The following is a 57,671-nucleotide window of genomic DNA, read 5'->3' as shown; positions in this document are numbered from 1 at the left end:
GCCCGACGGCGGTGCAGACCGCGTCCACCGCGCCCTCGGAGGCGGGGCGGAGCGGGATGACGGGGCGGTCCAGCGGCTCCTCGCCGCCCACCGCGTCCAGCCGCACCCAGGCCAGCACCCCGTCGTCGTAGGCCGGGAAGGGCTCCCAGCCGGCGAACGGGGATCCGTCCAGGGCCAGTCCATGCCAGTGGCAGACCAGCGTGCCGCACACCACCCGGCTGTCCTTGAGAGGGGCGCCCAGGTGGGGGCAGACGCCGGGACCGGCGCGGAGCGCACCGCCTCCGTCGCGCCACACCACCACCTCCACCCCGGCGACGGTGCGGCCCGCCGGGGGCCCGTCGGCGGTGATGTCCCGGGCAGCGCCGACCGCGAACCAGTTGCCGGAGGGGCGGGCCGAGGCCCGTTTCAGGGCGTCCGCGATCAGGGCCGGTCTGGCGGACTTCCAGGTCGGTTGCTGGGCCGCCCAGCCGGGGCCCCGGCGCAGCCGCAGCGGCGAGGTCCAGCGCCCCCGCCCCGTACCGCCACTCACCGGGCGCCTTCCTCGCCCACGGCCACCGGGCGCGGGGGAGGGGGCGGGGCGGTGCGGGCGGCCAGGATGCGGAGCAGCCCGGCGGCCGCGGTCGCCGCCCGCCGCCGCCGGGGCACCACCGAGCGCCGGTGCAGCACCGCGTAGCCGTCCTCGGCGATGGCGTCCAGGATCCCCCCGTACAGCACGAAGGCGGTACGGATGCAGGGGCGCGTCCGGGGTTCCAGCATGGCGATGCCGGGCTCCGCCTCCCGGTAGACGCCCCGGGTCAGCTCGGCGGCGGCGACCAGCGCGGCGCGGATCCGCGGGTCGCGGCGGCCGGTGCGGCGGCTCCACTCCAGCAGCGGCCGGTCCACCCCGTGCGCGGCCAGCAGGTCGGCGGGCAGGTAGACGCGGCCCCGCTGGAGGTCCTCGCCCACGTCCCGCAGGAAGTTGGTCAGCTGGAACGCCACCCCGAGGGCCGCCGCGTGCGGCGCGGCCTCCGTACGGTCCGTCACGGTGCCGAGGACGGGCAGCATCTGGAGGCCGATCACCGCCGCCGAGCCGTGCATATAGCCGCGCAGGTCCCGATAGGTCGGGTAGTCGGTGACGGAGAGGTCGGCCCGCATGGAGGCCATGAAGTCGGTGAACAGCGCCGGGTCGATGGCGTACCGCTCGGCGGTGTCGGCGACCGCCCGCACCACCGGCTCGTCGCCGCCCCGCCGCCGCAGCCCCTGGGCCAGGTCCTCCTCCAGCACCTTGAGCAGCCGGTCGCGTTCGTCGGGGGTCTCGCGCCGGTCCAGCCCGTCCACGATGTCGTCGGCCCAGCGGGCGAAGCCGTACAGGGCGTGCACCGCGCACCGGCGCTCCACCGGCAGCAGCCGGGTGGCCAGGAAGTAGGTGCGGCCGTGCCGGGCGTTGAGCTTCCGGCAGGTGGTGTACGCGGTACGCAGGGCGGGGTCGGTGATGCCGGCGGCGTCCAGTTCGCGGCGGGTCATCGGCGCCCCCGGTCGGGGAGGGCCGCCGGGTCGGGGGTGGGAGGGGGCATCGCACCTGCCTTCGGGGACCGGGGACGGTGGCCGGCGGGCGGTGCCGAGGGGGTGCTCCGTGCCTCGGTGCTCCGGGTGCGGGCCGGTCGGCGGCGGTCGGCGCCGGTGATCCGGGCCGCGGCCAGCTTTCCGCTGATCAGTACGGTGGGGACACCGACGCCTGGGGTGGTGCCGCAGCCCGCCAGCACCACGTTCTCCAGTCCGCGCACCAGGTTCCGCGGCCGGAACGGACCGGTCTGGGCGAAGGTGTGCGAGACGGAGAAGGGGGTGCCGGCACCATGCCCCTGGGCCGCCCAGTCGGCCGGGGTGACCAGCACCTCCCGCTCGATCGCCGCGCCGAAGCCGGTCAGCCCCCGGCGCTCCAGCTCCGCCACCAGGCTGTCCCGGTAGCCGGGCGCCAGCTCGGCCCAGTCCCGTACCGAGGGACCGGTCACCGTGTTGGGGCAGGGCGCAAGCACGTAGTGCAGATGGCGGCCGGGCGGGGCGAGCCCCGGATCGTGCGCGGTCGGCCGGGTGATCAGCAGCGAGGGGTCGCTCATCAGCCGCCCGGTGCGGGTCAGCTCCTCGAAGGTCCGCTCCCAGGCCGCGCCGAACGACAGGGTGTGGTGCGCCAGTTCGGGCCAGGTGCGGTCGGTCCCGGCGTGCAGCACCACCGCCGAGGGGGAGTGCCGCAGCGCGACGGGGCGGCGCGGCGCCCGGCCCAGCAGCCGGTGGACCACCGGCAGATCGGGGGTGAGCACCACGGCGTCGCAGCCGATCCGCTCCCCGGTGGACAGCCGCACCGCCCGCACCCGCCCGGCGGACCGCTCCAGCTCCGCCACCCCGGCCGACCAGCGCAGCTCGGCCCCGGCCCGCTCGGCCGCCTCGGCCATCGCCCTCGGCAGCGCGTGCATCCCGCCGCGCGGGAACCACACCCCGGCCACCGTGTCCATATAGGCGATCACCGCGTACGCGGCCAGCGCCCGGGCCGGGGCCACCCCCGCGTACAGCGACTGGAAGGAGAAGACCCGCCGCAGCCGCTCGTCGGAGAGGTGGCGGCCGATCCGCCGGTCCAGCCGGCCGAAGCCGCCGAGCGCGGCCAGCCGGGCCAGGTCCGGGTGGAGCAGCTGGGCGGGGGAGTCGAAGTTGGTGTCGATGAACCGGCGCATCTGCGCCCGGTACAGCCGCTTCAGCCAGGACCGCAGCTCCCGGTAGCCGGCCGCCTCGGCGGGGCCCGCGAACCGCCGGACCTCCTCCTCCATGGCGTCCCCGTCGGTGTGCACGTCGATCCGGGAGCCGTCGGCGAAGCAGGCCCGGTACGCCGGGGCGAGCGGCACCAGCTCCACCCGCCGGTGCAGGCTGTCGCCGACCGCGGCGAACGCCTCGTCGGCCAGATGCGGCATGGTCAGCACGGTCGGCCCGGCGTCCGCCAGATAGCCGCCGAACTCCGCCCGTCCGGCCCGCCCGCCGGGACCGGCCGCCCGCTCGACCACGGTCACCCGCCGCCCCGCGCCCAGCAGGTGCAGCGCCGCCGCCAGTCCGCTCAACCCGGCGCCCACCACCACGACATGGCCCGTGGGCCCCGGAACCGTCCTCATCCGTCCTCCGTCCGGGGTCGGTCTGCGCTGGGGACCCGTACACCGGCGGCCCGCTCGACCAGTGCGGCGAACTCCCGGCGTACCGGCTCCTCGGCCCCCGACCCGGCGAAGTGCCGCAGGCTCGCCTCGGCCAGCTCGGCGATCCGGGCCTCCACCGCCGCCCGCGCCCCGGTCCGCTCGATCGCCGCGCGCATCCGCGCCACATCCCGCGCCCCGGCGGACGCCCCGCCCGCCGCCAGCGCCTCGGCGGCGGCCGCGTCCCCGGAGCCGGCCGCCGACCGGGCGGCCACCGCCAGCAGATAGGTGAGCTTCCGTGCGCGCAGGTCCTCGTCGGCGGGCTTGCCGGTGGCGGCCGGGTCCCCGAACGCCCCCAGCAGATCGTCCCGGAGCTGGAAGGCCAGGCCCGCGCACCGCCCGGCGGACCGCAGCGCCGCGGTGGCGGCCGGATCGGCCCCGGCGGCCGCCGCACCCAGCGCCAGCGGGCGCTCCACCGTGTACAGGGCGCTCTTCAGGCAGGCGATGCGCACCGCGTCGGCCGGGGAGGAGGAGCCCTCCGCCTGGGCCCGGATGTCCAGATACTGACCGGCCACCATCTCCCCGCGCATGGCCGCCCATTCGCGCTGGAGGGCCGCGCCGTGCGGTGAGCCGAGGGCGGTCTCGGCCAGCAGGTCGTCGGCCCAGGCCAGCACCAGGTCGCCGGCGAGGATGGCGGCGGAGGCGGCGAAGGCCTCCGGCGGTCCGAGCAGCCGGCCGGCGCGGTGCAGCCGGGCGAACTCGGTGTGCACCGCGGGCGCTCCGCGCCGCCGGGGCGAGCCGTCCATGACGTCGTCATGGATCAGCGCGCAGGCCTGGACCAGCTCCAGCGCCGCCCCGATCCGGACCACATCCGCCGCGGCCCCGCCGTCGTCGGGCCGGCCGCCCGGAAACCGGCGGCCCCCGTCCACCGCACGGCCCCCGCCCACCGCACGGCCGCCGTCCACCGGCCACCCGCCTGGCTCCGTGCGGCCACCGTCTACCGGCCGTCCGCCTGGCCCCGTACCGGCCCCGTCCACCGGCCACCCACCTGGCCCCGTACCGGCACCGTCCGCCGGACGGGCGTCTGGCCCCGTACTGGCACCGTCCGCCGGCCGCCCGCCTGGCCTCGTACCGCCGCCGTCCACCGGACGGCCGCCCGGGGCCGTAGCGCCGCCGTCCCCTGCCCACCCGCCCGGCTCTCTGCCGCCGCCGGCCGCGCGCCAGCCGCACCAGGCGAAGGCGCAGCGCAGCCGTTTGCCGCCGCGCCCGACGAAGGCGGTGACCCGGGCGACCAGCTCCTCGGCGAACACCGGGTCCACCGCCTCGGCCCCGCGCACCTTCCCGGCGAGATGGCCGGCCAGGAAGGCTTCGACGGCCCGGACCGCCTCGTGGGTGGGAGTGGCGGGTGGAGCGGGCGGGGCATGTGCGCCACCGGCGCCGGGCGGGGCGCCGGCGGGCGTGGTCCGCGGAGCAAGCATGCAGGCCCCTTTCGCGAGCGGCCCCCGGGGGCCGGGGCGCCTGACAGCCGCGGCCCCTGACCCCGGCTGTCGTCATGCCTGCCCTGTTCGCGGCCGTTCCCGGGACCGGTCACCCGGTCGGCGGAGGCCCCCTGCGGCTAGGCGCCGGTCGCGGGGCGCGGCGGGCGCACCATGGCCCAGACCGTCGGGCCGTCGTCCGCGAGCCGGACCTCTCCCCGTACGGCGAAGCCGAAGTGCTCGTAGAAGGGCAGATTGGCCGGCTTGGAGGACTCCAGGCAGACGGGCAGGCCCGCCGCGTCCGCCCTGGCCAGCCCGGAGCGCAGCAGCGCGGCGCCATGGCCCTGGCCCTGGGCGGCCGGGTCCGCGCCGAGCAGCGCCAGATACCAGTGGGGCTCACCGTAGGCGTGCGCGGCGGCCGTCTCGACCGTCGCCCGGAACACCTCGGCCCGGTCGCCCAGGATCTCCTGGAGCCGGTGGACGGTCTCCGCGTCCGGGACGGCCTTCTCCTGCCCCTCCGGAGCCACCCAGAAGGCGACCGCCGAACCGGTGCGCTCGCACACCCCGTGCCGGGCGTACTGGCCGGTGAAGAGGGTGGTGAAGTAGCGGCCCAGCCGGTCCCGGCGGGTGGCGCCGTCGGGGAAGAACCAGCGCATCATCGGGTCGTCGTCGAAGGCCAGGGCCAGGATGCGGCTGATCAGCGGGACGTCGTCGAGGGTCGCCGACGCCGGAACGTTGATGATCGACATGACGGTCATTCTGCCCACCGGCCCCCGCCGGGACGGGGGGGCACGCGCGGGCGTCAGGTCCTAAGGCCGGCGGTCGGTACGGGACAGGGCGCTGGGCCACCAGGCCTTGGGGCCGATGTCCAGCACCAGCGCGGGCACCAGCAGCGAGCGGACCACCAGGGTGTCCAGCAGCACCCCGAAGGCGACGATGAACGCGATCTGCGCCAGGAACGCCAGCGGGATCACGATCAGCGCGGCGAAGGTGGCCGCCAGCACCACACCCGCCGAGGTGATCACCCCGCCGGTGGTGGTCAGCCCGCGCAGCACGCCCTCACGGACCCCGTGGCGCAGGCTCTCCTCCCGTACCCGGGACATCAGGAAGATGTTGTAGTCCACCCCCAGCGCCACCAGGAACACGAACCCGTAGAGGGGGACGGAGGCGTCGGTGCCGCTGAAGCCCAGCAGGTGCTGGAAGACCAGCGCGGAGACGCCCAGGGTGGCCAGGAAGTTGAGCGCCACCGTGGCCACCAGCAGCACCGGGGTGAGCAGGGAGCGCAGCAGCAGGACGAGGATCAGCAGGATGATGGCGAGGACCACCGGCACGATGAGGGTGCGGTCCCGGGAGGCCGTCTCCTGGGTGTCGTACTGCTGCGCGGTGTAGCCGCCCACCAGCGCCTCAGCGCCCGGCACCGCGTGGACGGCGGTGCGCAGCCGGGCCACCGTCTGCTTCGCCGCCTCGCTGTCGGCGGGCGAGGCGAGGGTGGCGTCCACCCGCACCCGGCCGTCCACCACCAGCGGTGCGCCCTGGCCGGGCCGGCCGGAGGCGGTGCGCGGGACGGCCGAGGAGACGCCCTCGGTGGCGGCCGCGGCCTTCGCCACCCGCTCGGCCCGGTCCGCCCTGGCGGTGATCACCGCCGGGTTGCCGGAGCCGGCCGGGAAGTGCCGGGCCAGGGTCTCCTGCGCGGCCACCGAGGGGGCGTCGTTGACGAAGATCTCGTCCAGCGGCACGCCCTTGGAGGACAGCGTGGGCGAGAACGCGGCGAACACCGCCAGCACCACGGCGGTGGCCGCCCACACCCGGCGCGGCGCCCGGCCCACCAGCGCGGCGACCCGCCGCCACACCCCGTGGCCCTCCGCGGTGGCGTCCTTGGGCTTGGGCCGGGCCGGCCAGTACGCGGCCCGGCCGAGCAGCGCCAGCACCGCGGGCAGGAAGGTCAGCGCGCTGAGCACCGCGCAGACGATGCCGATCGCGCCGACCGGGCCCAGCGCCCGGTTGTTCGTCAGATCGCTGGCCAGCAGCGCCAGCAGGCCCAGCGCCACGGTGGCCGCGCTCGCGGTGATCGCCCCGGCCGAACGGCGCACCGCGGCCACCACCGCCGCCATCCGGTCCTGCCCGGCGGCCAGCTCCTCCCGGTAGCGGGCCGCCAGCAGCAGCGCGTAGTCGGTGGCCGCGCCGATCACCAGGATCGACAGGATGCCCTGCACCTGCCCGTCCACCCGCACCACGTCCCGGTCGGCCAGCGCGTAGACCACCGCGCAGGCCAGCCCCAGCGCGAACACCGCGCCCAGGATGATCACGAACGGCAGCAGCACACTCCGGTACACCAGCAGCAGGATCACCAGCACCGCGATCAGCGCCACCCCGAGCAGCAGCCCGTCGATCCCGGAGAACGCGTCCGACAGATCCGCCTGGTTGGCGGCCGGTCCGGCCAACCGCGCCCGCGCGCCCGGGACGTCGGACACCGCCTTCCGTACGCCGTCCAGCGCGGCCGGCAGCTCGTCACCGAGCCCCGACTCCAGCGGGATGACGGCCTGGAGCGCCTCGCCGTCCTCGGACGGCAGTACGGGGGAGGGGCGTCCGGCGGCGCCCGGTGCCTCGGCGGCCGTCCGCACCGCGGCGGTGGCGGCGGCCCGCTGCGACGCGTCGAGCCTGCCGCCGCCGTCGGCGGTCCACACCACGATCACCGGCAGGGTCTGCTCCCGGTCGAACGCCTTCTGCTCGTCCAGCACCCGGGTCGACTCGGCGCTGCGCGGCAGGAACGCGGCCTGGTCGTTGGTCGCCACCTCGCCGAGCTTCCCGGCGTACGGACCGAGGGTCCCGCCGATGCCCAGCCACACCAGCAGTAGCACCACCGGCACCAGCCACCTGACCCACCGCCGTGATCCGGCAGCCGTCCCCGAAGCCATCGCGTCCTCCTCCGTCCGGCCCAGCACCCGTGGACCGGAGTGTGCCACTCATTGACTATCTCAATCATCGAGATATTAGTGCGGGGATCTTATGCTGGGCGGATGCACGGCTCCGACACGCCCCCGGCCTCCTTCCCGCCGAACGGCCCCACCGATCCGGTGGGCTTGCAGGGCTTCGCCGTGCTGCTGCGCCGGATGAACGCCGAGTTCAACCGCATCGCCCAGGAGTTCGCCCAGGCCCACGGGCTGCATCTGACCGACGTCCAGGCGCTGATCGCCATCCTGGACGCGGGGGCGCAGCCGGGCGGGGACGGTGACGACGAGGGGCCGATGACACCCGGACGGTTGCGCCGGCGGCTCAACCTCACCTCCGGGGCGATGACCGCCTGCCTGGACCGGCTCGAACGCTCGGGGCATGTCCACCGGGTCCGGGCGTCCGACGACCGGCGGGTGGTCCATCTCCACTACGCCGAGGCGGCCCGGGAGCTGGCCCGCGACTACTTCCAGCCCCTGGCCCGCTCCACCGACGCGGCCCGCGCCTCCTTCACCCGGTCGGAGTTGCAGGTGGTGGTCCGCTTCCTGGGCGCGATGAACGAGGAGCTCGACCGGCTGCGCCGCTGACCCGTCCGAGGTGCGGGTGGGCGCCCCGGCCCTGACAGTGGCGGAGCCGGGAACGCGCACGGCGACCCGGTCCGGCCCGGCTCGGGCCGACGGAGCGGAAGGACACCCGCGATGGCGAAGAAGCAGGAGAAGAAGGACCAGCGGCTCTCGAAGGGGGATGACGTCAGCTGGCAGAGCCACGGCCAGGAGGTCGAGGGCACGGTGAAGAAGAAGGTCGAGAAGCGGACCAAGGCCGCCGGCCGGACCGTGGACGCCTCCAAGGAGGAGCCGCAGTACGAGGTGGAGAGCGACAAGACCGGGAAGAGCGCCGTGCACAAGCCCGAGTCGCTGCACAGGAAGAAGGGTGGTGGCGGCTCGTGAGCGGCGACGGGGCGAAGGACCGGCAGGAGACGCTCGACGGGTTCGGTGAGGCCGTCAACATGACCGCCGGCGAGCTGGAGAAGTGGCTGAAGACCGACGATTCGAAGAGCGTCGGCCAGAAGAAGGACGGCGGCGGCGAGTCCACCGGCCATGCCTCCGGGCGGCGGATCGTGGAGCTGCTGCGCGCGAAGAAGGGCGATCTGGACGAGGACGACCTCGCCCATATGCGCAAGGTCACCGGCTATGTGCACCGGCATCTGAAGCAGCGCCCCTCGGGCGACACCACGGACACCGCCTGGCGCTACTCGCTGATGAACTGGGGCCACGACCCCGAGAAGTAGGCCGCGGGCCCCGCCCGGCCGTGCGGGGCCCGATCTTGTGAAAGGGCCCCGCGCGCGGACTGCTACAACGCCGGCCCCGCCGGTACCCGGGCTCCGGCGCAGACGCCCCCGCCGCCGTCTGCGCCGGCGCCCGGACCCGTGAGGGCCGGTGCCGCCTCCGGCAGGCGGCGGGCCCGCGCCCGGGCCTCCTGGGCCAGGGCGATCCGGCGGCGGCGTACGTAGTCCCGCACCGTGGAGTACGAGGCGGCGGTGAAGTCCTCCTCCACCCGCAGCCGTTCGACGATCCCGCGGATGGTGTGGCCGCGCCGGGCGGCCGCCTCCAGCTCCTGGAGCAGCATCAGCTCGATGGCCGGCTTCACCGGGTCCAGCACCGAGCTGCGCCGCCGGGCCCGGCGCTCGGGCAGCGGCAGCGACAGCGCCTCGGCCACCACCGCGCGGGAGACCTTGTAGCGCATGGCCAGCTCCTGGAGGCCTGTCTCCGGGGCCCGTTCATGGTCCCGGCGGATCCGTTCGAGGATCCACTCTCGCGATCTGTACACCGGCCCTCCTCGGGCGAAGCGGGGTGGGCGGCACCGCCGATGCGCGGCCGACGGCCGGCGAGCAGGGATTCCGCTGCCCCACGGGGAATGCTAGATTAGGTGAGCCTAACCTAAGTAAGGGGTTTCCTGGATGGTTCTCGCCAAGCTCCGGCCCGCCGGTCCGAGCACCGCCGAGCGGATCCGGTCCGTGGTCGCCGCCGCCGGTTCGCTGAGCCTGACGACCGACGGCAACTGCTACGACCTGATCGCCATGCACACCGTGGACCGGGCCGGGGTGTTGCGGCTGCACACCCCCGCCGACAGCCTCCCGGCCGTGGAGGCCGTCTGCGCCCCGGACGGCCTGCGGGCACTGCTGGAGTTCACCGACCTGGCGCCGACCCTGACCCGGGACCGGGTGCGGGCCAAGGTCACCCTCGCCGGTGTCCTCACACCCTGTCAGACGCAGGACACCCCGGACGCGTTGGTCCTCCGGCTGGATCCGGCGCGGGCCGCCATCGAGTGCGGCGGGCTGGTGGAGCGGGTGGAGCCGGGCCCACTGGCCGCCGCCGCCCCCGATGTGCTGGCCATGGAGGAGGCGGCCATGCTGGTCCATCTGGACGAGGACCACCCGGACATCGTGGAGCGCCTCGCCCTGCTGGCCGGCCCGGAGCCGCGCCGGGAGACCCGGGTGCGCCCGCTGGCGATGGACCGGTACGGGATCGTGCTGCGCTTCGAGTACCCGGACCACCACGAGGACGCCCGGGTGGCGTTCCCGGTGCCCGTACGGTCGGCCGGCGAGGTCCGCCGCCAGGTCGAACGGCTGCTGTCCCGCGCGTACGCCCCCCGAGAGCGGCGCGGGACATGAGCGGGACGGACACGGCGGCGCGACGGCATCCGGTGCCCCGCGCCGCCGCGCCCGCCGCTCCCGTACCACCCGCCGTACCGCCCCCGTCCGTTGACGCCCCGCCACCGCCCGCCGTCCCGCGGCCGTCCCCGCTGCCGGTGACCGGCGGCCATGACCTGGTGGGTGCCATCATCCGGGCCGCGCCCCGGGCCGCGGCGCTCTACACGCCGCCCGCGCCACCCCCGTACGTACCGCCGCCCGCCGAAACCCCCGAGGAGTGACGCGACCGGCGCCCCCGCGGTTTCCCGCCGGGCGCGCCGGTCGCCGTACCGCAAGGGGCTCCTAGAACACGTGGTCGGTGCGGGTGACGTAGGCGCAGCGGCCGGCCGCCCACTCCAGCGCCATCAGATGCTCCCGCTCGGAGAAGTCCGCCACGGCGTCGGCCACCACGAAGGCCTGGATGTCCTGCATCCAGGCGTCGCAGGCGGTCATCAGCACACCGATGTGGGCGTAGATCCCGGTGACGATCAGCTGGTCGCGGCCCTGCTCGCGCAGCCGCTCCAGCAGGTCGGTGCGGACGAAGGCGCTGTACTTCCACTTGGTGAGGAGGGTGTCGCCGGGCTCGGGGGCCACGGCGTCGGCGATGGCGGCCGCCTGCTCGTCGGCGGGGATGCCGGGGCCCCAGAAGTCCTGCTGGAGGCCGCGCTGTTCGGGGGTCTGGCCGCCGGGCTGGGCGGTGTAGACCACCGGGACGCCGAGCCGGGCGGCGTCCTTGCGCAGCCGGGACACATTGCCGAGCAGCGCGGTGACCGGCTCCGCCTCCCGGTCGAAGGCGGACAGGAAGTAGTTCTGCAGGTCGTGGACGAGCAGCACGGCGCGGTCGGGGTCGACGCGCCAGTCCACCCGGTTGGCCGGCAGGTCGCGGGGGCGCGGCATCGGGTAGGGGGCGACGGCGGGCAGGGCCATGGCGAGGGTTTCCGTTCGTGGGGCGGGGGCCGCGGCCCCGGGTGGGGGCCGCGGCCGTCACAACTGGTGGAGGGGGTCAGGCCGCGGGGGCGGCGCGCAGGTCCTTCTTGGAGACCTTGCCGACACCGGTCTTGGGGAAGGCGTCGGTGAACACCACCCGGTCCGGCACCTTGTAGGCGGCCAGGCCCCGGCCGCGGACGAAGGCCTTGAGCGCCGAGGCCTTCACCGGTTCGGCGTCCGCGCGCAGGATCACATAGGCGCAGGTGCGCTCGCCGAGGTACGGGTCGGGCTCGGCGACGACGTTGGCGTCGTGTACGGCGGGGTGGGCCAGCAGGTGGTTCTCCACCTCCTCGGCGGCGATCTTCTCGCCGCCGCGGTTGATCTGGTCCTTGGCCCGGCCCTCGACCACCAGATGGCCGCTCTCGGTGAGCCGGACCAGGTCGCCGGTGCGGTAGAAGCCGTCCTCGGTGAAGGAGCGCCGGTTGTGCTCGGGCGCCCGCCAGTAGCCGCGGATGGTGTACGGGCCGCGGGTGAGCAGATGGCCGGTGGTGCCGACGGGCAGGTCCTGGTCCTCGTCGTCCACGATCCGGATCTCGTCGTCGGCGGAGATGGGCCGGCCCTGGGTGGTGACGATGGTCTCCGCCGGGTCGTCCAGCCGGGTGTAGTTGACCAGGCCCTCGGCCATGCCGAACACCTGCTGGAGGGTGCAGCCCAGCGCGGGCGCCACCCGCCGGGCCGCCTCCTCGCTGAACTTGGCGCCGCCCACCAGCAGCACGTCCAGGCTGGACAGGTCGTGCGCGGTGCGGGTGGCGGCCTCCGTCCAGACCAGCGCCAGCGGCGGCACCAGCCCGGTGATCGTCACCCGCTCCCGCTCGATCAGCGGGAAGGCGGTGTCCGGGGAGGGCGACGGGCAGAGCACCACCCGGCCGCCGGCGTACAGGGTGCCGAGGGTGCCGGGGGAGGAGAGCGGGAAGTTGTGCGCGGCGGGCAGCACGCAGAGGTAGACGCTCTCCTCGGTGACCCCGCACAGCTCGTTGGAGCCGCGCAGCGAGTAGATGTAGTCGTCGTGGGTGCGCGGGATCAGCTTGGGGGTGCCGGTGCTGCCGCCGGACAGCTGGAGGAACGCCAGCGCGTCCGGGGCCGGTTCGCTCAGCGTGACCGGCTCGGCCGGGAGGTCGGCCAGGCTCTCGAAGGCGCCCGCGTCCCTGCCGGCGACCAGGACGTGGCGGACGGTCGGGGCCTTGGCGCAGACCACGGCGGCCAGGGTGCGGTAGTCGTAGCCGCCGTGCTCGGCCGGGATGACATAGGCCACCGCCTCGGCGAACGAGCAGAAGTAGGCGATCTCCGACTCGCGGTGCGCGGGCAGCGCGAAGACGGGCAGCGCGCCGATCCGGAACAGCGCGAAGACCACCTCGAAGAACTCGGCGGTGTTGGGCAGTTGCACCACCACCCGGTCGCCGCGCCCGATGCCCCGGGCGGTCAGTCCGGCGGCCAGCCGGTCGGCGCGCCGGTCCAGCTCGCCGTAGGTCCAGGCGCGCCGGCCGCCGTCCGGGCCGCCCGCCGGGTCCACGATCGCGATCCGGTCGGGGTGGGCGGCGGCCCGCTCGCGCAGCATCGCGCCGAAGGTCTCGCCGCGCCAGTGGCCGGCCGCCCGGTAGCGCTCGGCGAACTCGGCCGGCCAGGTCGGCGCGTCGGCGTCCACCGTGGACGGGCTTGGCGTGCTCACAGCTCGGCTCCCACGGCGCTGAGGAAGGTGCGGAACTTCGCGGCGGTCTCCGCGGTCTCGGCCTCCGGCTCGGAGGCGGCGACCACCCCGGCCCCGGCGTACAGCCGCAGCGAGCTGCCTTCGGCCTCGGCGCAGCGGATGGTGACGACCCATTCGCCGTCGCCGTCCGCGTTGCCCCAGCCGACCATCCCGGTGAAGAAGCCCCGGTCGAACGGCTCGGACTCGCGGATCACCTGGCGGGCCAGGTCGGTGGGCGTGCCGCAGACCGCCGGGGTGGGGTGCAGGGCGCAGGCGATCTCCAGGGCGGAGGCCTCCGGGTCGGCCAGCTCCCCGGTCACCGTGGTGGACAGGTGCCACATGGTGGCGGTGCGGATCAGGGTGGGGCGCTCGGGCACGGTCATGGTGGAGCAGTACGGGGCCATGGCCTGGTGCACCGCGTCCACCACCACGGCGTGCTCGTGCAGGTCCTTGGCGGACTGCAGCAGCGCGGCGGCGCGCCGGACGTCCTCGGCGAGGTCGGTGCTGCGCGGGGTGGAGCCGGCCAGCGGGTTGGCGACCAGCCGGTTGCCCTTGCGGGAGACCAGCAGTTCGGGGCTGGCGCCCAGCAGGGTGCGGCCCGGGTGGGTGGGCAGCGCGAAGGTGTAGCCGCCGGGGTCGCGGCGGGCCAGCCGCTGCACCATGCCGGGGATGTCGAGGTCGCCGGGGGTGGTCAGCTCCAGCGAGCGGGCCAGCACCACCTTGCTGAACTCGCCCTGCCACATGCGGTCCACGGCCTCCTTGACGGCCTGGCCGTAGACCTCCGGCTCCGGGTCGGCGCGGACCACCCAGTCGACCGGCGGCGGGGTGGGCGAGGGCAGCGCCACCAGCGGGTCGGTGGTGAGCGCCGGGCCGGTGCGCAGCGCCTCGGGGACGACGAGCGCGGCGGGCGCGGTCTGGTCGAAGGGTATGGCGCCGATGACCACCGGTGCGGGGTGGCGCTCGGCCCGGGTCTCGCGCAGGGTGCGGGCCACCCGCTCGGACAGCGGCTCGGAGCCGTGCTCCACGGTCCGGTGGACGCCGTGCGCCAGCAGGGTGCGGGTGGGGGTCGCCAGCAGCCGGTCGGCCGGGCGGTAGGCGTCCAGCAGGGTGGTGGCCGCCCCCACGGCGGGGTGCGCCGGTGCGGCCGTCGGTCTGGGCGGGGCGACCTGGGGGACCGTCGACACGTCAGGCTCCTTCGGTTTCGGTATCGGTGGTGGGGAGTTGCGGGCAGAGCGCGCCCGGCGGCCGGCTGCGGCCACGGGCGGTGGGGCGGGGAGGGCTCGGTGGGCGCGGCGGTGCCCCGGCTGCGGGGCCGGCCGCGCGGAACGGGCCGCGGATCAGCGGAGGGTGGCGCCGCCGTCCACGTAGACGTCCTGCATGGTGATGTGGCGGGCGCGGTCGGAGGCGAGGAAGACCACGGCCTCGGCGACGTCGGCGGGGTCCGCGATCCGGCCCAGCGGGATGCCGGTGCGGTACGAGGCGAGGTCGCCCTCGACGACCCGGCGCTCCGCCTCGGGGGCCTCCCACAGCGAACGTTGCATCGGGGTGTCGGTGGAGCCCGGACAGACCACGTTGCAGCGCACCCCGTGTGAGGCGACCTCCAGGCCCAGGCACTTGGTGAACATCACCGCGGCGGCCTTGGAGGCGGCGTAGGCGGCCATCCCGGCGCGCGGGATGCCGGCGGCGTTCGACGCGACCGTCACCACCGAGCCGGAGCCGCGGGCGGTCATCCGGGTCGTGACGGCCCGGGAGACCTGGAAGACCCCGGTGGTGTTGACGGCCAGCACCTGGGCCCAGTCCTCGTCGGAGGTCTCGGCTACCGGGCCGGTGCGCAGGATCCCGGCCACGTTGACCAGCAGGTCCACCGGGCCGAGTTCGCGCTCCACGCGGTCCACGGTCTCCGCCACGGCGGCCGGGTCGGTGACGTCCAGGAGGAAGGCGGTGGCCGAGCCGGCCGCCGGGTCGTCCCGGAACTTCTCGTCGAGCGCCGCGACGGCGTCCCGTACGGCGGGGGAGCGGTCCGCCGCGGCCACCGCCGCGCCCTGGCTCGCCAGCGCCGCTACGACCGCCTCACCGATACCCTGGGCGGCACCCGTCACCAGGGCGACCCGGCCGGTGAACTCCCCCCGGAGCCCGCTGCTGTAGGACACCATCACACTCCTTCGTTTAGGTAAGCCTAACCTAAACCTGTCGTTGCGCCTACCAGGGGCCGGGTCCCCGCGACTTACGCCGCCCCCCGGCCAACCGCCGCCCGGCCCGGTCGATTTGCCGTCCGGCACGGGACATGGAGGTGCCGCGGTGCGCCGGGAGGAGCCTCCCGGCGCACCGCGGCAGCACACCGCCGGTCAGCCCTGGGTGGCCGACCGCAGCGCCGCGTCCAGCGCCGGGCCGATCCGGTCCAGCGCGGCCGGAGCCATCAACTCGTCGTGCGAGCAGTCCAGTACGTGCTCCTCCAGCGTCCCGGAGACGAACTCCGGCCACACCGTCGACGGGGCGTCCTCGGCGGCCGTGGTGCGGGCCGCGGTGAAGAACAGCACATCACCGGTGGTGTGCCGGGTGGTGGAGCGCGACAGCAGCCGTACGCAGTGGACGTTGGTGTCCACGATGGCGCCCAGCAGCTCCTCGTCGAACCCGGCCAGCAGGCCCTGGCTGTCCCGGATGGCGGCGACCGCCTCCTCCCGGGAGACCGCGTCGCGGGGGCCCTCCTCGCCGGTGGGCTCGCCGCCCAGTCCGGCGACCGAGAGCAGGAAGCCGCTCTCCTCGCGCTCCAGCCGCTCCCGCCAGTTGGGGCCGTCCAGATAGGACCAGTCGTCCCGCTCCGGCGGATAGGCGTCCAGCAGCGCCAGGAACGCCACCTCCTCGCCGCGCTCCTGGAGCAGCGCGGTCAGCGTGTGCGCCACCGTCCCGCCGAAGGAGTAGCCGGCGAAGTGGTACGGGCCCTGCGGCTGCACCGCGCGGATCTCCGCGAGGTACCGCTCGGCCAGCTCCGCCACGTCCGCCACCTCGGGCAGCTCGCCCGCGAGGCCCGGCGACTGCACCCCGTACACCGGCCGGTCCGCGTCCAGATGGCGCAGCAGACCGGTGTACTGCCAGGCGAAGCCGGAGGCCGGGTGGAAGCAGAACAGCGGGGCCTTGGCGCCCTTCTCGCGCAGCGGCAGCAGCACCCGCAGCGCGCCCTCCCGGGCGTCGGTGCCGATCCGGGCGGCCACCCCGGCGACCGTCGGCGCCGACATCACCGTACCGACCTGGACCGGCACGCCCAGCTCGTCGCGGATCCGGCCGACCAGCCGCATGGCGAGCAGCGAATGGCCGCCCAGGTCGAAGAAGTTGTCCTCCACGCCGACCCGGTCCAACCCCAGCACCTCGGCGAAGATCGAGCAGAGCAGGGTCTCCCGGGCGTCCTTGGGCGCCCGGCCGCCACCGGCCTCCTCGAAGGCGGGCGCGGGCAGCGCGGCCCGGTCCACCTTGCCGTTGACGGTCAGCGGCAGCGCGTCCAGCGCGGTGAACGAGGACGGCACCATGAACTCCGGCAGCAGCCCGGTCAGCCGCTCGCGCAGCCCCACCGGGTCCACCGCCGATCCGTCCGCTCCGGAGGCGGCGACCGTGTAGGCGGCCAGCCGCTTCACCCCGTTGGGGGAGGTGTGCACGGCCACCGCGGCGGCGGCCACGCCGGGGGCGTCGGCGAGCGCGGACTCGATCTCGCCCAGCTCGATCCGGAAGCCGCGGATCTTCACCTGGTGGTCGGCCCGGCCCAGGTAGTCGATCTGCCCGTCGGCCCGCCAGCGCACCAGGTCCCCGGTGCGGTACATCAGGGTGCCGGGCTCGCCGAACGGGTCGGCGACGAACCGCTCGGCGGTCAGCGCCGGCCGGTCGTGGTAGCCCCGGGCCAGGCCCGCGCCCGCCAGATACAGCTCACCCGGCACCCCGTGCGGCACCGGCCGCAGCCCGGAGTCCAGCACATAGGCGCGGGTCTGGTAGATGGGGCGGCCCACACAGGACGACACGCTCTCGTCCACATCGGCGCCGAGCGCGTTGATGGTGTACTCGGTCGGCCCGTAGAGGTTGTAGCCCATGGTGCCCTCGGTGGCCTTCAGCAGCGCCCACATCGAGTCGGGCACCGCCTCACCGCCCAGCAGCACCAGGGTGGGCCGGTGCCGGCCGGCGTCCAGCAGCCCGGCGTCGATGAGCTGCTGCCCGTACGAGGGGGTCACGTTGACCACGTCGATGCCGACCCGGTCGTAGTGCGCGGTGAGCGCCGCCGGGTCCAGTCGCAGCCGCTCGCCGATGACATGCACCTCGTGCCCGTCGACCAGCCAGAAGAACTCCTCCCAGGACATGTCGAACGCAAAGGACACCGTGTGCGCCACCCGCATCCGGCGCCCGCCGGCCAGCTTCACCGCCGGGTCGAAGATCCGCTCCCGGTGGTTGTAGAGCATGTTGACCAGGCCGGAGTACGGCACCACCACGCCCTTGGGGCGCCCGGTGGAACCGGAGGTGTAGATCAGATACGCCGGGTGGCGCCCATCCCGCTCGGCCGTCCGCTCGGCGTCGGTGACCGGACCGCCGTCCAGCGCGGCCAGCTCGGCGGCCGTCTCCGGCTCGTCCAGCACCAGCGGCGGGACCCCGTCCACCCGCGGCACCCGGTCGGCCACCGAGGTGGTGGACAGCAGGCACAGCGGCGCGGCGTCCTCGACCATCATGGCCAGCCGGTCCACCGGGTTCTCCAGGTCCAGCGGAAGGTAGGCGGCGCCGGTCTTCAGCACCGCGAACAGCGCCACCACGAAGTGCGCCGAACGGGGCAAGCCCAGGGCCACCGTGCGCTCCGGGCCCGCGCCGCGCGCGATCAGCGCCCGGGCCAGCCGCGAGGAGCGGGCGTCCAGCTCGGCGTAGCTCAGGTGCTCGTCCTCGAAGACCAGCGCGGTGGCGTCCGGGGTGGTCTCCGCCTGGCGGACGAACAGGTCCACCAGGGACACGTCCGGCACCTCGTGCCCGAAGTCGTCGCCCAGTGCGAGCAACGCGTCCCGCTCGGCGTCCGCCAGCGTGGCCAGCCGCCCGACCGGCAGCGAACCGCCCTCGGCGAACTGCTCCACCAGCCGCCGCAGCCGCCCGGCCAGCGTCTCGGCCGTCCCGCGGTCGTAGAGGTCCGGCCGGTAGGCCAGGCTCAGTTCCAGCGAGGCGCCCGGGGTGACCGCCAGGGTCAGCGGGTAGTGGGTGCCGTCCACACTGTGCGTCCAGCCGATCTGGTGCCTGGCCACCGCCTCCTCGCGGGCCGCGTCGTCCAGCGGGGTGTTGCGGAACACGTACAGCGTGTCGAAGAGGGTGCCGATACCGCTGGTCTGCTGGATGCGGCCCAGGCCCAGATAGTGGTGCGGCAGCAGCTCGGCGTGCTCCGCCTGCATCCGGACCAGCAGCTCCCGCAGGCTCTCCCCGGGGCGCAGCGCGACCCGGAACGGCAGCGTGTTCATGAACATGCCGATCATATGGTCCACGCCGGGGACGTCCGCCGGGCGCCCGGAGACGGTGGCGCCGAACACCACGTCGTCCCGGCCGGTCATCCCGGACAGCGACAGCGCCCAGGCCGCCGACAGCACCGTGTTGAGGGTGACGCCCGAGCCCCGGGCGAACGCCCGCAGCCGGTCGCTCAGCTCCTCGCCCAGCGCCAGGTCCACCACCTCGGCGGTCACCGGGCGCCGGCTCGGATCGGCCGGCGCGACCAGCGTGGCCTGGTCGAGCCCGGACAGATGCGCCCGCCAGGCCTCCAGCGCCGCGTCCGCGTCGCCGTCGGCCAGCCAGCGCAGGTACTCCCGGTACGGGGTGACCGGCGGCATGCCCTCCAGCTCGCCGCCCCGCCCGTACAGCTGGAACAGCTCCTCGAAGAACAGCGACTCCGACCAGCCGTCGGTGAGGATGTGGTGCTGGGTCACACAGAGCATCCAGCGGTCCTCGGCGAACTTCAGCAGGGTCACCCGCATCAGCGGCGGCGCCACCAGGTCGAACCGGGTCTCCGCGTCGGCCAGCGAGAACTCCCGCTGGGCCGCCCGCTGTCCGGCCTCGTCCAGCTGAGTCAGGTCGCGCACCTCGAACGGCAGCGTCCACGCGGTGGGCACCACCTGCACCGGCCCCGGCAGCCCCTCGTGCCAGAAGGCCGAGCGGAGGTTGGGGTGGCGGCGCAGCATCGCGTCGAACGCGGCCCGCAGGGCGTTCGTGTCCACGGCGTGCCGCAGCTCCACGAAGTTCTGCATCAGGTAGACGTCCAGCGCCTGGTCGTCGTAGACCGCGTGGAAGTACAGCCCCTCCTGGAGCGGTGCCAGCGGCAGGACCTCGGCGGCGGCCGGGAACACCCGGTCCAGGATCGCGCGGCCCGCCTCGTCCAGCTCCACCAGCGGCCGGTCGGCCGGCTTGGCGGGCGCGGCGCCCGGGGCGGGCGCGGTGCGGGCGGCGGCGGCCAGACCGGCCGGGGTGCGCTGCTCGAACACATCGCGCGGAGTGAGGACCAGGCCCTCCTTGCGGGCCCGGGTGACCAGCTGGATGGAGACGATGCTGTCGCCGCCCAGGGTGAAGAAGTCGTCCTCCACCCCGGCCGCCGCCAGCCCCAGCACCTCGGCGAACACCTTGACCAGGGTCTCCTCGCGGGCGTCCTTGGGGGCCCGGGAGGCGGTGGACCCGGCCAGCACCGGCGCGGGCAGCGCGGCCCGGTCCAGCTTGCCGTTGACGGTCTGCGGCAGCGCGTCCAGGACCACGATGGCGGCCGGGACCATGTAGTCCGGCAGCGACCCGGCCAGCGCCTCCCGGGCGGCGGCGGGGTCAGCGGTGCCGGTCACATAGCCGACCAGCCGCTTGACGCCGGGGGTGTCCTCGCGGACCAGCACCGCCGCCGAGGCCACCCCGTCCAGCGCGGACAGCGCCGACTCGACCTCGCCCAGCTCGATCCGGAAGCCCCGGATCTTCACCTGGTCGTCCACCCGGCCCAGATACTCCAGCTCCCCGTCGGCGCGCAGCCGCACCAGGTCGCCGGTCCGGTACATCCGCGCCCCGGCCGGGCCGTACGGGTCGGCCACGAACCGCTCGGCGGTCAGCGCGAACCGGCCCAGATAGCCGCGTGCGGTGCCGTGCCCGGACAGGTACAGCTCGCCGACGGTGCCCTCCGGCACCGGCCGCAGCGCCGAATCCAGCACGTACGCGCGGGTGTTGCCGATGGGGCGGCCCACGACCGGGGTCCCGCTGACCGCCAGGTCGGCGGCGAGCGCGTCCACGGTGTACTCGGTCGGCCCGTAGAGGTTGACCGACATCACCCCGGTCGCCGCCCGCACCTCGGACCACAGCGCCTCCGGCACCGCCTCGCCGCCGAGCAGCAGCAGCGCCGGACGGTGGTGGGCGCCGTCCAGCAGCCCCCAGTCGACCAGCTGCCGGGCATAGGTCGGGGTGACGTCCATGGCGTCGATCCGCCGGTCCCGGACATAGCCGACGGTGAACTCCGCGTCCCGCCGCTCCACCTCGTCCAGCACATGCAGCTCATGCCCGGCGACCAGCCAGAACAGCTGCTCCCAGGAGGTGTCGAAGCTGAACGAGGCGGTGTGCAGAGCCCGCAGCGTACGGCCGCCGGTGGCACCGAGCACCGGGCCGAAGACCTCGTCGAGGTGGTTGGTGTACAGGTTGGACAGACCGCCGTGGGTGAGCACCACACCCTTGGGCCGCCCGGTGGAGCCGGAGGTGTAGATGACATACGAGGGGTGCTCGGCCGCCACCTCCACCGGCGCCGACAGCGGCTCCAGCGCCGCCAGTTCGGCGACCGTCCCGGCCGCGTCCAGCACGATCCGCTCCGGGCCGCCGTCCTCCGGGCCTTCTTCGGGCAGGAAGCCCGCAGCTCGCTCGGTGGTCAGCACGCACACCGGGGCGGCGTCGGCCAGCATGTAGCCCAGCCGGTCCGCCGGGTAGTCCAGGTCCAGCGGCAGATAGGCGCCACCGGCCTTCAGCACGGCGAGGATCGCCACCACCGAGGCGGCCGACCGTTCCACGGCCAGCGCCACCACCGACTCCGGGCCGACCCCGCGCCCGGCCAGCAGCGCCGCCAGCCGCCCGGCCCGCTCGTCCAGCTCGGCGAAGGTCAGCTCCGCGCCGCCGGAGACCACCGCGACCGCGTCCGGGGTGGCCGCCGCGCGCTCGGCGAACCGGTCCGCGACCGTGCCGCCCGGCACCTCCCGTACCGTCCCCGGCCAATGCCCGGCCACCCGCTCCCGCTCGGCGGGCGCCAGCAGCTCCAGCGCGCCCACGGCCACCGAGGCGTCCCCGGTGATCTGCTCCAGCACCGAGGCGAGCCGGTCCGCGACCAGCCCGGCCCGGCGGGCGTCGAACAGGTCCGGCCGGTACTCCAGGCGCAGCAGCGCCCGCTCCTCCAGCGCCACGGCCAGCGTGAGCGGATAGTGGGTGGCGTCCCGGGCCTCGATCCCGGCCACCCGCAGCCCGTCCACCACATCCGGCCTGGCGTCCGGGTCGACGGGATAGTTCTCGATGACCACCAGGGTGTCGAACAGCTCACCGCCGCCCGCCTGCTTCTGGATCAGCCGCAGCCCCAGGTGGTGGTGGGCCAGCAGTGCGTTCTGCTCGTCCCGGAACCGCCGCAGCAGCCCCTCCACGCTCTCCGCGGGCCGCAGCCCGATCCGCACCGGCACGGTGGTGATGAACAGCCCCAGCATCGACTCGACGCCCGGTATCTCCTCCGGACGGCCCGACACGGTCAGCCCGAACACCACGTCCTGCCGGCCGGTCAGCGCACCGGCCACCAGGCCCCAGGCGCACTGGATCAGCGTGCTCGGCGTGGTGCCGAGGCGCCGGGCGGCCGCCGTCAGCCGGGCGGTCGCCTCCGCCGACAGCTCCAGATCGTGCACACCCGGACGCACCGGGCGGCGCGCCGGATCGGCGGGCGCCACCAGCGTCGGCTCGTCCACCCCGGCCAGCGCCGCACTCCAGGCGGCCTCGGCGGCCGGCTTGTCCTGCGCCTTCAGCCACTTCAGATAGTCCTTGTAGGGCCGGACGGGCGGCAGCCCCGAGGCGTCGCCGTCACTCCCGTACAGCGCCAGCAGATCGCCCACCAGCAGCGGCATCGACCAGCCGTCCACCAGGATGTGGTGCACGGTCACCACCAGCCGGTGGTCCCCGTCCGCCAGGCGTACCAGCACCAGCCGCAGCAGCGGCGGGCGGTGCAGCGCGAACCGGCGCGCCAGCTCGCCCCGCTCCACCTCCCGCAGCGCCTCCGCCACCGGCACGGCCGACCCGGCCAGATCCACCCGCTCCACCGCGACGGTCACCTCGGCCGGCACGAACTGCACCGGCTGCGGCACCCCCTCGTGCCAGAACCCGGCCCGGAGGTTGGGGTGGCGGCGCAGCAGCGCCCCCGCCGCCCGCTCCAGCCGGTCCGCGTCCACCGGCCCGGTCAGCGCCACCGACACCTGCACGGTGTAGACGTCCGCGTCACCGGCGGCACCCTCGCCGCCGCCGTCCGAACCGTTGTAGACGGAATGGAACAGCATGCCCTGCTGCAAGGGGGACAGCGGCAGCATGTCCTCGATACGAGCCTGCGTCACTGTTGGGCCCTCCACATTTCTTCGAGCATGGTGATCTGGTCCTGGTCGAGATCGAGCAGGTCGAGGTCGGAGGGCGTGTGCCCGGCGGTCGACCCGCCGTCCGCCCACGCGGCCAGCGCGCCCAGGGCGGCCAGCCAGCCGTCCGCGAGCTCGCTCACCGTGTCCTGGGACAGCGCCTCGCCCGCCCAGAGGAAGGTCGCGGTGAGCTCCGGCCCGTCGGGGCCGTTCTCCACCTCCGCGTTGATCTCCAACGCGTGCGACAGCGGCTGCGCCGGATCCGGCCGTACCGCCAGGGCGTCCGCCTCGGCGGCCGGACCCCAGTCGGAGGCCGTCTTGGCCGTCTGCCGGCCCAGGTAGTTCCACAGCACCTCGGGGGCCGCCCCGGCGGTGTCGAACAGCCTGGCCGTGCCCGCGTTGAGGTGGCGCAGCAGCCCCGCGCCGACGCCGCCGTCCGCGACGGACCGCAGCACCTCCTTGACCTCCTTCAGCGCCGCGCCCGCGTCCCCGGCCCCCGACAGCACGGCGGCCGGATCGTAGGCACGCGCGCCCAGCCGCAGCGGGTAGACCGAGGTCAGCCAACCGACGGTACGCGTCAGATCGGCGCCCGGGACCAGGTCCTGCTCCCGGCCGTGGCCCTCCACGTCCACCGTGAAGCCGCCCGCCGCCGCACCCCGGCCCGCGCGGGCCGCCCAGTCGCCGACGGAAAGCACCAGCGCGGTCAACAGGGTGTCGTTGACGGTGCCGTGCACCGCCTGCGGCACGGTCTCCAGCAGCGGCCCGGTCCGCTCGGCGGACAGCCGCACGGTCAGCCGCCGGGCCGTCGCCACCGTGTCCCGTACGGGATCCAGCGCCCGGTCCGTCAGCAGCCGCCCGTCCGGCACCGCCTCCAGCCAGCGGTCCAGCTCGGCCAGCCGCCGCGCGCTGTGCGCCTCGGTCACCAGACCGGCCGTCCAGCTCCGCAGCGAGGTCGGCACCGGCTCCAGCGCGGGCTCGCGGTTCGCGGCCACCGCCTCCCAGGCGGCCCGCAGGTCCGGCAGCAGGATCTGCCAGGACACCTCGTCCACCACCAGGTGGTGCGCCACCAGCAGCAGCCGGCCGCGCTCACCGGGGCCCGCGTCGAACAGCACCGCGCGCACGGTCTCGCCAGCCGCCGGGTCCAGCTCACCGGCCGCCCGGTCCGACTCGGCCGCCACCAGGTCCCGCAGCGCCTCGCCGTCGATCCCGGCCGCGTCCACCGTCCGGAAGACGGCGGCCGCGCTGATCGCGCCCACCGGTCGCACCTCGGCGCTCCACACCCCGGGCCGCGCCACGGTCAGCACCTGCCGCAGCCCGTCGTGCCGGTCCAGCACCGCCTGGAGCGCCGGCACCAGCTGAGTCGGCTTGACGCCGGCCGGCAGCCGCACCAACCGTGCCTGACAGAACCGCTGGTAGGGGCCGCCGCGCCCGGCGAACCACTGAGCCACCGGCGGCAGCACCAGCGGCCCGGTGCCCTCGTCCACCGGACGACGGTCCTTCTTTTGGTCCGCGCCCGCCACCGGCACGGCCACGGAGGCCAGCTGAGAGGGCGTCGGGTGGGTGAACACCTGGCGCGCGGTCAGCGTCAGCCCCCGCTTGCGGGCCATGCTGACGAACCGGATGGAGACGATCGAGTCGCCGCCCAGCTCGAAGAAGTTGTCCTCGGTGCCCACCGCGTCCAGTCCCAGCACCTCGGCCATCAGCCCGGCCAGCACCTCGGCCGGGGAACCCTGCGAGGGGGCCTCTTCGGTACGGGCGGTCGGCGCCGCCGCCGTCGGCTTGGCGGCCGGCACCGGCGCGGGCAGTGCGCGCCGGTCCAGCTTGCCGTTGGGGGACAGGGGTACTTCCGCCAGCTCCAGCACGGCCGCCGGGACCATGTACTCCGGCAGCTGCTGGGCAGCCAGGGCACGGAGTGCGGCCGGGTCGATCGTGGAGCCGGATTCCGGGACGGCATAGCCGACCAGCCGCTTCACGCCCGGGTTGTCCTCGCGGACGATGACGATGGCGCGGGTGATGCCGGGTGCGTTGGCCAGTACGGCTTCGATCTCGCCGAGTTCGATCCTGAACCCTCGCAGCTTGACCTGGTCGTCGGTGCGGCCGAGGTAGTCGAGGGTGCCGTCGGCGCGCCAGCGGGCGAGGTCTCCGGTGCGGTACATGCGGGTGCCGGGGGCGCCGTGGGGGTCGGCGGTGAAGCGTTCGGCGGTCAGGCCCGGGCGGGCGGTGTAGCCGCGTGCCAGCTGCGCACCCGCGAGGTACAGCTCGCCCGGCACCCCGACCGGGACGGGCTGGAGTCGGGTGTCGAGCACATAGACCCGGGTGTTCCAGACCGGGGCACCGATCGGCGCCGAGGCACCCTCGGCCTGGGTGGCGGACCAGGCGGTGACATCGACCGCCGCCTCGGTGGGTCCGTAGAGGTTCTCCAGCGCCACCGGACGTCCACCCGCCGAGGCGTGGAAGCGGGCGACGAGGTCGCCCGGCAGGGCCTCGCCGCTGCACACCACCAGTCGGAGGGAGGGGACGGTGGTCAACTCCACTTCGCCGAGGAAGGCGGCGAGCATGGAGGGGACGAAGTGGGTGACGGAGACATGCTGTTCGCGGACCAGCTCCGCCAGGTATGCGGGGTCCTTGTGTCCGTCGGGCTTGGCGATGACCAGGGGGACGCCCTGGGCGAGGGGCCAGAACAGCTCCCAGACGGAGACGTCGAAGCTGGTCGGGGTCTTCTGGAGCACCCGGTCGGCGTCGGTGAGGCCGTAGGCCCCCTGCATCCACTCCAACCGGTTGACGATGGCGGCGTGTTCGACCATCACGCCCTTGGGGCGGCCGGTGGAGCCGGAGGTGAAGATGATGTAGGCCGGGTGGCGGGGGAGCAGGGGCGCCCGGCGGTCCGCGTCGGTGACCGGCTCACTGCTGAGCGCGGCCAACTCCTGCCGGATTTCCACGGAGTCGATAAGGAGACCCGGGACGGTATTTGCCGACGCCGTGTCGGTAAGTACGGTGACCGGCTTGGCTGTCTCGATCATGTAAGCCAGGCGGTCGCTGGGCAGGCCGAGGTCGAGGGGGAGGTAGGCGCCGCCCGCGCGGACGATGGCGTGCAGAGCGATCAGCAGCTCGTACGAGCGGGGCAGGGCCACGCCCACGATGGACTCGGGTCCGACTCCGCGCCCGATCAGCAGCCGGGCGAGGCGGTTGACCCGCTCCTCGAAGTCGGCCCGGGACAGCGCCCGGCCCTCGAAGACCAGGGCGGGAGCGGTCAGATCGCGGGCGCCTGCCGCCACCAGATCGGCCAGGGTGGCCGGACCCTCCAGCGGGCGGACGGTGGCGTTCCAGCCCTCCACCACCCGGTCTCGCTCCTCGGCGTCCATCACCGGGATACGGGAGAGGGGAGCCCCGGGCTCGGCGGCGACCGCGTCCAGCAACCGGACCAACCGAGCGGTCAAGCGCTCGGCGCCGGCACGCTCGAACAGGTCGGTGGCGTAACGCAGGCCACCGGCCAGCCCGTTGGCCTGCGTGCCGTCCGGGCCGAAGGCGAACTCCAGGTCGAACTTGGAGCCGCCGATCTCCACGACCAGCTCCTCGGCCGGGGCGCCGAACAGCTCGCGCACCGAGGTCTCCACGGAGTGGTACGTGACCATCGTCTGGAACAGCGGGTTCCGGGACTGCGCCCGAGTCTGCCCGACCGCCTCGGCCACCGCCTCCAGCGGCAGATCGGCGTGCGAGAACGCGGCCAGTCCGGTGTCCCGCACCCGGCCCACCAGCTCGGTGAACGCCGGGTCGCCGGACAGGTCGGCGCGCAGCACCAGGGTGTTGAGGAAGAACCCGACCAGGCCGTCCACCTGGGCGTCCTCGCGCCCGGAGGCGGGGCTGCCGAGGGGGATGTCCTCGCCCGCGCCGAGCCGGTGCAGCAGGGCGGCGACCGCCGCGTGCACCACCATGAAGAGGGTCGCCCCGGTCTCGCGGGCGATCCGTGCCAGACCCTCGCTCGTGGCGGGTGCCACGGTGAACGGCACCACGTCACCTCCATGCGAGGGCACCGCCGGGCGCGGCTTGTCGAACGGCAGCGCCAGCTCCTCGGGCAGCCCGGCCAGGGCCTCCCGCCAGTAGGCGGACTGCCGGCTTGCCACCGACTCCGGGTCCTCGGTGCGGCCCAGCAGATCACGCTGCCAGAGCGCGAAGTCCGCGTACTGCACCGGCAGTTCCGCCCACGCCGGGGCGTGTCCCGCCTTGCGGGCCGTGTAGGCCGTGTCCAGGTCGGCGAAGAGCGGCCCGGTGGACCACTCGTCGGTGGCGATGTGGTGGAGCAGGACGACCAGGACATGGTCGTCCTCGGCGGCGGTCAGCAGCGTCGCCCGGATCGGCAGGTCCTGGGCCAGGTCGAAGACATGGCCGCCGGCGGCGACCGCCTCGGCCTCCAGCCGGGTGGCCGACACCCGGCGGATGTCGAACGGCACCCGGGCCTCGGCGGCCGGGATGATCCGCTGGTACGGCTCCCCGTCCACCTCCTCGAACACCGTGCGCAGCACCTCGTGCCGGGCCACCACATCGGCCACCGCCGCCTTCAGCGCTGCCGCGTCCACCGGGCCGCGCAGCCGTACCGCCAGCGGCACGTTGTACGCCGTCCCGGCGCCGCGCACGCTGTCCAGCAGCCACAGCCTGCGCTGGGCGGCCGACAGGGGCAGCGGCTCGGGGCGGGCAGCAGCGCGGGTGAGAGCCAGCCGGTCGCTGGTGGCCCGCTCGGCCAGCCGGGCCGCCAGGGCCTCCACGGTCCGCGCCTCGAACAGATCGCGCACCGCGCACTCCACCCCGAGGGCGGTACGGATACGGCTCACCGCACGGGTGGCCAGCAGCGAGTGACCGCCCAGTGCGAAGAAGTCGTCCAGCACCCCGGCCGACTCGGGCAGCCCCAGGATGTCGCCGAAGATCCCGGCGACGATCTCCTCCCGGGCGTCACGCGGTGCCCGTGCCGGACCGCTCGCCGCCTCCGGGGGTGCGGGCAGTGCGCGCCGGTCCAGCTTGCCGTTGGGGGATAGGGGTACCTCGGCCAGCTCCAGGAAGGCTGCGGGCACCATGTACTCGGGCAGCCTGTCGGCGGCGAGGGTGCGGAGTGCGGCCGTGTCCACGGCCGTTCCGGCCGCCGGGACCGCGTACGCCACCAGGCGCTTCACGCCCGGGTTGTCCTCGCGGACGATGACGATGGCGCGGGCGATGCCGGGTGCGTTGGCCAGTACGGCTTCGATCTCGCCGAGTTCGATGCGGAAGCCTCGGAGTTTGACCTGGTCGTCGGTGCGGCCGAGGTAGTCGAGGGTGCCGTCGGCGCGCCAGCGGGCGAGGTCTCCGGTGCGGTACATGCGGGTGCCGGGGGCGCCGTGGGGGTCGGCGGTGAAGCGCTCGGCGGTCAGGCTGGGGCGGGCGGTGTAGCCGCGCGCCAGCTGCACACCGGCGAGGTACAGCTCACCCGGCACCCCGACCGGGACGGGACGCAGCCGCTCGTCCAGCACATAGACCCGGGTGTTCCAGACCGGGGCACCGATCGGCGCCGAGGCACCCTCGGCCTGACTGGCGGACCAGGCGGTGACATCGACCGCCGCCTCGGTCGGGCCGTACAGATTTTCCAGCGCCACACCGGAGTTCCGCGCGGAGGCGTGGAAGCGGGTGACCAGATCACCGGGCAGGGCCTCGCCGCTGCACACGACGAGTCGGAGGGAGGGGACGGTGGTCAGCTCGACCTCGCCGAGGAAGGCGGCGAGCATGGAGGGGACGAAGTGGGTGACGGTGACCTGCTGTTCGCGGATCAGGTCTGCCAGGTATGCGGGGTCTTTGTGTCCGTCGGGCTTGGCGATGACCAGCGGCACGCCCTGGGCGAGGGGCCAGAACAACTCCCAGACGGAGACGTCGAAGCTGGTGGGGGTCTTCTGGAGGACGCGGTCGGCGTCGGTGAGGCCGTAGGCCCCTTGCATCCACTGCAACCGGTTGACGATGGCGGCGTGTTCGACCATCACGCCCTTGGGGCGGCCGGTCGAACCCGAGGTGAAGATGATGTAGGCCGGGTGGCGGGGGAGCAGGGGCGCCCGGCGGTCCGCGTCGGTCACCGGCTCGGCGGAGAGCCCGGCCAACTCCTCGCGTACGGCGGCGGAGTCGATGGCCATACCCGGGACGGTGTTTGCCGACGCCGTGTCGGTAAGTACGGTGACCGGCTTGGCCGTCTCGACCATGTAGGTCAGGCGGTCGGTGGGCAGGCCGAGGTCGAGGGGGAGGTAGGCGCCGCCCGCGCGGACGATGGCGTGCAGGGCGATCAGCAGTTCGTACGAGCGGGGCAGCGCCACGCCGACGATCGACTCGGGTCCGACCCCGCGACCGATCAGCAGCCGGGCGAGCCGGTTGACCCGCTCCTCGAACTCGGCCCGGGACAGGGCCTGGCCCTCGAAGACCAGCGCGGGAGCCTTTGGATCGCCGATACCGGCCGCCACCAGATCGGCCAGGGTGGCCGGGCCCTCCAGAACGCGCGCGGTGGTGTTCCAGCCCTCCACCACCTGCTCCCGCTCCTCGGCCTCCAGCAGCTCCACCGAGGACAGCGGCAGCTCGGGGGCGGCGGTCACCTGGTCGAGCAGACGGACCAGCCGGGCGGTCAGCCGCTCGGCGCCGGCCCGCTCGAAGAGGTCGGTGGCGTACCGCACCCCGCAGGTCATGCCGGTACCGGCAGCCGTACGCCGGAAAAGGATCTCCAGGTCGAACTTGGCCGCCCCGGCACCGAGCGGGTACTCCTCGGCGTCCGTGGCCAGCAGCCGGGACAGGTCCGGGCCGCCGCCCTCGTAGGCCACCATCGTCTGGAAGAGCGGGTGACGGGAGAGCGAGCGCTCGGGGTTCACCGACTCCACCACTGCCTCGAACGGCAGGTCGGCGTGGTCCAGGGCGGCGAGGTCGTGCTCGGCCACCCGCTCCAGCAGCGTGGCGAAGCTGGGGTCGCCGCTCAGGTCGGTGCGCAGCACCAGGGTGTTGACGAAGAAGCCGACCAGCTCGTCCAGCGCGGAGTCGTCGCCGCGTCCGGCCACCGGGGAGCCGAGGGGGATGTCGTCCCCGGCGCCCAGCCGGTGCAGCAGGGCCGCGACGGCGGCGTGGACCACCATGAACATGGTGGCGCCGGAGTCGGAGGCCAGCAGGTCCAGGCGGGCCACCAGCTCGGCCGGCAGCTCCCTGGTCACGGTGTCGCCCTGGTGGCTGGGCACGGCGGGGCGTGGCTTGTCGAAGGGCAGCGCCAGCTCCTCCGGCAGCCCGGCCAGCGCGGCCCGCCAGTGGGCGGACTGCCGGGCGGCCAGCGACGCCGGGTCCTCGGTGGAGCCCAGCAGTTCACGCTGCCAGAGGGCGAAGTCCGCGTACTGAACCGGGAGTTCGGCCAGCTCAGCGGTCTGACCCGCCTGCCGGGCCGCGTAGGCGGCGTCCAGATCGGCGAGGAGCGGCCCGGTCGACCACTCGTCACCGGCGATGTGGTGCAGCAGCACCAGCAGCAGATGGTCGTCGCGCTCCGGGTTGCTCAGCAGGGTGACCCGCAGCGGCAGCTCGGCGGCCAGGTCGAACGGCTCGGCGGCCGCCGTCTCCAGCAGCACCTGACGGTCTGCCTCGGCGGCGCGCCGCACGGCGAACGGGATCCGGGCCTCGGCGGCCGGGACGATCCGCTGGTACGGCTCGCCGCCGTCCTCCGCGAACACCGTCCGCAGCGCCTCGTGCCGGGCGGCCACGTCGTTGACGGCGGCGGCCAGCGCCACCGGGTCCACCTCGCCGCGCAACCGCAGCACCACCGGGATGTTGTAGGTGGCGCTGGGGCCCTCCATCTGGTGCAGGAACCACAGCCGCCGCTGGGCGTAGGACAGCGGCAGCCGCTCAGGCCGCTGGGCTGCCCGCTCCAGCGCCGGGCGCTCGGAGGCGGCCCGCTCGGCGAGCCGCAGCGCCAGCTCCGCCACCGTACGGGCCTCGAACACATCGCGGACCGAGCAGGCCGCGCCGGTGGCGCGCACCCGGGCGACCACCCTGGTCGCCAGCAGCGAGTGCCCGCCGAGCCGGAAGAAGTCGTCCTCCGCGCCGACCGAGTCGAGCCCCAGCACCTCCTGGAAGATGCCGGCCATCCGCTCTTCGGCCGCGCCACGGGGTGCCCGGGACCCGGTGTCCCCGGCGACCGGCTCGGGCGCGGGCAGCGCGGCCCGGTCCAGCTTGCCGTTGACGTTCACCGGGAGCACGTCCAGCATCACCACGGCGGCCGGGACCATGTACTCCGGCAGCTCGGCGGCCAGCCGGCGGCGCAGTTCGGCACCCAGGCCGTCGGAAACCGCACCGCCGGAGACCGCGCCGGTGGCGTAGGCGACCAGCCGGGGCACGCCCGGGGTGTCCTCGCGGACCACCACGGCCGCCGCGCCCACCTCGGGCTGCTCGGCCAGCGCGGCCTCGATCTCGCCGAGTTCGACGCGGAAGCCACGGATCTTGACCTGGTCGTCGCTTCGGCCCAGGAACTCCAGCAGACCGTCACTCCGCCAGCGGGCCAGGTCGCCGGTGCGGTACATCCGGGCCCCGGGCGCCCCGAACGGGTCGGCCACGAACCGCTCGGAGGTCAGGGAGTAGCGGCCCAGGTAGCCACGGGCGTTCTGGACGCCCGCGAGGTACAGCTCACCCGGGACACCGGGCGGCACCGGGCGCAGCCGGGCGTCCAGGACATAGGCGCGGCTGTTGTCCAGCGGGCGGCCGACGACCGGGGTGGCGCAGTCGGTCACCCGGGCGACCAGCGCGTCCACGGTGAACTCGGTGGGCCCGTAGTAGTTGACGGTCTCCACGTCCTGGTAGCCGCGCAGCTCCTCCCAGAGCGCGGGCGGCACCGCCTCACCACCCAGCAGGAACAGCGGCAGCCGCCACGCGCCCTGCTCCAGCAGTCCGGCGTCGAGCAACTGCCGGCCATAGGAGGGGGTGACGTCCAGGGTGTCGATCCGGTGGTTTCGCACATACGCCACCACGGCGTCGGCGTCCCGGCGGCCGAACTCGTCCAGGATGTGCAGCTCATGCCCGGCGACCAGCCAGAGCAGCTGCTCCCAGGAGGAGTCGAAGGAGAACGAGGCGGTGTGCAGGGCGCGCACCCGCCGGCCCAGGCGCTGTGCTACCGGGAGGTACAGCTCGCGCTCGTGGTCGCGGTAGAGGTTGGTCAGGCCGGCGTGGTGCAGGCCGACCGCCTTGGGACGGCCGGTGGAGCCCGAGGTGTAGATGACGTAGGCCAGGTCGGCCGGGGCGGGGGAGGGGAGCGCGGGGCCCTCGGCGGTGTCGAAGGCGGCCAGCCGCTCGGCGGTGGCCGGGGCGTCCAGCTCCAGGGTCGTCACACCCGCCGGCACCGGCACCGTGCCGGTGGCCGTACCGGCGGTGAGCACCACCACCGGGGCGGCGTCGGTGAGCATGAACTCCAGCCGCTCGGCCGGGTGGTCGAGGTCCAGCGGCAGGTAGGCGCCCCCGGCGCGCAGCACGGCGAAGGCGGCCACCACGGAGTCGGCGGAGCGGGGCAGCGCCAGGGCCACCACCGCGTCCGAGCCGACGCCCTCGGCGGCCAGCAGCCGGGCCAGTCGGTCCGCTCGGTCCGCCAGCTCGGCGAAGGAGAGAGAGGTGCCGTCGAAGACCACGGCGGTGGCGTCCGGGGTCGCGGCGGCCCGCTCGGCCAGCAGCTCCACCACGGTCGTGGCCGGGGCCGTACGCTCCCCGCCCTGCCAGGAGGCCAGCAGCTCCCGCTCACGCCCGTCGAGCAGCTCCAGCGCGGACAGCGGCCGTTCGGGCGCGGCGACCGCCTGGGCCAGCAGCCGCAGCAGCCGGTCGGCGAGCGCGTCTGCGGTGGACCGGTCGTAGAGGTCGGAGGCGTAGAACACCTCCAGGTCCAGACCGTCGCCGTGCGCGGTGTCGGAGAAGGTGATATCCAGGTCGAACTTGGTGGTGCCCGGGTCGATCCGGTCGCTTCGCGAGGCCAGTCCGAACAGCTTGCGCACGTCCTGGGTGACCGTGGAGTGCGCCACCATGGTCTGGAAGAGCGGGTGCCGGGTCAGCGACCGCTCGGGGTTGACTGCCTCCACCACGGTGTCGAACGGCAGGTCGGCGTGGTCCAGGGCGGCCAGGTCGGTGGCGCGCACCCGGTCCAGCAGCTCGGTGAAGCTGGGGTCGCCGGTCAGATCGGTGCGCAGCACCAGGGTGTTGACGAAGAAGCCGACCAGTTCGTCCAGCGCGGTGTCCCCGCGCCCGGCCACCGGGGTGCCGAGGGGGATGTCCTCGCCCGCGCCCAGCCGGTGCAGCAGCGCGGCCACCGCCGCGTGCACCACCATGAACACACTGGTGCCGCTCTCGCGGGCCAACCCCCGGATGGCGAGGGTCAGTTCCTCGGGCAGCTCGCGGTGGACCATACCGCCGTCGTGGCTCGGCGCGGCCGGGCGCGGCCGGTCGGTGGGCACCGGCAGCTCCTGCGGCAGCCCGGCCAGCGCCTCGCGCCAGTAGTCGGTCTGGCGCTCGGTGACGGTGGAGGGCAGCGCGCGCTGCCAGAGGGCGAAGTCGGCGTACTGGAGGGGGAGATCCTGGTACTCGGGGGCCCGGCCCGCCAGGCGCTCGGCGTAGGCCAGCTCCAGGTCGCGCAGGAACGGGCCCATCGACCACTCGTCGCTGGCGATGTGGTGCAGCAGCACCACCAGGGCGTGCGCGCCGCTCGCCGGGTCGCGCAGCAGGGTCAGCCGGACCGGGGCCTCGGCGGCCAGGTCGAAGAGGTGCCCGAGCGCTCGCTCTGCCTCGGCGTCGAAGGTCTCGTACGGGGTCTCCTGGACCCGCAGCCGGGCACCGGCCGCCTCGGCGTCGGCCGGGGACAGCACGCGCTGGTAGGGCTCGCCGCCCTCCTCGGCGAAGACGGTGCGCAGCGCCTCGTGGCGGGTGAGCACATCGCCCAGCGCGTCCGACAGGGCCTCCGCGTCCAGGGCCTCGTCGAAGCGGGCCACGAAGGGGATGTTGTAGGTGGCGCTGGGGCCCTCCATCTGGTGCAGGAACCAGAGCCGGGCCTGTGCGTACGACAGCGGGAGGCGGTCGGGCCGGGTCCCGGACGCCACCAGGGCGGGGCGGTCGGCGGAGGCGCGGTCGGCGAGCCGGGCGGCCAGCGCGGCCGCGGTCCGGGCCTCGAACACGTCCCGGATGCCGCACTCGGTGCCCAGCGCGGTGCGCACCCGGGCGATCACCTTGGCGGCCAGCAGCGAGTGCCCGCCCAGGTCGAAGAAGTCGTCGTCCACGCCGACCGAGGGGAGGCCCAGGACCTCGGCGAGGATGCCGGTGAGGATCTCCTCGCGGGCGCCGCGCGGGCCCCGGCCGGTCCCGGTGCGGGCGGCCAGGTCGGGCGCGGGCAGCGCCCGGCGGTCCACCTTGCCGTTGGCGGTCAGCGGGAAGGCGTCCAGCACCACGACCGCCGAGGGGACCATGTACTCGGGCAGCCGCTCGGCCACCGCGGCGCGCAGCGCGGCCGGGTCCGGGGACTCGGCCCCGGCCACCGCCGTCACATAGCCCACCAGATGCTGGGTGCCGGGCAGGTCCTCGCGGACCACCACCACCGCGCGGCCGACCGCCTCCGGGGCGCCGAGGGCGGCCTCGATCTCGCCCAGCTCGATCCGGAAGCCGCGCACCTTCACCTGGTCGTCGGCGCGGCCCAGGAAGTCGATGGAGCCGTCCGGGCTGCGGCGCACCAGGTCGCCGGTGCGGTACATCCGGGCGCCCGCCGGGCCGTAGGGGTCGGCCACGAAGCGCTCGGCGCTCAGCGCGGGGCGGCCCAGATAGCCGCGGGCCAGCTGGTCGCCGGCCAGGTAGAGCTCACCGGGGCGGCCCGAGGGGGTGGGCCGCAGGGCGCCGTCCAGGACATAGGCGCGGGTGTTCCAGAAGGGCGTGCCGATGGAGGGCGTGCCGGTGTGGTCGGATGCGAGCACCATGGAGGTGGCCCAGACGGTGACCTCGGTGGGGCCGTAGACATTGGTCGCGGATCTCGCGGTGCGGGCCAGCCGCTCGGCCAGGTCGGCGGGCAGCGCCTCGCCGCCGACCAGGACCTTGGTCGCGGCGAGCGCGGCCGGGCCGCCGTCCTCCAGCAGGGCGTGCCAGAGCGAGGGGGTGGCCTGCATGGCGGCCGGGCGGTGGCGTTCGACCAGCGCGGCAAGCGCGGCCGGGTCGCGGACGGTGTCCCGGTCGGCGAGTACCACGGTGGCGCCGCTGACCAGCGGGACGTACAGCTCCAGGGCGGCGATGTCGAAGGAGATCGTGGTGACGGCGATCAGGGTGTCGCGGGGTGCCAGGGCCAGCTCCTCGGCCTGCATGGCGAGGAAGTTGGCGAGCGCGGCGTGCGGGACGACCACGCCCTTGGGGCGGCCGGTGGAGCCGGAGGTGTGGATGACATAAGCCGGGTGGGCGCCGTGCAGCGGGGCGCGGCGCTCGGCGGGCTCCAGCGGTCCGGCGTCCAGCTCGGCGAGGGCAGCCAGGGTGTCCGGGGCGTCCAGCACGATCCGCTCGGTGCCGGCCGCGTCCGGGGCGTCGGCGGCGGAGGCCAGGGTGGTCAGCACGCAGACCGGGCGGGCGTCCTCGACCATGTACGCCAGCCGGTCAGCCGGGTAGTCCAGGTCCAGCGGCAGATAGGCGCCGCCCGCCTTGAGCACCGCGAGCAGCGCCACCACCAGGTCGGCGGAGCGGGGGAGGGCGAGGCCGACGAAGTCCTCCGGGCCGACGCCGCGCGATATCAGCAGCCGGGCCAGCCGGCTCGCCCGGGCGTCCAGTTCGGCGTAGCCGAGGGTGGTGTCCCCGCTGATCAGCGCGGGCTCCTCGGGGTGGCGGGCCACCTGGGACTGGTAGGCGTCCACCACGGTGCCGGCCGGGATGGCGCGGGCGGTGGCGTTGGTGTCCTGGATCAGCGCGCGGCGGGCATCGGCGTCGAGGAGGTCGGGGCGCCCCACGGGGGCCTCGGGCCCGGCGGTGGCGGCCTGGTCGAGGAAGCGGGCGAACTCGGCGGCCCGGGCGGCCAGCGCCTCGCTGTCGTACGCGGCCGGGTTGGCGTCCAGCTCGAAGCGGATCCGCTTCTCGGCGGCGTCGTGGTGCAGGGCCAGGGTGAGGTCGTCCACCGGGCCCGCGGCCACGTTGTGCACCGCGCCCGGGGTGCCCGCGAAGTCCAGGGCGTTGTCAAAGGCCTTGATGTTCACCATGGGGCCCAGCAGGCCCTGCTCCCGGCCGACCAGGCCGAGGTCGCGGCGGATGTCCTCGGCGCGGTAGCGCTGGTGGCGACGGAGGTCCCGCACCGCGGCGGCGACCTGGGCGGTCAGCTCGGCCAGGGTGTGGTCCGGGCGGACGGCGACCCGCAGTGGCAGCACATTGACCACCATGGCCGGCACCCGCAGCGCGGCGGTGCCCAGCCGCGCCATGGCGGGCATGGACAGCAGCACGTCCCGGGCGCCGGTGGAGCGGTGCAGGAAGGCGGCGAACGCGGCGGTGCCGACATCGGCCCAACTGGCCTTGGCGGCCTTGGCTATGGCGTTGAGCCCGGCGGTGGCCTCGGGGGAGAGGGTGGCGCCGTCGCGCAGGAAGGCGGCGGAGGCGGGGAAGGACGCCCCGGCCAGCGGCTCCGGTTCGGGCCGGTCGGCCAGCCGCTCACCCCAGTACGCCTTGTCCTGGGCGCAGCGCTCGGTGGCCGCGTACTCCTGCTCCTCCGCCACCACCGCGGCCAGCGGGCCGAAGGGGCTGGCGGCCGGCTCCTCGCCGCGTACCAGCGCGGTGTAGACCTCGGCGGTGCGGCGGGCCAGGAGCGAGAAGCCGTAGGCGTCCAGCGCGATGTGGTGCACCCGCTGGTACCACAGGGTGCGGTTCTCGCCGACCCGGTGCAGCGCGAAGGCGAACAGCGGCTCGGCCGCCGGATCGCTGGGGCGGTCCATGTCGGCCCGCATCAGGGCCAGCGCCGCCGCCTCGGGATCGGCCTCCGCGCGGTGGTCCAGGACCCGCAGCACCCCGCCGGTGTACGGGCCTTCGGCGGTGTGCTGCCAGACCCCGCCTGCCTCGTCCTCCTCGAACCGGACGGTCAGCGCCTCGGCCTCGCCGACGGTGCGGCGCAGCGCCGCCCCGAAGAGGTCCGCGTCGACCGGGCCGTCGATCGCCACGTACTGCCCGACGTTGTAGACCGGGGATTCGGGCGCGAGCCGCTGCCCGTACCAGACACCGGTCTGCGCCCCGGTCAGGGGCAGTCGCCGCAAAGCACGCTCGGTCATGGGATGTTGCTCCAGTGTTCGCACGCGAGCCGCCCGTACGCGTGTCGTACGGGCCGGCCGGCGGGAGGCGGGTTTCGAGGAAGGCGGGCGGGGGCGGGGTCAGCCGGTGGCGGCCGGGGCTGCGGTGGCCCCCGGGGTGCCGGGCACGGAGCCGGGGTCGGCGAGGGCGGGCTCGGTGTCGCTCGGCGGGCCGCCGGCCGACGCGCCGCCGTCCTCGTCCTCGTCGTCGTACGGCAGGGTGGCCTTGCGCAGCCCGGGGACGAGCAGGGCGATCAGCAGGGCCGCGCCGGCGCAGATCGCGCCGTTGATGACGGCGGCGCCACCGGTGCTGGTCCAGCGGGCGACCGCGGCCGCCTCGGCGTCGCCGACCATGCCGCCGCTGGTGCCCTGGGCGGTGATCACGCTGACCATCCGGCCGCGCAGTCGGTCCGGGGTGTTGTGCTGGACCAGCGCGTACTCCAGGATCTCGTACACCGTGCCGGCCGCGCCGCCGATCGCCAGCATCACGAAGGCGAGCGCCAGATGGCCGCTGAAGCCGAAGCCGATGGCGCTGGACCCGCCGACGAAGGCGGCGGCCAGCAGCAGCCGGCCGGGGCGGGCGGCCCGGTTGAGCCAGCCGCTGGTGGCCGAGACGGCCACCGCGCCGACCGCCGGGGCGGTGTAGAGCACACCGAGCATGAACTCGAAGTTCCCCGCGTCGGCGCCGAGCTGCTTGTCCACCATCTCGGGGAAGAGCACCACCGGGAGGCTGAAGACGGCCATCACCCCGCCGAGGAGCAGCAGTCCGCCGACGACCCGGCTGCGGGCCGCGTAGCGGAAGGCCACCAGGACCGAGCCGCTGTCCTCGGTGTCGTCGTCCTCGTCCTTCACCGGCGGGAGCGGACGGACCCTGGTGATCAGCAGGGAGGTGACGGCGGTGGTGAACGCGGCGAAGGCGAACACCGCGCCGGGGCCGGTGAGTCCGAGCAGCACACCGCCGAGCAGCGGGGCGGTGATGGAGCCGATCTCACCGGTGAGGGAGATCAGGGCACCGGCTGCGGGCAGCTGGTCGGGGCGGACCAGGGTCGGGGCGACCGCCATCAGCGCGGTGACGCTGACCCCGGTGGCCAACCCGTCCCAGGCGACGCAGAGGTAGAGGACCCAGAGCGAGGGCTCCGGCAGGAAGGCGTTGACCGCCAGACCCGCGAAGGCCAGCGCGGCGGCGCCCCGGGCGCAGACGATCAGCGTCCGCTTGTCCATCCGGTCGGCCATCCAGCCGCCCCAGAGCGAACCCAGCAGCACGGTGACGCTCATGACGATGCTGACCGTGGCCACATGGAAGGTCGACCAGGTCTCGTACACCTGGCCGGCCAGCGCGACCGCGGCCATGCCGAGGCCGAAGAGCGACACCACCCGGGCGATGAAGATGGCCCGGAAGTCCCGGCTGTCCCGCAGCGGGGTGATGTCGATCAGCAGGTCACGCGCCCGCACGGTCCACTCCCGCCGCCTCGGTGGCCGCCGGGTCGAGCAGCTCGGCCCACTCGCGCAGGGTGGGGCGCTCGGCCAGGTCGGCGAAGCCGATCTCGGCGCCGTCCGCCCGCCAGTTCTCCACCAGCGTCATCAGCCGGATCGAGTCCAGCCCCTGGTCGAGCAGGCTCTCGTCCGTCTCGACCTCGTCGGCGTCGACGTACAGCACCTCGGCCACGTCCCGCGCCAGGCGCTCGATGCTGAACGTCCGCTGTGCTCCGGCCGTGTCGGCCATCTCCGGTTCCTCCGCGTCAGTGGTGTGCCTGCGTCAAGGGGCAAGCATACCGATAAGGTGAGCCTTACCTAACTATCTATGATTGTCCTCGTCAAGCCGGGCGGCCGTGTTCCGCCGCCGCCCCGGCCACCAACTCCACGAGAGCGAGAAGCCCTTGACCACGGCGATACCCAGACCCTCGGTGCCCCGTCGGCGGGGCCCGGTGGTACGGACCGCCACCCGGCGGGACGCCGAGGCGCTGCACCGGCTGTCCCGGACGTTCGCGCGCACCGGAGCGCTGCGCGAGCGCCCGGCCGCCCTCTACGCCGAGATGGCCGGGGAGTTCCTGGTCGCCGAGGCGCCGAACGGGGCGCTGGAGGGCTGTGTGGCGCTGCGCCACCACCCCGCCGAGCCCGGTCCCGGGACCCTCGCCGTGCTCTACAACTTCTGCGTGGCGCCCGCCAGTCAGGGCCGGGGCACCGGCTCGGCCCTGCTGCGGGCGGTGCTCGCCCGGGCCGAGGCCGAGGGCGTCCGCGCGCTGTTCACCGCCACCACCGGCGGTGGTGAGCTCTTCCTGCGCTACGGCTTCGCCCCCGGCGACGACCACCGGGCGCCCGCCGCCTGGCGGGCGGCGCTCGACCCCGGGCGCGGCTCGGTCGTGCTCAGCCGCGCGCTGGGCCACTAGCCCCGCACCGCACTGCGGCCCGCCCCGAGGGGCGGGCCGGTTGGCGGCGGTTCGGCGGGGCGGGTCTTCCGGGCCGGGGCGGCTGACGACGAGGATGCCCCGGCCCGGAAGACGTCTCACCGGGGCGTCAGGACTTCGCGGCGAGGCTGGCGGGCCGCATGTCGGTCCAGTTCTCCTCGACGTAGGCGGCGCAGCCCTGGCGGGAGTCCTCGCCGTGCACCGTGGTCCAGCCCGCCGGCACCTCGGCGAAGGCCGGCCACAGCGAGTGCTGGTTCTCCTCGTTGACCAGCACCAGGTAGCGGGCGTCGTCGTCCTCGAAGGGGTTGGTCGCGGTCATCGGGTCTCTCCTTGCGTGGGTGCGGCCGGTACGGCCTGGGGGTGGGGAAGGGAAGTCGTCGGTACGGCCGGTTCCGGCAGGTCCGCCAGCGGTGTGTCCGGGGCGGCCGCCAGGGCCAGCAGCAGGGCGGTGTACCGCTCGGCCAGCGCGGCCGGGCCCGCGGTGCCGTAGCGGCCGGTGTCGGCGTCCAGGTCCAGCCGCAGCCGCCCGTCGGGGTGGCGGACCACCGACAGCGAGACGTCGTCCACCGGGCCGGAGGCCAGGGTGACGACCCGTCCGGTCAGTCCGGCGAAGTCCACCTCGGCGGGGAACGGCCGCAGGTTGAGCAGCGCCACCGAGGGCGCCCGGCTCCCGGCGCCGGGCCAGATCTCCCGGGCCAGCACCTCGCCGCGGAACCGCTGGTGCTCCCGTACGGCGGCGAACTCGGCGACCGTGCGCTCCAGCAGCTCCCGGAAGGTCGCCGCCCCGTCCACCGCGATCCGCACCGGCAGCACGTTGACCGCCATCCCGGGCACCCGCAGGGCGCCGGGCGCGGTCCGCCCCAGCACGTACATCCGGAAGACCGCCTCGGTGGCCCCGGTGTCCCGGTGCAGCCGGGCCGCCAGCGCCGCGGTCACGGCCTCCGCCCAGGTGGCGCGGGCCGGCCGGACCGCCTTCGCCAGCAGTGCGGAGTCCTCCCGGTCCAGCAGTACGGTGTGCCGCGCCGCGCCGGAAGAAGCGCCGGTGGTCCCGGCGGCCGGGAAGCGGACGGGCGCCGGGCGGTCGGCGTACCGGGCCGCCCAGTGCGCCCGGTCGGCGGCCTCGCGGGCCGAGCCGGCGTACTCCCGCTCGGCCGCCACCAGCACCTCCAGCGGCGCGAACGGCGACGGCGACGGCTCGGTGCCGCGTACCGCGGCGGTGTACAGGTCCGCGATCCGGCGGGTCAGCAGCGCCACCCCGTAGCCGTCCACCGCGAGGTGGTGGAAGTACGAGAAGAGCAGGTGCCGTTCGGGCCCGACCCTGACCAGCACCGTGCCGGTCAGCGCGGGCGGCGGGCCCTCGCCGGAGGGCGGCTGGAGCCGGGGCGGGCAGGCCAGCTGGTCGCGCACCAGCTCCACCGCGGCGGCCACCGGATCGGCGGCGCCGGTGGTGTCCAGCCGGGGCAGCCGCCAGCCCTCGGGGTCGAAGGGCAGCCGCTGCTGCCAGGCGCGGCCGCCCTCCTCCCACACCCGCAGACGCAGTCCGGGGGCCTCGGCGAGGGTGCGGGCGACGGCCCGGCGCAGCAGCTCGGTGTCGAGCGGTCCGGTGAGGTCGACGTACTGGCCGACGTTGTAGGTGGGATCGTCGGGAGCGGCGCGCTGGGCGGAGAGCACATCGGCCTGGGCCGAGGTGAGCTCCAGCGCTCCGTTCGCCGCCGCGGCGGGCGCGGTCGAGGGGCGGGCGGGCATGGGGACTTCCGGTGGGGTCACGTCTGGTGGTGGCGGGGGCGTCGGAGCGGCGGCGGTCAGCCGGCCGCCACCGGGACGCCGCCGGCCGGGGAGGCATCGGCGGCACCGCGCCCGGTGAGCACGTCCCGTTCGGCCCGGCCCAGCAGCAGCGAGTCGCAGATCTCCCCGGAGCGCACGGCCAGCGTGGACAGCAGCGAGGAGGTGATGCCGTGCGAGTGGCCGGCCGCCGCGCCCTGGACGTAGATCCCGGCGCGCACCCGGTCGGTGGTCGCCACCCGGTGGTCGCGGCCGATGCGCAGCCGCCCCTGGCCGTCGGTCAGGCACTCCTCGGCCAGCGGGCCGAGCAGCTGGAGCGGGTCGGTCGGGGTGTAGCCGGTGGCCATCACCACCGCGTCGCACTCCAGCGTGAAGGCCTCGCCGGTGGTGAGCGAGCGCAGTACCGCCCGCGCCCCGTCGGGCAGTTCCTCCACGGCGGTCAGCGCGGTGGTGCCCATGACCCGCAGCCGCTCGGTGCCGGCCACCTTCTCCTGGTAGGCCGTGCGGTACAGCTGCTCGATCAGCTCGCCGTCCACCACCGAGTAGTTGGTGTTGGCGTGGTAGGTCAGCAGGGCCTGCTTGACCTCGTCGGGGGCGCGGTAGAAGTCGTCCACCGCCGCCGGGTCGAAGATCCGGTTGGCGAACGGGCTGTCGTCGGCCGGGCTGTAGCCGTAGCGGGTGAAGACCGCGCACACCTCGGCGTCGGGGAACTCCCGGTGCAGGTACTCGGCGGCCTCGGCGGCCGACTGCCCGGCGCCCACCACCACGAAGCGGCGGTGCGGCCGCTCGGCGATCGCCTCGGCGTTGAGCCGCAGGTCGCGGGTGTGCCAGACATGGGGGCCGATCGCGGTGCCGGCCGGCATCCGCGGGACGAGCCCGGTGCTGATGACCAGGTTGCGGGTGCGCAGCGCCTCGGTCTCCTGACGGGAGGCGACGGATTCGGTGAGCACGTCGAAGGCCTCGACGGCGCCGTCCCGCTCCACCGGTGTGACCTCGGCGGCCTCGCGCCCGTAGCGCACCCGGTCGGTGAACTCGGCGGCGCACCAGAGCAGGTAGTCGTGGAACTCCAGCCGGGTCGGGAAGAAGGACTTCTGGTTGATGAAGTCCGCCAGCCGGCCCCGGTCGTGCAGATAGCGCAGGAAGGTGAAGCGGCTGCTCGGGTCCCGCATGGTGGCCAGGTCCTTGAGGAACGACACCTGCATGGTGGTGCCCGGCAGCAGCATGCCCCGGTGCCAGCCGAACTGCTGCTGGCGCTCCACGAAGGCGGTGCGTATCGCGCGCCCGGGGCCGCACTGGGCGTTGTGCTCGTCGACCGCGATGGCCAGTGCCAGGTTGGCCGGCCCGAACCCGACGCCGACCAGGTCGACGTCCTGGTCCCGGTCGGGTCCGCTGCCGTGCCGTGCGGCGTTCGCGTGCCCTGCAGACATGCTCATCCTTTGCTTGAGTCCAGCCCGGTGCCGGAAGGGTGCCCCGGTCACTGAGCCGGGGTGGGGCACCGGGCGCTTCGGGCCGCGCGAGACACCCAAACCCTTAGGTAAGGCTTGCCTAAGATGTCCTAATGGGTGAGGGGTGTCAAGTCGGCCAAGGGGCAAACCGGGGCACGGCCGACATCATGCCGACCGTGCCCAAGGGGGCGCTCTCAGCCCAGAATTGCCGGCAGCGCGGCGACCAGGCGGTCCACCTCACCGGCGGTCACGGTCAGCGGGGGAGCCAGCCGCAGGACGGCCGGGCCGACCGCGTTGACCAGGAAGCCGGCCCGCTGGGCGGCCGCCTGGGCCCGCCCGGCCACCGGCTCGGCGAGCACCACGCCGAGCAGCAGCCCGGCGCCCCGTACCCGCTCCACCAGCGGATGCCGAAGCTCCTCGATCCCCTCGCGGAGCCGCTGCCCGGTGTCCCGGACGTGCACCAGCAGCCCGTCCGCCTCGATGGTGTCCAGCACGGCGAGCCCCGCCGCGCAGGAGACCGGGTTGCCCCCGAAGGTGGAGCCGTGCTGGCCGGGCGTCAGCAGTCCGGCCGCCGCCCCGAAGGCCAGCACCGCGCCGATCGGCAGCCCGCCGCCCAGCCCCTTCGCCAGCGCCACCACGTCCGGCGCGATATCCGGGTCGGCCTGGTGGGCGTACCAGTGGCCGGTCCGCCCGATCCCGGTCTGGATCTCGTCCAGCACCAGCAGCGCCCCGGCCGCCCGGGTCGCCTCCCGGGCCGCCCGCAGATAACCCGGCGGCGCCGGCACCACCCCGCCCTCGCCCTGCACCGGCTCCAGCACCACGGCGGCCGTGCGCTCGTCCACCGCGGCGGCCAGCGCCCCGGCGTCGCCGTAGGGCACATGGACCACCCCGCCGGGCAGCGGCAGGAACGGCGCCTGCTTGGCCGGCTGTCCGGTCAGCGCCAGCGCCCCCATGGAGCGGCCGTGGAAGCCACCGGTGGCCGCCACCATCCGGGTCCGCCCGGTGCGCCGGGCCAGCTTGAACGCCGCCTCCATCGCCTCGGTGCCCGAGTTGGCCAGGAACACCCGGCCGCCGGGCCGCCCGTCGAGCGCCAGCAGCCGTTCGGCGAGGGCGATCGGCGGCTCGGCCGCGTACAGGTTGGACACATGGCCCAGCCGGCCGATCTGCCCGGTCACCGCCGCGACCACCGCCGGATGGGCGTGGCCCAGGGCGTTGACCGCGATGCCGCCGGTGAAGTCCAGATACGCCCGGCCCTCGGTGTCCCACACCGTGGCGCCCTCGCCGCGCTCCAGCGCCAGCGGGGGAGTGCCGTAGGTGTCCATCATCACCCGCCGCCAGCGCTCCAGCGGCGGGGTGACAGGGGCGTCCGTCATCGGGCCGCCCCCGTCCCGGCGATGTCCGCCAGCGGGCCCGCCACCGGGTCGGGCACCACCACGGTGCCGGTGGAGTCGTCGGTGAACACCTCCCGCAGCAGGATGTGCGGGATCCGCCCGTCCAGCACGTGCGCCATCCGCACCCCGTCCCGGACCGCCCGCAGACAGCCCTCCATCTTGGGCACCATCCCGCTGGCCAGCGTCGGCAGCAGCTCCTCCAGCTCGCCCGCGGTCAGCCGGGCGATCACCTCGTCCGACTCCGGCCAGTTGGCGTACAGCCCGGCCACATCGGTGAGCATCACCAGCTTCTCCGCGTCCAGGGCGCTCGCCAGCGCCGCCGCCGCGAGATCGGCGTTGACGTTGTAGACCTCGCCGTGCTCGCCGCGCGCCACCGGGGAGACCACCGGGATGCGGCCGCGGTCCAGCAGCGCCCGTACGGTGTCGGGGTCCACCCGCACCACATCGCCGACCAGCCCGATGTCCACCGGCTGCCCGTCCACCCAGGCCGGGCGGCGCACCGCGGTCAGGGTGCGGGCGTCCTCACCGGTCATCCCGACCGCGAAGGCGCCATGGGTGTTGAGCAGTGAGACGATCTCCCGCTGCACCTGACCCGCCAGCACCATCCGCACCACGTTCATCACCTCGGGGGTGGTCACCCGCAGCCCGGCGGTGAATTTCACCTCCAGGCCCAGGCGGTCCAGCAGGGCGCTGATCTGCGGGCCGCCGCCGTGCACCACCACCGGCCGCAGACCGGCGTAGCGCAGCGCCACCACATCCCGGGCGAAGGCCTGCTTCAGCTCCTCGTCCACCATGGCGTTGCCGCCGAACTTCACCACCACCGTGCGGCCGTGGTAGCGCTCCAGCCAGGGCAGCGCCTCCAGCACGGTCCGCGCCCGCGGCGCCCGGCCCCGGTGGTCGTCCATGGGTCTGTCCTCCGCCTCGCTCATGAGCTGTACGCGCTGTTCTCGTGGACGTACGCGGCGGTGAGGTCGTTGGTCCAGATCTCCGCCGAGGCGTCGCCCGCCTTCAAATCCACGGTGACCGTGACCCGCCGCCCGGTCAGATCGCACTTCTCGCGCGCCTCCCCGGCCGCGCCGTCCCGGCACACCCACACCCCGTTGACCGCCACGTCCAGCCGGTCGGGGTCGAAGTAGGCGCTGGTGGTGCCGACCGCGGAGAGCACCCGGCCCCAGTTGGGGTCCTCGCCGTGCAGGGCGCACTTCAGCAGGTTGCTGCGGGCCACCGAGCGGCCCACCGCCACCGCGTCCTCCTCGGAGGCGGCACCGGTCACCACCACGTCGATCTCCTTGGACGCCCCCTCGGCGTCCTGCACCAGCTGCCGGGACAGGTCGCGGCAGACCGCCCGCAGCGCGTCGGTGAACTCGGCCGCGCCGGGCCGCTGTCCGGAGGCGCCCGAGGCCAGCAGCAGCACGGTGTCGTTGGTGGACATGCAGCCGTCGGAGTCCACCCGGTCGAAGGTGGTGCGCACCGCCTCGCGCAGCGCCGCGTCCAGCGTCCCGGCGGGCAGCTCGGCGTCGGTGGTGATCACCACCAGCATGGTGGCCAGGCCCGGAGCGAGCATCCCCGCGCCCTTGGCCATCCCGCCCACCGTCCAGCCGCCGGCCCCGTGGGCCACGGCGGTCTTGCGGACGGTGTCGGTGGTCAGGATCGCGTCCGCGGCGCGCTCACCGCCGCCGCTCTCCCCGGTGAGCTCGGCGACGGCCGCGTCCACGCCGCTCAGCACGGCGTCCACCGGGAGCCGCACCCCGATCAGCCCGGTGGAGCAGACCGCCACCTCCCGGGCGTCGGTGCCCAGCGCGGCGGCGGCCCGCTCGGCGGTCAGCCGGGTGTCCACGGCGCCCGCCTGCCCCGTACAGGCGTTGGCGCCGCCGGAGTTGAGGACGACCGAGGAGAGGCGGCCGTCGGCCAGCACCGCGCGCGACCAGCGCACCGGGGCGGCCTGCACCCGGTTGGAGGTGAACACCCCGGCCGCGGCGTACGAGGGGCCGTGGTTGACCACCACGGCGAGGTCCCGGTTCCCCGAGCTCTTGATCCCGGCGGCCACTCCACTGGCGGAGAAGCCCCGGGCGGCGGTCACGCTCATGGCGCCACTCCGTTCACGGTCAGCCCGGTGCCCTCCGGCAGGCCCAGGGCGAGGTTCATGGACTGCACCGCGCCACCGGCGGTGCCCTTGACGAGGTTGTCGATCGCGCAGACCACGGTCAGCCGGCCGACCGAGGGATCCACCGCCAGCTGGAGCTGCGCGCTGTTGGAGCCCAGCACCGCCCCGGTGGCCGGCCAGCGGCCCTCCGGCAGCAGGCGGACGAACTCCTCCCCGCTCAGCGCCTTCTCGTACGCCTCGCGGACCGCGTCCTGGTCCGCGCCGGGCCGCAGCCGGGCCGAGCAGGTGGCCAGGATGCCGCGGGGCATCGGCGCGAGCAGCGGGGTGAAGGAGACGGCGACGTCCTCACCCGCCACCGCGGAGAGGTTCTGCACCAGTTCCGGGGTGTGCCGGTGGCCGCCGCCGACCCCGTACGGGCTCATCGAGCCCATCACCTCCGCGCCCAGCAGCTGCGGCTTGAGCGATCGGCCCGCGCCGGAGGTGCCGCTCGCCGCCACCACCACGGCCTCCGGCTCCACCAGCCCGGCCGCGAAGGCGGGGAACAGGGCCAGGGTGACCGCGGTCGGGTAGCAGCCGGGGACGGCGATCCGCCGGGTGGTGCGCAGCGCCTCGCGGGCGCCGGGCAGTTCGGGCAGGCCGTAGGGCCAGGTGCCGGCGTGCTCGGTGCCGTAGAACCGCCGCCAGGCCTCGGCGTCGCTCAGCCGGAAGTCGGCCCCGAGGTCCACCACCAGGGTGTCCGGGCCGAGTTCGCGGGCGAGCGCGGCGGACCGGCCGTGCGGCAGCGCCAGGAAGACCACATCGTGCCCGGCGAGCGCCTCGGCGCCGGTCGGCACGGTCACCCGGTCGGCGAGCGCGGGCAGCTGGGGCTGGGACTCGCCGAGCGGGCGGCCCGCGCTGCTGTGCGCGGTCAGGGCGCCGACGGTCACACCGGGGTGCGCGGTGAGCAGCCGCAGCAGCTCACCCCCGGCGTAGCCGCTGGCGCCCGCCACGGCCGCGGTGAGGGTCATGGAGGCTTTCCTCCCTTTTTCGGGCACGGGTCCGCCCCCGGCCGCGCGATGGACCGGGGCGGGGGGAGCTGTGCGGGTGGGTGGGGCGGCTCCGCCGGGAGGGGGAGCCGGTGGTCGGTGGGGGTGGAGGTGGGGTGTGCGGCGGTGTCAGACCGCGGGTACGGCGCCGTCGGCGGGGTACGGGCCGCCGGCGACCGGGGCGTTCGCGGGCGGGGGGCCGTCGCCCGGGTGCCCGGACTCCACCGGTCCGGGCAGCAGTTCGGCGGCGGGCAGCACCGCGACCCCGTGCCGGGCCGCCCACTTCAGGGCGCCGGCCTGGCGTTCGGGGGTGAGGTCGGCGACCGCGTCGGAGGCGATGAAGACGGTCAGCCCGTGCATCACCGCGTCGGCCGCGGTCAGCAGCACGGTGTGCTCGGCCGGCAGCCCGCACAGCACCACCTGGTCGCGTCCGGCGGCCCGCAGCACCCGGCCCAGCCGGCTGCCGAGGAAGGCGTTGGGGTGGAGGTGGTCCACCAGGTGCTCGCCCACCCGCGGCGCCGGCGCCGCCCCCGCCGCCGTCCGCGGTGCCTTGGGCCCGTGCCGTACGCCGTGCACCACCAGCAGTCCCCGCGCGGCGGCCCGCTCCCTCAGCGGCCCTACCGCGGCGAGCAGTTCGGCGGCGGCCGGCTCCGGCAGCACCGCGGCGGGGCCCTGGTTGAGACCGAGGAGGACCAGCGCGGCGCGGCCCGGTTCGGGCAGCCGTACCGCTTCGGGCGGCGGTGTGCCGTCCTCCCCGGACAGGGGGTGCGGCGCGGCGGTCGGCGGACCCATACGACTCCTCGCTGGTGGCGCGGTGGACGGGAGGCGGCGCGACCCGCGGAGCGCCGGTCGGCGGCCTACGGGGTGCGCGGCGCCGGACCGGCGCACCGGATGGCGGCACACGGCTGGCGCAACGGAACTTAGGTTAGCCTAACTTCCACCGGCCGACGGCAGGGGCCGGGCCTCAGGCGGCCGGGGCGGTGACCCGGCGGCGGGCGTACGCCCCGGGCGTGGAGCCGAAGTGGCGCCGGAAGGCCAGGATGTAGCCGTTGGTGGAGACGAAGCCCACCCGGGCGGCCACCGTGCCCACCAGCAGCCCCTGCGCCAGCAGGTCCAGCGAGCGGTTGAGCCGCACCCGGGTGCGCCACTCGGAGAAGGCGAGCCCGGTCTCCGAACGGAACGCCCGGCGCAGGCTGGTGGAGCTGACGTACAGCCCGGCCGCCCACTCGGTGGCGGTGCGCTGGTCCTGCGGGTGGCGCAGCAGTTCGCCGGCGACCGCACGGGCCGCGCCGCTCACCGGCTGGGGCAGTGGCAGCGAGTCCCGGTGGCCGGCGGTCAGCGCGGCGAACACCCGCGGGTCGTCCGGCTCCGGGCGCGCGGTGCGGGTCCGGCCGAGCAGCAGCCGCCGCTGGGCCTCGCCGACGTTGACCCGGGTGGCCCGGGTGTACGGCAGGTCGCGGTCGGCCGCGAAGTCCTCGGTGACCACCAGGGAGTCGGGGTCGTAGCGCGCGCTGTGCGGTACGCCGGCGGGCACCCACAGGGCCACCGCCGGGGACAGTTCGTGGTCCCGGCCCTGGGCGGTCACGGTGATCCGGCCCACCGGGGCCCACAGGAACCGGTGGAAGTCGTGCACCCGCAACCCGTGCCCCACGGCCGTCACATGGCCGTCGCCGAACCGCTCCTCGTATCGCCCGATATGCCCGGCCTGCACCGCATGCCGCACCATGCCAGTCCAACCCCCTTGAAACGGCGGGGCCGAGGCTTCGGACCCCACATATGATCGGTCCGCCTCCCTGTTGGATCGGCGGAATTAAGGTTAGGGTAACCTAACCCACCGAGCCGATGCGTGAGGAGCCGAGGAAAACCACATGACCGATACGTCCCCACCGGTGACGTCCGCCCCGCCACTGGCCCGGACCCGCTCCTCGCGCGGCGCCACCGTGGCGGTGCTGGCCCTCGCCGCGCTGGCCGCCACCCTCGTCGCGGGCATCGCCCTCGGCGCCCGCGACATCTCCGCGGGCGAGGTCGTCAGGGTCCTGCTGCACCCCGGCGGTGAGACGTTCAACTCCCATGTGCTGTGGACCGACCGGATCCCGCGGACCTTCCTCGGCCTGCTGGTCGGCGCCGCGCTCGGCGCCTCCGGGCTCATCATGCAGGCGCTCACCATGAACCCGCTCTCCGATCCGGGCATCCTCGGCGTCGAGCAGGGCGCCTCGCTCTTCGTGGTCCTCGGCATCCTGTTCCTCGGAGTCACCGGCGTCCAGGGCTACTTCTGGCTCGCGCTGGCCGGTTCCGCCTGCGCCGCCGCCCTGGTCTACCTCATCGGCACCCGCACCAACACCGGCTCCACCACCATCGGGCTGGTCCTCGCCGGGGTCGCCATGGGCGCCGTGATGTCCTCCCTCATCACCCTGCTCGTGGTCCGCGACCGGGTGGCCTTCGCCCATCTGCGGGCCTGGTCGGTCGGCCAGCTCACCGGGCGGTCCGAAGCCCTCGGCCAGATCCTGCCGTTCGCCATCGCGGGCCTGCTCCTCGCGCTCACCCTCGGCCGCACCCTCAACGTCCTCGGCCTCGGCGACGAGGCCGCCCGCGGACTGGGCGTCAAGGTCGAGCGGGCCCGCCTCACCGCGGCCGCCGTCGCCGTGCTGCTCTGCGCCGCGGCCACCGCCGCCATCGGCCCGGTCGCCTTCGTCGGACTGGTCGGCGCCCATGTCGCCCGGATGCTCGTCGGCGCCGACCACCGCTGGTCGCTGCCGGTCGCCATGGCCACCGGCGCCGTGCTGCTCACCGTCTCCGACACCGCCGGCCGGCTCATCCTGGACCACGGCGAGATCCAGGTCGGTGTGATGACCGCCGTCGTCGGCACCCCCTTCTTCGTGTGGCTCGCCCGCCGCCGCGACCTGGTGCGGGTGTGATGACCGTCCTCGACACCCGGGCCACCGCCCCGGACTCCGCCGCCGCGCCCGCGCTCGCCGCCGCGGCCCGTCTGCGCGCCGTCCGCCGCGCCCGCCACCGCCGTACCGCACTGGTCTGCGCCGCCCTCGCCGTACTGCTGGTCGCCTTCACCGCCGCCGCGCTGCTGATCGACCTCAACGGCGTCCCGGCGAGCGAGGTGCTGCCCGCCGCCCTCGGACTGCGCGAAGGCCTCGCCGACTACCTGGTGTTCCAGCTGCGGATGCCCCGCACCCTGGCCGCGCTGTTGGCCGGCGCCCTGTTCGGCCTGGCCGGCGCGCTCTACCAGCGGCTCATCCGCAACCCGCTGGCCACCCCCGACATCGTCGGCATCTCCGCCGGCGCCAGTGCCGGGGCCGCCACCGTGCTGCTGCTGGCCCCCGCCGCGTACGTCGTCGGCGCCCCGGTCGCCGCCATCGCCGGCTCCTTCGTCCTGGTCGCCGCCGTCCAGGCACTCAGCTGGCGCGGCGGGCAGGTGGACACCTACCGGCTGATCCTGGTCGGCATCGGGCTGAGCGCGGTCTGCGTCGCCTACACCAACTACCTGTTCACCATGGCCGAGGCCAACGACCTCGCCATCGCCATGCGCTGGACCATCGGCTCCACCAACGCCGCCGACTGGGACGGGGTCACCACCCTCGCCACCGGCCTGGCCTGCTGCCTCCCCCTGGCCGTCTGGCTGAACCGCTCGCTCACCGCCATGGCGCTCGGCGACCAGCTCGCCACCGGACTGGGCACCCGGGTCAACCCGGCCCGGGTCGCCGTGCTGCTGCTCGGCGCCGCCGCCGCCGCGCTGGCCACCAGCGTCGTCGGCCCCATCGGCTTCGTCTCCCTGATCAGCGGCCCCATCGCCGTCTGGCTGGTCGGAGCCGAGCGCTCGGTCCTGCTCGCCGCCCCGGTCGGCGCCGCCATCGTCATCGGCGCCGACGTGCTGGCGCTGCACGCCCCCCTGATCAGCCCGGTACCCACCGGGGTCCTCACCGCGCTGCTGGGCGCGCCCTACTTCGTCTGGCTGATCCTTCGGCGCGGACAGGGAGCCTCGTGACACACCCACTGGAAGCCCGCGCCATCGCCGCCGGCTACGGCAAGCGCCTCGTCATCGACGGGCTCGACGTGCAGATCGCCGCGGGGAGGATCACCGCCCTGGTCGGGCCCAACGCCTGCGGCAAGTCGACCCTGCTGAAGTCGGTCGCCCGGCTGCTGCCGCTGGCCGCCGGATCGGTCCTCCTGGAGGGCGCCGACATCCACGCCATGCCCACCCGGGACGTGGCGCGCCGGCTCGGCATCCTGCCCCAGTCGCCGATCGCCCCGGAGTCCATCACCGTCGGCGACCTGGTCTGGCGCGGCCGCCACCCGCACCGCCGCTTCGGCGAGCGCCGCACCGGCAAGGACGACATCCTGATCGCCGAGGCGCTGGCCGCCACCGGCACCGCCGAACTGGTCGACCGCCCGGTGGACCAGCTCTCCGGCGGCCAGCGCCAACGGGTCTGGATCGCCCTGGCTCTGGCCCAGGACACCCCCACGCTTCTGCTGGACGAACCGACCACCTACCTGGACATCGCCCATCAGATCGAGGTGATGGACCTGCTCGCCGACCTCAACGAGAAGGCCGGCAAGACCATCGTCCTCGTCTCCCACGACCTCAACCAGGCCGCCCTGTACGCCTCCACCATCGTCGCCATGCGCGATGGTCGGATCATCCGGCAGGGCCCGCCCGAAGAGGTCCTCGACGCCCGCACCGTCGCCGAGGTCTTCGGCCTCGACTGCGTCGTCGTACCCCACCCTCGCACGGACCGGCCGCAGATCTTCCCGCTCGGCCGCCGTCACGCACCACAGGAGAACAGCTGATATGAACCGCCTCGCCAGACCCGCCCTCCGCCGCGGCGCCGTGCTCGTCGCCGCGGCCGTCTGCGCCACCCTGGTCGCCGGCTGCGGCTCCGAGGACAAGGCCACGGACGACCAGTCCCAGGACAAGGGCAAGGACGGCGCCTCCTCCACCGCCTTCCCGGTCAGCCTCACCAACGCCTGGGGCACCGCCAAGGTCGAGAAGAAGCCGGTCAAGGTCGCCACCGTCTCCGACGGCGACACCTCCATCGCGCTCGCCCTCGGCCTGGTCCCGGTCATCACCCCGGACGTCGAGGACGGTTCGCCCTTCCCCGAGTACAAGCAGAAGGCCCTCGACAAGCTCGGCGGCGGCAAGCCCAAGACGTACGACGACACCGACGGCACCGACTTCGAGGCCATCGCCGCCGCCCAGCCCGACGTCATCCTGGGCATGAACACCTGGCAGATGGACAAGGAGTACGCCAAGCTCTCGCCCATCGCCCCGGTCGTCACCTACGGCAAGAAGGAAGAGGCCGACACCCTCACCTGGCAGGAGCGCCTCAAGGGCGCCGCCAAGGCGCTGGGCCTGGAGGAGAAGGCCGAGGAGGTCATCGCCGCCAACGAGAAGGCGCTCGCCGACGCGGCCAAGGCCCACCCCGAGTTCAAGGGCAAGACCTACACCTACGCGATCGTCCACCCCGAGCAGCTGAGCTACGGCTCCTACGCCGCCCAGGACCCGGGCGTCTTCGAGCAGCTGGGCTTCACCAAGGCGCCCGCCGCCAAGAACTACAGCCCCAACAAGAACGCCGTCTCGCTGGAGAACCTGGACGAGCTGGAGGCGGACGTCCTGCTGATGACGTACCCCTTCGGTGACAACGGCCTGCTCAGCGCCGACGAGCTGGAGAAGAACAAGCTCTACCGCTCGCTGAAGGTCGTCAAGGGCAACCACGACACCGTCATCCCCTCCGCCAACGGCCTCGCGGTCGCCATGGCCTACCCCGACGCGCTCAGCGCCTCCTGGGTGGTCGAGAACCTGACCCCCATCCTGGCCAAGGCCGTCGCCGGCAAGTAGCCCGGCCGGTGTCCGGGCGTACCGCCATACACCCGGACGCCACCGGGCCGGGCCGCCGGAGCACCCCTCCGGCGGCCCGCCCCCGCGCCCTCCGCCCCACCCCGCGCCGCCGCGGACCTCCCGAGGCCGCCGCGTACGAAGGAGCATCACCATGCCCACCCGCAGCCCCCGTTCGGTCGCCACCTTCCCCATCGTGCTCAGGGAGCTGACGGTGCTGCGCGCCGAGAACCTGACCCCCGGCATGCGGCGGATCACCCTCGGCGGAGAGCAGCTGCACGCCTTCCACCGCGACGGCTTCGACCTGCCGGAGCTGCGCACCGAGGGCTTCGACGACCATGTGAAGTTCTTCTTCGCCGACGAGGAGGGCCGCCTGGTCCTGCCCCGGCAGAACACCAGCAGCCTGGACTGGCCCGACGACGGCCGCCCCGTCGCCAAGGACTACACCCCGGTCCGCTTCGACCCGGCCGCCGGTGAGATCGACTTCGACTTCGTACGCCACGAGGGCGGCGTCGCCTCCACCTGGGCCGAGCAGGCCAAGCCCGGCGAGAGTGCCTGGATCGCCGGCCCCAAGATGTCCCACAGCCACCCCGAGGGCGCCGACTGGATCCTGGTCGCCGGCGACGAGACCGCGCTGCCCGCCATCGCCCGCTGGCTGCACGAGATGCCCGAGGGCACCCGCGCCAAGGTGCTCATCGAGATCGGCGAGGACAGCCACCGCCAGGAGCTGTCCACCCGCGCCGACGCCGACATCACCTGGCTCTCCCGCGACGGCGCCCCGGCCGGCACCACCGATCTGCTGGAGCAGGCCGTCCGCGACCTTCAGTGGCTGCCCGGCACCGTCTTCGCCTGGGTCGCCGGCGAGGCCATCTCCCTCAAGGGCATCCGCCGCCACCTCGCCACCGAGCGCCAGGTCCCCCGCGACCACACCCACATCACCGGCTACTGGCGCCGCACCGCGCCCCCCGCCGCGGCCGTCTCCGAGGAGACGGCGGCCGCCGCCGTCGAGGAGGACGAGGACGACGACGCCCACGAGCGGCTGCACGCCCTCACCGACCTCGCCCCCGGCTACGCCATCCGCGCCGCCGTCACCCTCGGGCTGTTCGAGCTGGTCGAGTCCGGCACCCGCACCCTGGACGCCCTCCACCGGGCCACCGCCGCCGACCGCTCCACCCTGGCCGCGCTCCTCAGCTACCTCGTCTCCCTGGACGTCCTGGACGGCGCTGCCGACGGCTACCGGCTCACCCCGATCAGCGAGGAACTGGTCGAGGACGACCACTCCGCCGACGAGTACCACCTGGACGGCGCCGAGGCCCACCTCGACGCCTCCCTCTCCGGGCTGCTGCACACCCTGCGCACCGGCGAGGCCGGCTACCGCACCTCCGCCGGACTGCCGCTGGCCGCCGCCATCGCCCAGGACGACCACCTGGCCGGCACCGCCCGCGCCGCCATCGAGGAGGAGGCCCGCTGGATCGCCCCCGGCGTGGTCCGCGCCCACGACTGGAGTGGCGTCCCCGCGCTCACCGCCACCGGCCACGGCTCCGCCACCGTCGTCAACGCCCTGGTCAAGGCCTTCCCCGAGCTGAGGGTACGGATCACCGCGCTGCCCTCCGCCCTGCGCGCCGTCAAGGACCGGATCCTGGACACCGACGTCCTGCCGAAGGTCGAACTCACCCCCGCCACCGGCCCCGTCCCCGCCCGCCCCGACTCCGTACTCCTCATCTCCCGCCTGCTGGAGCAGCTCGCCGACGAGGACGCCGTCCAGGTCCTCGCCGAGGCCGGCGCGGCCCTCCCCGAGGGCGGCACCCTGCTGCTGGTCGAGCCCACCACCCCCGCCGACACCGACGACGTCGACGCCGTGCTGCACCACCTCCGCCTCAAGTGCGCCTTCGGCTCCGGCGTCCGCGACGAGGCCCACCTCACCGCCCTCGCCGAGCGCGCCGGACTGACCGTGCACACGGTCACCGACATCGGCTGGGACAGCCGCATGTGGCACCTCACCCCCGCCTCCTGACACCCCGCCGTCCGGGTGGTTCCCGCCACCCGGACGGTACGCACCCCCTCCCCGCACGGAAGGCCGTACCGGACGACCGGACCGCCGCAGGTGTACGAGGAGGGGGCGCCCGACCATGTCCGCCCCGCCCCGCGCCCTGCTCACCGGCTGGTTCGCCTTCCTGCACGGCGAGGTCACCGCCGGCGACGAACTCGCCCTGCGCCGCGTACAGCGCGAACTCGACGCCGCTGGCCTGGCCCACGACACCGCCTGGAGCCCCGCCTTCCGCCCCGGCGCCCTCTGTCTGGACCTGGTCCGGCCCGAGGACTACACCACCCTGCTCTTCATCTGCGGCCCGCTGTACGGCGAGCAACTGGCCGACCTGCACCGGCGCTTCGCCCACTGCCGCCGTATCGCCGTCGGCACCAGCACCATCGACCCCGGCGCACCCGCGGCCACCGGCTTCCACCACGTCCTCAGCCGCGGCGGCGCCGACGGCCCCCCGCTGACCGACCTGGCCGCCTCCGCCCCCGCCACCGGGCTCCCCCCGGTGGCCGGGCTCATCCTCACCCGCGGCCAGGGCGAGTACGGCGCACGCCGCCGCCACGACCAGGCCGCCACCGCGCTGACCCACTGGCTGGCCGCCCGGGACATCGCCGCCCTCACCCTGGACACCCGCCTCGCCCTCCGCGACCCCGGGCACTTCCGCACCCCCGAGCAGCTCGACGCCGTCCTCACCCGCCTGGACGCGGTCGTCACCACCCGGCTGCACGGCCTGGTCCTTGCCCTGCGCGCCGGGATCCCCGCCCTCGCCGTCGACCCGGTGGCCGGCGGCGCCAAGGTCACCGCCCAGGCCGCCGCCTGCGACTGGCCCGCGCTGCTGCCGGCCGACCGCCTCGACCCGGCCGCCCTGGACCACTGGTGGCACTGGTGCCTCACCACCGGCCGCGCCGAGGCCCGCTCCCGCCGCCACCGCTTCCGCCACCACCCCGACGACCGCCTCACCGGGCCCCTGCTGCGCCTCCTGCACGGCCCGTCCGCCGAATAGGGACCGCCGCCCTCTCTGTTGCGGCGGTGTTGCGGCTTCCTGTCGGCCGCGCGCTTCCCCTTCCCCGCCCATCGCCGCCCTCCCTAGGGTCCGACAACGGGCCGCTCCCCAGGGGCCCTTCCCCACCCCCCTGAGGAGCCCCATGCCCGGCAGCGTCCCCCCGGAGTCCGCCTACGACCGGCGGCGGCTGGGCCAGTGGGCCCGGTCCGAGGCCCGTACCGCGGGGATGGCCCGGCGGGATCTGATACGGCTGGTGGCCGCCGCCGGGGTCGCCGTCCCACTCAGCACCCAGGCCGCACCCGCCGCGGCCGTCCCGGCCCAAGCCGCCCCGCCCGCCGCGCCCGGGATCGTCAAGCCGCTGCCGCCGGAGCTGTTCACCCTCCGCGGCACCAACGCCGAGACCCGGTTCGCCGCCCTGCGGGACACCGGCCACCACACCCCCGCCGACCGCTTCTTCGTACGGAACCACACCAGCACCCCGCTGATCGACGCCGCGGACTGGCGGCTCACCGTGTGGGGCGACGGACTGCGGGGCGGCCCGGCACACTTCGGCTACGAGGAGCTGCGGGCCCTGCCCGCCCGGACGGCCACCGCCTTCATCGAGTGCGCGGGCAACGGGCGCAGCCACTACACCACCCAGCAGGGCCAGACGGTGTCCGGAACGGCCTGGACCCTCGGCGCCATCGACGTCGGACGGTGGCGCGGGGTCCGGCTCGCCGAGGTGCTGCGCCGCGCCGGAATCACCCGGCGCGCCGTGGATGTGCTGCCCCGGGGGCTGGACGCCGAGGTGGTCAGCGCCGGGGTGAACCTCGGCCGGGTGCGCCGCCCGCTGCCGGTGGCCAAGGCGCTGGACGACGCGCTCCTCGCGTACGAGCTGAACGGGGAGCCGCTGCCACCGGACCACGGCCACCCGGTGCGCCTGGTCGTCCCCGGCTGGATCGGGATCTCCTCCATCAAGTGGCTCGGCGACATCGAGGTCAGCGACACCCCGCTCTACACACCCTGGAACACCGACCTCTACCGGCTGTTCGGCCCCGACCACCCGGCCGAGGGCAGCGCCCCGCTCACCCGGCAGACCCTCAAGAGCGCCTTCGAGCTCGACTGGGGGGCCGAGTTGACCGCCCGCCGCCCGGTACGGCTCACCGGACGCTCCTGGTCCGGCGCCGCACCGGTGCACACGGTGCGGATCAGCACCGACGGCGGCCACCGCTGGCGCCGCGCCCGGCTCCATGACAGCCCCCGGCGCGACACCTGGGTGCGCTGGTCCCTGGAGTGGACCCCGCCCGCCCCGGGCCCGGCGGTGCTGCTGGCCCGGGCGACGGACGGCACCGGCCGCAGCCAGCCGGACACCGCGGCGTACAACACCCAGGGGTATCTCTTCGACGCCGTGGTGCGCCACCCGGTGACGGTGGTCTGAGCTGGCCCGTACGTGGGTCAGCCGGGCTCGCCGTCGGTGCGCAGCCCCTCGGGCAGCAGGGCGTCCGGGAACGACTGGTAGCAGACCGGCCGCAGCCAGCGGTCCACCGCCAGGGTGCCCACACTGGTGGTACCGGGCGCGGAGGTGGCAGGCCAGGGGCCGCCGTGCACCACGGCCTCGCAGACCTCGACCCCGGTGGGCCAGCCGTTCCACACCACCCGCCCCGCCCGCTCCTCCAGCACCGGCAGCAGCCGCCGGGCCGCCGCCAGGTCCGCTGCCCCGTCCCCGTGCAGGGTGGCCGTCAACTGCCCTTCCAGCCCCTCCAGCAGCGCGGTCAGCTCATCCGGGTCCGACCAGCGCACCAGCAGGGCCGCCGCGCCGAACACCTCCCCGGCCAGATCCGGCTGG

Annotated in this window: 38 protein-coding genes (2 of these 38 only partly in view); 13 read left to right on the top strand and 25 right to left on the bottom strand. The window is 74.8% G+C overall.

Annotated features, from left to right (window positions below; all coding sequences use genetic code 11):
* From M1O15_RS12960 to M1O15_RS12935, 6 genes are all read right to left on the bottom strand, one after another.
* Window positions 1-529, bottom strand: the 5' portion of a protein-coding gene (locus M1O15_RS12960; RefSeq protein ID WP_248633876.1) for a Rieske (2Fe-2S) protein. The gene continues 488 nt to the left of window position 1, outside the view; only the first 529 of its 1,017 coding nucleotides appear in the window; its start codon is at window positions 527-529; the stop codon falls past the left edge of the window.
* Window positions 526-1,503 (bottom strand): phytoene/squalene synthase family protein, encoded by a 978-nt coding sequence (locus tag M1O15_RS12955; protein WP_248633875.1) that lies wholly within the window; start codon window positions 1,501-1,503, stop codon window positions 526-528. Before M1O15_RS12955 ends, M1O15_RS12960 begins: the two co-directional genes overlap by 4 nt.
* Entirely contained in the window at window positions 1,500-3,131 is a 1,632-nt protein-coding gene (gene crtI, locus M1O15_RS12950) for a phytoene desaturase family protein (RefSeq protein ID WP_248633874.1), read from the bottom strand. The genes M1O15_RS12955 and crtI overlap by 4 nt, the downstream gene beginning before the upstream one ends.
* On the bottom strand, window positions 3,128-4,291 hold the full coding sequence (locus M1O15_RS12945; RefSeq protein ID WP_248633922.1) for a polyprenyl synthetase family protein: 1,164 nt from the start codon (window positions 4,289-4,291) through the stop codon (window positions 3,128-3,130). Before M1O15_RS12945 ends, crtI begins: the two co-directional genes overlap by 4 nt.
* 470 nt (window positions 4,292-4,761) lie before the next feature.
* Window positions 4,762-5,379 (bottom strand): GNAT family N-acetyltransferase, encoded by a 618-nt coding sequence (locus tag M1O15_RS12940; protein ID WP_248633873.1) that lies wholly within the window; start codon window positions 5,377-5,379, stop codon window positions 4,762-4,764.
* 51 nt (window positions 5,380-5,430) lie between these two features.
* Entirely contained in the window at window positions 5,431-7,536 is a 2,106-nt protein-coding gene (locus M1O15_RS12935) for an MMPL family transporter (protein WP_248633872.1), read from the bottom strand.
* A 102-nt stretch (window positions 7,537-7,638) separates the two neighbouring features.
* Between M1O15_RS12935 and M1O15_RS12930 the strand changes: the two genes are divergently transcribed.
* The 3 genes from M1O15_RS12930 (at window position 7,639) to M1O15_RS12920 (ending at window position 8,858) form a co-directional block, all read left to right on the top strand.
* On the top strand, window positions 7,639-8,157 hold the full coding sequence (locus M1O15_RS12930; RefSeq protein WP_248633871.1) for a MarR family winged helix-turn-helix transcriptional regulator: 519 nt from the start codon (window positions 7,639-7,641) through the stop codon (window positions 8,155-8,157).
* A 111-nt stretch (window positions 8,158-8,268) separates the two neighbouring features.
* Window positions 8,269-8,517, top strand: coding sequence for a hypervirulence associated TUDOR domain-containing protein (locus M1O15_RS12925; protein WP_248633870.1), 249 nt, complete (start codon window positions 8,269-8,271; stop codon window positions 8,515-8,517).
* Entirely contained in the window at window positions 8,514-8,858 is a 345-nt protein-coding gene (locus M1O15_RS12920) for a DUF3140 domain-containing protein (RefSeq protein WP_308282293.1), read from the top strand. Before M1O15_RS12925 ends, M1O15_RS12920 begins: the two co-directional genes overlap by 4 nt.
* A gap of 62 nt (window positions 8,859-8,920) precedes the next feature.
* On the opposite strand, the gene M1O15_RS12915 is transcribed toward M1O15_RS12920, so the two are convergent.
* Window positions 8,921-9,397: a hypothetical protein gene (locus M1O15_RS12915; RefSeq protein WP_248633869.1), complete on the bottom strand. Its 477-nt coding sequence runs from the start codon at window positions 9,395-9,397 to the stop codon at window positions 8,921-8,923.
* A 130-nt stretch (window positions 9,398-9,527) separates the two neighbouring features.
* On the opposite strand from M1O15_RS12915, the gene M1O15_RS12910 reads away from it, so the two are divergent.
* Window positions 9,528-10,241, top strand: coding sequence for a DUF2470 domain-containing protein (locus M1O15_RS12910; RefSeq protein ID WP_248633868.1), 714 nt, complete (start codon window positions 9,528-9,530; stop codon window positions 10,239-10,241).
* On the top strand, window positions 10,238-10,501 hold the full coding sequence (locus M1O15_RS12905; protein ID WP_248633924.1) for a hypothetical protein: 264 nt from the start codon (window positions 10,238-10,240) through the stop codon (window positions 10,499-10,501). The genes M1O15_RS12910 and M1O15_RS12905 overlap by 4 nt, the downstream gene beginning before the upstream one ends.
* Window positions 10,502-10,562: 61 nt before the next feature.
* Here the strand turns inward: M1O15_RS12905 and M1O15_RS12900 are convergent, their stop codons facing one another.
* From M1O15_RS12900 to M1O15_RS12865, 8 genes are all read right to left on the bottom strand, one after another.
* Window positions 10,563-11,186 carry an isochorismatase family protein gene (locus tag M1O15_RS12900; protein WP_248633867.1) on the bottom strand — a complete coding sequence of 208 codons (624 nt, stop codon included), beginning with the start codon at window positions 11,184-11,186 and terminating at the stop codon, window positions 10,563-10,565.
* A gap of 76 nt (window positions 11,187-11,262) precedes the next feature.
* Entirely contained in the window at window positions 11,263-12,912 is a 1,650-nt protein-coding gene (locus tag M1O15_RS12895; RefSeq protein ID WP_248633866.1) for a (2,3-dihydroxybenzoyl)adenylate synthase, read from the bottom strand.
* Window positions 12,909-14,114 carry an isochorismate synthase DhbC gene (dhbC, locus tag M1O15_RS12890; protein WP_248633865.1) on the bottom strand — a complete coding sequence of 402 codons (1,206 nt, stop codon included), beginning with the start codon at window positions 14,112-14,114 and terminating at the stop codon, window positions 12,909-12,911. Before dhbC ends, M1O15_RS12895 begins: the two co-directional genes overlap by 4 nt.
* A 153-nt stretch (window positions 14,115-14,267) precedes the next feature.
* Window positions 14,268-15,083, bottom strand: coding sequence for a 2,3-dihydro-2,3-dihydroxybenzoate dehydrogenase (locus tag M1O15_RS12885; protein ID WP_248633864.1), 816 nt, complete (start codon window positions 15,081-15,083; stop codon window positions 14,268-14,270).
* A 192-nt stretch (window positions 15,084-15,275) separates the two neighbouring features.
* Complete coding sequence (locus M1O15_RS12880) at window positions 15,276-22,487, bottom strand: non-ribosomal peptide synthetase (protein WP_282576697.1); 7,212 nt, start codon at window positions 22,485-22,487, stop codon at window positions 15,276-15,278.
* A 20-nt stretch (window positions 22,488-22,507) separates the two neighbouring features.
* The gene (locus M1O15_RS12875; protein WP_248633862.1) at window positions 22,508-36,790 is read right to left on the bottom strand and encodes a non-ribosomal peptide synthetase; all 14,283 of its coding nucleotides are present in this window, start codon (window positions 36,788-36,790) and stop codon (window positions 22,508-22,510) included.
* Between the two features lie 99 nt (window positions 36,791-36,889).
* Window positions 36,890-38,260, bottom strand: coding sequence for an enterobactin transporter EntS (gene entS, locus M1O15_RS12870; protein WP_308282292.1), 1,371 nt, complete (start codon window positions 38,258-38,260; stop codon window positions 36,890-36,892).
* Window positions 38,247-38,531 (bottom strand): phosphopantetheine-binding protein, encoded by a 285-nt coding sequence (locus M1O15_RS12865; RefSeq protein ID WP_248633861.1) that lies wholly within the window; start codon window positions 38,529-38,531, stop codon window positions 38,247-38,249. Before M1O15_RS12865 ends, entS begins: the two co-directional genes overlap by 14 nt.
* A 181-nt stretch (window positions 38,532-38,712) precedes the next feature.
* Between M1O15_RS12865 and M1O15_RS12860 the strand changes: the two genes are divergently transcribed.
* Window positions 38,713-39,195 (top strand): GNAT family N-acetyltransferase, encoded by a 483-nt coding sequence (locus M1O15_RS12860; protein WP_248633860.1) that lies wholly within the window; start codon window positions 38,713-38,715, stop codon window positions 39,193-39,195.
* A 127-nt stretch (window positions 39,196-39,322) separates the two neighbouring features.
* On the opposite strand, the gene M1O15_RS12855 is transcribed toward M1O15_RS12860, so the two are convergent.
* The 9 genes from M1O15_RS12855 to M1O15_RS31380 form a co-directional block, all read right to left on the bottom strand.
* The gene (locus M1O15_RS12855; RefSeq protein ID WP_248633859.1) at window positions 39,323-39,532 is read right to left on the bottom strand and encodes an MbtH family protein; all 210 of its coding nucleotides are present in this window, start codon (window positions 39,530-39,532) and stop codon (window positions 39,323-39,325) included.
* Window positions 39,529-40,959, bottom strand: coding sequence for a condensation domain-containing protein (locus tag M1O15_RS12850; RefSeq protein WP_248633858.1), 1,431 nt, complete (start codon window positions 40,957-40,959; stop codon window positions 39,529-39,531). Before M1O15_RS12850 ends, M1O15_RS12855 begins: the two co-directional genes overlap by 4 nt.
* A 56-nt stretch (window positions 40,960-41,015) precedes the next feature.
* Complete coding sequence (locus tag M1O15_RS12845) at window positions 41,016-42,422, bottom strand: lysine N(6)-hydroxylase/L-ornithine N(5)-oxygenase family protein (RefSeq protein ID WP_248633857.1); 1,407 nt, start codon at window positions 42,420-42,422, stop codon at window positions 41,016-41,018.
* A 212-nt stretch (window positions 42,423-42,634) separates the two neighbouring features.
* Window positions 42,635-43,813 carry an acetylornithine transaminase gene (locus tag M1O15_RS12840; protein WP_248633856.1) on the bottom strand — a complete coding sequence of 393 codons (1,179 nt, stop codon included), beginning with the start codon at window positions 43,811-43,813 and terminating at the stop codon, window positions 42,635-42,637.
* A complete protein-coding gene (argB, locus tag M1O15_RS12835; protein ID WP_248633855.1) occupies window positions 43,810-44,736 on the bottom strand; it encodes an acetylglutamate kinase in 927 nt (308 codons plus the stop codon). The genes M1O15_RS12840 and argB overlap by 4 nt, the downstream gene beginning before the upstream one ends.
* A gap of 20 nt (window positions 44,737-44,756) precedes the next feature.
* On the bottom strand, window positions 44,757-45,917 hold the full coding sequence (gene argJ, locus M1O15_RS12830) for a bifunctional glutamate N-acetyltransferase/amino-acid acetyltransferase ArgJ (protein ID WP_248633854.1): 1,161 nt from the start codon (window positions 45,915-45,917) through the stop codon (window positions 44,757-44,759).
* On the bottom strand, window positions 45,914-46,942 hold the full coding sequence (gene argC, locus M1O15_RS12825; RefSeq protein WP_248633853.1) for an N-acetyl-gamma-glutamyl-phosphate reductase: 1,029 nt from the start codon (window positions 46,940-46,942) through the stop codon (window positions 45,914-45,916). Before argC ends, argJ begins: the two co-directional genes overlap by 4 nt.
* A 147-nt stretch (window positions 46,943-47,089) precedes the next feature.
* Window positions 47,090-47,752, bottom strand: coding sequence for an isochorismatase family protein (locus M1O15_RS12820; RefSeq protein WP_248633852.1), 663 nt, complete (start codon window positions 47,750-47,752; stop codon window positions 47,090-47,092).
* A 172-nt stretch (window positions 47,753-47,924) separates the two neighbouring features.
* Window positions 47,925-48,686 (bottom strand): helix-turn-helix transcriptional regulator, encoded by a 762-nt coding sequence (locus tag M1O15_RS31380; protein WP_282576673.1) that lies wholly within the window; start codon window positions 48,684-48,686, stop codon window positions 47,925-47,927.
* A 142-nt stretch (window positions 48,687-48,828) separates the two neighbouring features.
* On the opposite strand from M1O15_RS31380, the gene M1O15_RS12810 reads away from it, so the two are divergent.
* From M1O15_RS12810 to M1O15_RS12780, 7 genes are all read left to right on the top strand, one after another.
* Entirely contained in the window at window positions 48,829-49,875 is a 1,047-nt protein-coding gene (locus tag M1O15_RS12810; protein WP_248633851.1) for a FecCD family ABC transporter permease, read from the top strand.
* The gene (locus M1O15_RS12805; protein ID WP_248633850.1) at window positions 49,875-50,957 is read left to right on the top strand and encodes a FecCD family ABC transporter permease; all 1,083 of its coding nucleotides are present in this window, start codon (window positions 49,875-49,877) and stop codon (window positions 50,955-50,957) included. Before M1O15_RS12810 ends, M1O15_RS12805 begins: the two co-directional genes overlap by 1 nt.
* Window positions 50,954-51,760 carry an ABC transporter ATP-binding protein gene (locus tag M1O15_RS12800; RefSeq protein ID WP_248633849.1) on the top strand — a complete coding sequence of 269 codons (807 nt, stop codon included), beginning with the start codon at window positions 50,954-50,956 and terminating at the stop codon, window positions 51,758-51,760. The genes M1O15_RS12805 and M1O15_RS12800 overlap by 4 nt, the downstream gene beginning before the upstream one ends.
* Before the next feature lies 1 nt (window position 51,761).
* On the top strand, window positions 51,762-52,808 hold the full coding sequence (locus M1O15_RS12795) for an ABC transporter substrate-binding protein (RefSeq protein WP_248633848.1): 1,047 nt from the start codon (window positions 51,762-51,764) through the stop codon (window positions 52,806-52,808).
* Window positions 52,809-52,959: 151 nt separating this feature from the next.
* Window positions 52,960-54,819: a siderophore-interacting protein gene (locus tag M1O15_RS12790; protein WP_248633847.1), complete on the top strand. Its 1,860-nt coding sequence runs from the start codon at window positions 52,960-52,962 to the stop codon at window positions 54,817-54,819.
* Window positions 54,820-54,934: 115 nt separating this feature from the next.
* Window positions 54,935-55,846: a polysaccharide pyruvyl transferase family protein gene (locus tag M1O15_RS12785; protein WP_248633846.1), complete on the top strand. Its 912-nt coding sequence runs from the start codon at window positions 54,935-54,937 to the stop codon at window positions 55,844-55,846.
* 142 nt (window positions 55,847-55,988) lie between these two features.
* Window positions 55,989-57,263: a sulfite oxidase gene (locus tag M1O15_RS12780; protein ID WP_248633845.1), complete on the top strand. Its 1,275-nt coding sequence runs from the start codon at window positions 55,989-55,991 to the stop codon at window positions 57,261-57,263.
* A 17-nt stretch (window positions 57,264-57,280) separates the two neighbouring features.
* On the opposite strand, the gene M1O15_RS12775 is transcribed toward M1O15_RS12780, so the two are convergent.
* Window positions 57,281-57,671, bottom strand: partial view of an aldehyde dehydrogenase (NADP(+)) gene (locus M1O15_RS12775; RefSeq protein WP_248633844.1) — the final stretch only. It continues 1,178 nt past the right edge of the window; 391 of the gene's 1,569 nt are visible here — the last part of the coding sequence; its start codon lies off the right edge, out of view — the gene reads right to left on this strand; it ends in the stop codon at window positions 57,281-57,283.

It is taken from the genome of Streptomyces lichenis, from assembly GCF_023218175.1.
GTDB lineage: Bacteria > Actinomycetota > Actinomycetes > Streptomycetales > Streptomycetaceae > Streptomyces > Streptomyces lichenis.
This window is presented reverse-complemented; position numbering and strand designations above follow the sequence as displayed.

Bases quoted from the DNA above. Each gene is read 5' to 3' on its own strand.
- M1O15_RS12955 (WP_248633875.1), bottom strand. From the start codon at position 1,503: ATGACCCGCCGCGAACTGGACGCCGCCGGCATCACCGACCCCGCCCTG.
- crtI (WP_248633874.1), bottom strand. From the start codon at position 3,131: ATGAGGACGGTTCCGGGGCCCACGGGCCATGTCGTGGTGGTGGGCGCC.
- M1O15_RS12940 (WP_248633873.1), bottom strand. From the start codon at position 5,379: ATGACCGTCATGTCGATCATCAACGTTCCGGCGTCGGCGACCCTCGAC.
- M1O15_RS12935 (WP_248633872.1), bottom strand. From the start codon at position 7,536: ATGGCTTCGGGGACGGCTGCCGGATCACGGCGGTGGGTCAGGTGGCTG.
- M1O15_RS12930 (WP_248633871.1), top strand. From the start codon at position 7,639: ATGCACGGCTCCGACACGCCCCCGGCCTCCTTCCCGCCGAACGGCCCC.
- M1O15_RS12925 (WP_248633870.1), top strand. From the start codon at position 8,269: ATGGCGAAGAAGCAGGAGAAGAAGGACCAGCGGCTCTCGAAGGGGGAT.
- M1O15_RS12910 (WP_248633868.1), top strand. From the start codon at position 9,528: ATGGTTCTCGCCAAGCTCCGGCCCGCCGGTCCGAGCACCGCCGAGCGG.
- M1O15_RS12905 (WP_248633924.1), top strand. From the start codon at position 10,238: ATGAGCGGGACGGACACGGCGGCGCGACGGCATCCGGTGCCCCGCGCC.
- M1O15_RS12900 (WP_248633867.1), bottom strand. From the start codon at position 11,186: ATGGCCCTGCCCGCCGTCGCCCCCTACCCGATGCCGCGCCCCCGCGAC.
- M1O15_RS12885 (WP_248633864.1), bottom strand. From the start codon at position 15,083: ATGGTGTCCTACAGCAGCGGGCTCCGGGGGGAGTTCACCGGCCGGGTC.
- M1O15_RS12880 (WP_282576697.1), bottom strand. From the start codon at position 22,487: ATGCTGCCGCTGTCCCCCTTGCAGCAGGGCATGCTGTTCCATTCCGTC.
- M1O15_RS12875 (WP_248633862.1), bottom strand. From the start codon at position 36,790: ATGACCGAGCGTGCTTTGCGGCGACTGCCCCTGACCGGGGCGCAGACC.
- M1O15_RS12865 (WP_248633861.1), bottom strand. From the start codon at position 38,531: ATGGCCGACACGGCCGGAGCACAGCGGACGTTCAGCATCGAGCGCCTG.
- M1O15_RS12855 (WP_248633859.1), bottom strand. From the start codon at position 39,532: ATGACCGCGACCAACCCCTTCGAGGACGACGACGCCCGCTACCTGGTG.
- M1O15_RS12850 (WP_248633858.1), bottom strand. From the start codon at position 40,959: ATGCCCGCCCGCCCCTCGACCGCGCCCGCCGCGGCGGCGAACGGAGCG.
- M1O15_RS12845 (WP_248633857.1), bottom strand. From the start codon at position 42,422: ATGTCTGCAGGGCACGCGAACGCCGCACGGCACGGCAGCGGACCCGAC.
- M1O15_RS12840 (WP_248633856.1), bottom strand. From the start codon at position 43,813: ATGACGGACGCCCCTGTCACCCCGCCGCTGGAGCGCTGGCGGCGGGTG.
- argB (WP_248633855.1), bottom strand. From the start codon at position 44,736: ATGGACGACCACCGGGGCCGGGCGCCGCGGGCGCGGACCGTGCTGGAG.
- argJ (WP_248633854.1), bottom strand. From the start codon at position 45,917: ATGAGCGTGACCGCCGCCCGGGGCTTCTCCGCCAGTGGAGTGGCCGCC.
- argC (WP_248633853.1), bottom strand. From the start codon at position 46,942: ATGACCCTCACCGCGGCCGTGGCGGGCGCCAGCGGCTACGCCGGGGGT.
- M1O15_RS12820 (WP_248633852.1), bottom strand. From the start codon at position 47,752: ATGGGTCCGCCGACCGCCGCGCCGCACCCCCTGTCCGGGGAGGACGGC.
- M1O15_RS31380 (WP_282576673.1), bottom strand. From the start codon at position 48,686: ATGGTGCGGCATGCGGTGCAGGCCGGGCATATCGGGCGATACGAGGAG.
- M1O15_RS12810 (WP_248633851.1), top strand. From the start codon at position 48,829: ATGACCGATACGTCCCCACCGGTGACGTCCGCCCCGCCACTGGCCCGG.
- M1O15_RS12805 (WP_248633850.1), top strand. From the start codon at position 49,875: ATGACCGTCCTCGACACCCGGGCCACCGCCCCGGACTCCGCCGCCGCG.
- M1O15_RS12795 (WP_248633848.1), top strand. From the start codon at position 51,762: ATGAACCGCCTCGCCAGACCCGCCCTCCGCCGCGGCGCCGTGCTCGTC.
- M1O15_RS12790 (WP_248633847.1), top strand. From the start codon at position 52,960: ATGCCCACCCGCAGCCCCCGTTCGGTCGCCACCTTCCCCATCGTGCTC.
- M1O15_RS12785 (WP_248633846.1), top strand. From the start codon at position 54,935: ATGTCCGCCCCGCCCCGCGCCCTGCTCACCGGCTGGTTCGCCTTCCTG.
- M1O15_RS12780 (WP_248633845.1), top strand. From the start codon at position 55,989: ATGCCCGGCAGCGTCCCCCCGGAGTCCGCCTACGACCGGCGGCGGCTG.